Origin of the sequence: Micromonospora echinospora (assembly GCF_900091495.1) — a bacterium.
In the GTDB taxonomy this organism is placed as follows: domain Bacteria; phylum Actinomycetota; class Actinomycetes; order Mycobacteriales; family Micromonosporaceae; genus Micromonospora; species Micromonospora echinospora.
The window spans coordinates 5,517,510-5,575,180 of the sequence record NZ_LT607413.1 but is presented as its reverse complement, the minus strand read 5'-3'; the positions used below and the strand labels follow the sequence as shown (position 1 = coordinate 5,575,180).

At 73.8% G+C, this 57,671-nt stretch carries 5 protein-coding genes (1 of these 5 only partly in view); all 5 read right to left on the bottom strand.

All coding sequences use genetic code 11. The features are described 5' to 3' along the window. Window positions 1–13,015, bottom strand: the 5' portion of a protein-coding gene (locus GA0070618_RS24425; RefSeq protein WP_088983705.1) for a type I polyketide synthase. Its footprint begins 16,838 nt before the window's first position; 13,015 of the gene's 29,853 nt are visible here — the first part of the coding sequence; the start codon lies at window positions 13,013–13,015; its stop codon lies off the left edge, out of view. Window positions 13,016–13,041: 26 nt separating this feature from the next. Beyond that, entirely contained in the window at window positions 13,042–36,600 is a 23,559-nt protein-coding gene (locus GA0070618_RS24410; RefSeq protein ID WP_231931438.1) for a type I polyketide synthase, read from the bottom strand. Between the two features lie 347 nt (window positions 36,601–36,947). Next, complete coding sequence (locus GA0070618_RS24405; RefSeq protein WP_088983704.1) at window positions 36,948–37,799, bottom strand: metallophosphoesterase family protein; 852 nt, start codon at window positions 37,797–37,799, stop codon at window positions 36,948–36,950. 157 nt (window positions 37,800–37,956) lie between these two features. Next, window positions 37,957–52,020 carry a type I polyketide synthase gene (locus GA0070618_RS24400; RefSeq protein ID WP_462358809.1) on the bottom strand — a complete coding sequence of 4,688 codons (14,064 nt, stop codon included), beginning with the start codon at window positions 52,018–52,020 and terminating at the stop codon, window positions 37,957–37,959. A gap of 17 nt (window positions 52,021–52,037) precedes the next feature. Next, window positions 52,038–57,563, bottom strand: coding sequence for a type I polyketide synthase (locus GA0070618_RS24395; protein WP_088983702.1), 5,526 nt, complete (start codon window positions 57,561–57,563; stop codon window positions 52,038–52,040). Window positions 57,564–57,671: the final 108 nt, after the last annotated feature.

Here is a 57,671-nt window from a genome sequence, read left to right as displayed (position 1 = left end):
GCACACCGTCCGCGTGCCGGACCCAGTCGGAATCGCCCTCGGACTGCGAGTGCAGCGTGACGGCACGCGTGCCCGTCGGGTCGGCCGCACCGACCCGCACCTGCACCCGCACCCCACCGCTCTCGGGAAGCACGAGCGGGGCGGCGATGGTCAGATCACGAAGCCGGGACAGGCCCACCTCGTCGCCCGCCCGCACGGCCAGTTCCACGAGAGCCGTGCCGGGGACGATCACCGTGCCGGACACCGCGTGGTCGGCGAGCCAGGGGTGGGTGGCGACGGAGAGCCGACCGGTGAGCACCACCATGTCCTCACCGGCGACGGTGACTGCCGCGCCGAGCAGGGGGTGACCGGCCATACCGAGGCCAGCTCCGGTGACGTCACCCGCCCGGGCCCGTCCGATCCCGAGCCAGTACGGCTGGTGCTGGAACGCGTACGTCGGCAGGTCCACCCGCCGCGCGCCAGCCCCAGCGAACCACTGCGACCAGGTCACCGCCACACCGTTCACATGCAGCTCGCCCAGAGCCGCCAGCAGCGCGGACACCTCCGGCCGGTCCCGCCGCTGCACCGCCACCGCGAAAACATCCCCGTCACCCGGAAGCACCTCGGCGGCCATCGCCGTCAGCACACTCTGCGGACCGACCTCCACGAACGTGTCCACCCCGGCAACCCGAAGCGCGGCGACCCCGTCGCCGAACCGGACCGCCTCCCGGACGTGCCGCACCCAGTAGTCAACGCGGGTCAGCTCCTGCGGATCCGCCACCGCACCGGTCAGGTTCGACACCACCGGCACCAACGGCGCGGCGAACCTCAACCCCGCCAACACCGCCCGGAACTCGTCGAGCATCGGCTCCATCAACGGACTGTGGAACGCGTGACTCACCGTCAGGCGACGGGTGCGTGCGCCCCGATCCCGCCAGGCCGCCTCGATTTCGTCCAGCGCGTCGACCGCACCGGAGACGACCACCGCGCTCGGGCCGTTCACCGCAGCGATCCCGACCCGGTCGGTCAGCCCCTCGATCGACGCCGCCACCTCGGCCTCGGACGCGGCCACCGCCAGCATCCCGCCACCGGCCGGGAGCGCCTGCATCAACCGACCCCGCGCCGCCACCAACGCACACGCATCCGCCAGCGACAACACCCCCGCCACATACGCGGCCGTGATCTCACCAACTGAGTGCCCGCCGACGAAGTCCGGCACCACACCGAACGACTCGACGAGGCGGAACAACGCCACCTCGACCGCGAACAACCCGGCCTGCGTGAACACCGTCTGATCCAGCAGCGCCGCCTCCGGCGAGCCCGCCTCGGCGAACAACACGGCCTTCAACGGCTGCGGCAGCAACGGATCCAGCTGGGCACACACCTCGTCCAACGCGACAGCGAACACCGGGAACGCGGAGTACAACTCCCGACCCATGCCGGCACGCTGCGCACCCTGACCGGAGAACAGCAACGCCACCCGACCACGAACGGCAGCCGTACCGGTGACCACCGCACCCGACGGCTCACCCGTCGCCAACGCCCGCAGCCCGGTCAGCAACTCGCCCCGGTCAGCCGCCACCAGCACGGCACGCTGCTCCAACGCCGGACGGGTCGTCACCGACGACCAACCCACGTCCACCGGACGCAGCGACTCGTCGGCGGCGAGCCAACGAGCCCAACGGTCCGCCTGGGCGGCGAGTGCCGGCTCCGACCGCGCCGACAACAGCACCGGCAGCGGAGCGACCGGCGTGGGTCCGTCGTCTCCGGGCTGGCGGGTCCCGGTCTCCACGGGCGGCTGCTCGATGATCACGTGGGCGTTGGTGCCGCTGACCCCGAACGAGGAGACCGCCGCCCGACGGGGCCGGTTCACCGCCGGCCAGGGCGTCGCCTCGGTGGCCAGCGTGACCGCTCCGGCCGTCCAGTCGACGTGCGGGGACGGCTCGTCCACGTGCAACGTCGCCGGCACCACACCGTGCCGCATCGCGAGGACCATCTTGATCACACCCGCCACACCAGCGGCGGCCTGCGTGTGACCGATGTTCGACTTGATCGACCCGAGCAGCAACGGCTCGGCACGACCCTGCCCATAGGTGGCGAGCAGCGCCTGCGCCTCGATCGGGTCACCCAGGGTCGTGCCGGTGCCGTGCGCCTCCACCGCATCCACATCCGCCGTCGACAGGCGAGCATTCGCCAGGGCCTGCCGGATCACCCGCTGCTGCGACGGACCATTCGGCGCCGTCAAACCATTCGACGCACCATCCTGGTTCACCGCCGTACCCCGCACCACCGCGAGAATCCGACGACCATCCCGCCGCGCATCGGAGAGCCGCTGCACCAGCAGCACACCCACACCCTCCGACCAACCCGTCCCATCCGCCGACGCCGCAAACGACCGGCACCGACCATCCGCCGACAAACCCCGCTGCCGCGAGAACTCGACGAACGTCCCCGGCGTCGCCATCACCGTCACACCACCGGCCAACGCCAGGTCGCACTCCCCCGACCGCAGGGCTTGCGCCGCGAGGTGCAGGGCGACCAGCGACGACGAACACGCCGTGTCCACCGTCACCGCCGGCCCCTCCAGACCGAACGTGTACGCCACCCGACCGGAGACCACGCTCCCGGAGTTGCCGGTGCCGATGTACCCCTCCAGCCCTTCGGGCAGTTCCTGCACCTGTGAGGCGTAGTCGTGGTACATCAGGCCGGCGAACACGCCGGTACGGCTACCCCGCAGCCCGGCCGGGTCCAGACCGGCGGACTCGAACGTCTCCCACGACGCCTCCAACAGCAACCGCTGCTGCGGATCCATCGCCACCGCCTCACGCGGCGAGATACCGAAGAACGCCGGGTCGAACTCGGCCGCCCCGGTGAGGAAGCCGCCGTGCCGGGCGTACGACGTGCCCGGGTGGTCGGGGTCCGGGTGGAACAGGGAGTCCAGGTCCCAGCCCCGGTCGGTCGGGAACTCACCGATGCCCTCACCGCCACCGACCAGCAACTCCCACAGCTGGTCGGGGCTGTCCACCCCACCCGGGTAGCGGCAGGCCATTCCGACGATGGCGATCGGCTCGTCGACAGCAGCGGAGGTGACCACCTCCGTACGGGCACCCACCGCACCGGTGAGCTGCTCGTACACGTACTCCACCAGTGCCGCGGGCGTCGGGTAGTCGAACACCAACGTCGACCCCAACCGCAGACCTGTCGCCGCGTTCACCCGGTTCCGCAGATCCACCGCCGTCAACGAATCGAACCCGAGTTCACGGAACGCCCGATCCGCCGGCACCGACTCCGCACCACCATGCCCCAACACCTGCGCCACCAGACCACGCACCAACACGTCCACCTGGGCACGGGCCTCGTCGGGGGTGAGCGTGGCGAGCCGGTGCGCCCAGCCGCCGGCCGCACCGCCGCCGGCCTGCCGGCGGGTGGTCACGGTGCCGACGAGGGCGCGCAGCATCGGCGGTACGCCGGTGGCGGTGGCCGCCGCGCGCAGGGCCGGCACGTCGACGACGGCGGGGACGAGCGTGGGGGTGTCGGCGGCGACGGCCGCGTCGAAGAGCGCGACGCCGACGGGGCCGGTGATCAGGCCGAGGCCGGCGCGGGTGACCCGGGACCGGTCGGTGGCGCTGAGGGTGGCCGCCATGCCGTCGGTGTCCCACATGCCCCAGGCGAGGGAGTGCGCGGGCAGGCCGTGGCCCCGGCGGTGGCCGGCGAGGGCGTCGAGGAAGCTGTTGGCCGCCGCGTACGCGCCCTGGCCGGGCGAGCCGAGCACCCCGGCGATGGAGGAGAACGTCACGAACAGGTCGAGGTCCAGGTCGGCGGTGGCCTCGTGTAGCCACCAGCCGGCGTCGACCTTGGGGGCGAGGACCCGGGCGAGCCGGTCGGGGTCGATGCCGGTGACGACGGCGTCGTCGAGGACACCGGCGGTGTGCACCACCCCGGCGAGCCGTCCGGCCCCGGTGAGCTGCCCGACGAGGGCGTGGACGGCCTCCCGGTCGGTGACGTCGCAGGCGAGCACCTGGACGTGGGCCCCGAGGCCGGTGAGCTCGGCGGTCAGTTCCGCCGCGCCGGGCGCGTCGGGGCCGCGCCGGCTGACCAGGGCGAGGGAGTCCACGTCCCACTCGGTGACGAGGTGCCGGGCGAGCAGGGCGCCGAGCGCACCGGTGCCGCCGGTGACCAGGACGGTGCCGCCGCCCAGGCGCGGGGTCTCCACGGGTGGGGCGTCGGCGCGTACCAGACGGGGGGTGAGGGCCGCGTCGCCGCGGACCGCGAGCTGCGCCACGGTCGGGTCGGCGGCGGCGAGCAGCGCGACGGCCGACGTGTCCAGGTCCCGGTCCAGGTCGGCCAGGACGATCCGGCCGGGGTGCTCGGACTGGGCGGAGCGCATCAGGCCCCAGACGGCCGCGCCGACCAGCTCGTCGGCCGGGTCGGCGTCGACGGCCCGCACCGCGCCCCGGGTGACCACCGCGAGGCGGGTGTCGGCGAGGTCGTCGGCGGCCAGCCACGCCTGCACCACGGCGAGCACGTCGGCGGCCGTGGCCCGGACCACGGCCGGCAGTTCCGCCGCCGGCAGCCCGGCCGGCGCGGCGGGCACCGGCAGCAGGACCAGCGGGGGTACGTCGCCGGTGGCGACCAGCTCGGCGACTCCCGGGTACGCGGGGACCCCGGACAGCGCCGGGGTGGCCGCACCCAGCAGGGCGGCACCGGGTGCCTCGACGGGGTCGATCGGGTCGGCCTGCCAGGCGACCCGGAACAGCGACCGGGCGGCGAGGGTGGCCGCCGACGGGTCGACGCTGGTCATCTCACGCAGGACGACCGAGTCGACGGAGACGACCGGACGGTCGGTGTCGTCGACGGCGAGCAGCCGCACGCCGCCGCCGACCCGGGTGAGCCGGACCCGCAGGGTGTCCGCGCCGACGGCGTGCACCTGGACGCCCTCGAAGGCGAACGGTGCCTTCGGGCCGCTGGTGCCGTCGCCGGGCAGCAGGGCGGTCGGGTGCAGGGCGGTGTCGAGCAGGGCGGGATGTACGCCGAAACCGGTGTTGCCGTCGGGGGTGGCGGGGAGGGCGACGTCGGCGTAGACGGTGTCGTCGCCGGCCGTCCAGGCTCGCCGCAGGCCCTGGAAGACCGGCCCGTAGGTCATGCCGTGGCCGGCGAGTGCCGCGTACCAGCCGTCGAGGTCGACCTCGGCCGCCCCGGCCGGCGGCCACGCGCCGAGGCCGGTGTCGTCGGTGGGGTCGACGGCGGTGAGCACGCCCTCGGCGTGCCGCACCCAGTCGCCGTCCGGGTCGTGGTCGGGCTGGGAGTGGATGGTGACGGCACGCCAACCGGTGTGGTCGCGCGGGCCGACCCGGACCTGGACGCGGACCGCTCCCTGGGCGGGAAGCACGAGCGGGGCGGCGATGGTCAGTTCACCCACCCGGCAGGGACCGAACTCGTCGCCGGCCCGCAGCACCAGTTCGACCAGGGCGGTGCCGGGGACGACCACCGCGCCGGCCACCACGTGGTCGGCGAGCCAGGGCTGGGCGGCGACGGAGATCCGACCGGTGAGCACGGCGGCGTCCTCGCCGGCCAACCGGATGGCGGCGGCGAGCAGCGGGTGCCCGGCGGCACCGAGGCCGGCGACGGAGACGTCCGAGGACCGGCCGGCGGGGCGCAGCCAGTAGCGTTCCGGCGCGAAGGCGTACGTGGGCAGGTCGGCCCGGGTGGCGACGGTGCCGGCGAAGATCGGCGTCCAGTCGACCGGGCCACCGGCGGTGAACAGTTCGGCCAGTCCGGTCAGCAGGGCGTGTGGCTCGGCGCGGTCGCGGCGCTGGGTGGGCACGGCGAGGACGCCGTGGATGTCACCGGGGAGGGTCTCGCGGACCAGGGCGGTGAGCACCGCGCCGGGTCCGATCTCGACGAACGTGTCGACTCCGGCGGCCCGCAGCGCGGTGATCCCGTCGGCGAACCGGACCGCCTCGCGGACGTGCCGCACCCAGTAGTCCGGGGTGCGCAGTTCGTCGGCGTCGGCGAGCGCGCCGGTCAGGTTCGACACCACCGGCACCAGCGGCGCGGCGAAGCTCAGCCCCGCCAGGACGCCACGGAACTCGTCGAGCATCGGCTCCATCAACGGGCTGTGGAACGCGTGACTCACCGTCAGCCGGCGGGTGCGCACACCCCGGCCCTGCCAGACGCGCTCCACCTCGTCCAGCGCGTCGACCGCACCGGACACGACGACCGCTTCCGGACCGTTGACGGCGGCGATCCCGAGTCGGTCGGTCCGTCCGGCCAGCGTCTCCGCCACCTCGGCCTCCGGCGCGGCCACCGCCAGCATCCCACCGCCTGCCGGCAGCGCCTGCATCAGCCGGCCCCGGGCGGCGACGAGGGCACAGGCGTGCTCCAGGGACAGCACCCCGGCCACGTGCGCCGCCGTGATCTCGCCGACCGAGTGGCCACCCACGAAGTCGGGCAGCACGCCGAACGACTCCACCAGGCGGAACAGCGCCACCTCGACCGCGAACAGACCGGCCTGGGTGAACACCGTCTGGTCCAGCAGTTCCGCCTCGGGCGTGCCCGCCTCGGCGTCAAGGACAGACCGCAACGGCTGCGGCAGCAGTGGGTCCAGATGACCGCACACCTCGTCCAACGCGGCGGCGAACACCGGGAACGCGGCATACAGGTCCCGGCCCATGCCAGCGCGCTGCGCGCCCTGACCGGAGAAGAGCAGCGCGACGGGACCCCGCTCGGTGGCCCGGCCGGTGACCACCGCGTCGGTGGGTTCGTCGGCGGCGAGGGCGGCCAGTCCGGTGGTCAGCCCGGCGTGGTCGGCGGCGAACAGCACCGCGCGGTGTTCCAGCGCGGTACGGGTGGTCAGCGACGTCCAGCCGACGTCGACGAGCCGGGGCGGGTCGCCCGCGCCGAGGCGGTCGGCCCAGTGCCGGGCCTGGCGGGCCAGCGCGCCTTCACCCCGGGCGGAGAGCAACACGGGCACCAGCGGCGGCGCGGTGGGCTCGACGAGTTCGCCCTCCACCACCTCGGCCGGGGGCGCCTCGACGATGATGTGCGCGTTGGTGCCGCTGACGCCGAACGAGGAGACCGCCGCCCGGCGCGGGCGTCCGGTCTCCGGCCACGGCTGGGCCTCGGTGAGCAGTTCGACCGCGCCGGCCGACCAGTCGACGTGCGGGGTGGGTTCGTCGACGTGCAGGGTGCGGGGCAGCACGCCGTGCCGCAGCGCCTGCACCATCTTGATCACACCGGCCACCCCGGCGGCGGCCTGGGTGTGCCCGATGTTCGACTTGATCGACCCCAACCAGAGCGGACGGTCGGCGGGCCGGTCCTGCCCGTACGTGGCGAGCAGGGCCTGCGCCTCGATCGGGTCGCCGAGGGTCGTGGCGGTGCCGTGCGCCTCGACCGCGTCGACGTCGGCGGTGGTGAGTCCGGCGTTGGCCAGGGCCTGCCGGATGACGCGTTGCTGCGAGGGGCCGTTCGGGGCGGTCAGGCCGTTCGACGCGCCGTCCTGGTTGACGGCGCTGCCCCGCACGACAGCAAGGACGCGGTGGCCGTGGCGCTGCGCGTCGGAGAGCCGCTCGACGAGGAGCACGCCGACGCCTTCACCCCAGCCGGTGCCGTCGGCGGCGGCGGCGAAGGAGCGGCACCGACCGTCGGCGGAGAGGCCGCCCTGCCGGGTGAACTCCACGAACGCCCCGGGGGTGACCATCACGTTCACGCCGCCGGCGACCGCGAGGTCACACTCGCCCTGCCGCAGCGACTGCACGGCCAGGTGCAGGGCGACCAGGGACGACGAGCAGGCGGTGTCCACGGTGACCGCCGGTCCCTCCAGGCCGAACGTGTACGCCACCCGCCCGGAGATGACGCTGTGCGCGCCGCCGGTGAGCCGGTAGCCGTCCAGGCCGGGGGTTTCGTCGCCGGTGCCGTAGCCGGTGGGGGACGCGCCGACGAACACCCCGGTGGGGGTGCCGTGCAGCCGGTCGGGAGCGACGCCGGCCTGCTCGAACGCCTCCCAGGTGGCCTCCAGCAGCAGCCGCTGCTGTGGGTCCATGGCCAGGGCCTCGCGGGGCGAGATGCCGAAGAAGTCGGGGTCGAATTCGGTGGCGCGGTCGATGAACCCGCCGTGCCGGGTGGCCGAGCGGCCGGGTGCCTCGGGGTCGTCGGCGAGGAGCCGGTCGAGGTCCCAGTGCCGGTCGGTGCGGAACTCGGTGATGCCGTCGCGTCCCGAGGCGACGAGTTCCCACAGTCCGTCGGGGTCGTCGACCCCACCCGGGTAGCGGCAGCTCATCCCGACGATGGCGATGGGCTCGTCGGCGTTGTCCCGACCGGCGGTGCCGGCCGCTGTCCCGGCGGGCGCGGGTTCGGCGTCGTCCAGCCGTAGCAGGGACGCCAGGTGCCCGGCGAGGGCGGCCGGGTTCGGGTAGTCGAAGATCAGCGTGGTGGGCAGGGCCAGGCCGGTCGCGCCGGTGATCTGGTTGCGCAGCTCCACCGCGGTCAGCGAGTCGATGCCGAGTTCCTTGAAGGCCCGCTTCGGGCTGACCGCGTCGGTGCCGGTGTGGCCGAGGACGGCGGCGGCGTGGTCGCGGACCAGGTCGGTGAGGTGCCGGTCCCGTTCGGGGCGGGTGAGGCCAGCCAGCCGCTCGCGCAGCGCGGCGGCGTGGTCGGTGGTCGTCCCGTCGGCCGAGTCGGCGGCCAGCGCCGCACGGGCCTCGGCGATGTCGTCGAGCAGCGGACGCGGCCGGGCCGAGGCGTAGGCGGGCGCGAAGGTGGCCCAGTCGACGTCGGCGACGACGAGGCAGGTCTCGCCGTGCTCGACGGCGCGGCGCAGGGCGAGCAGCGCGGCGGCCGGCTGCATCGGGTTGAGGCCACGCCGGCTGAGCAGCCGCTGCGCCTCCTCGGTGGTGGCCATGCCGCCCTCGGCCCACGCGCCCCACGAAATGGAGGTGGCGACGAGACCCCGGGCGCGGCGCTGCTCGGCGAGCGCGTCGAGGTAGGCGTTCGCGGCGGCGTACGCGCCCTGCCCACCGCTCCCCCACACCCCGGAGATGGAGGCGAAGGTGACGAACGCGTCGAGCTGCCGGTCGCCGAGGAACTCGTCGAGGTAGGCCGCACCGGCGACCTTGCCGGCCATGACGTGGTCGAACACGTCGAGGTCCGTGTCGACCAGCGCGGTGAGTCGGGTGATCCCGGCGGCGTGCAGGACGGCGGTCAGCGGGGCGACCTCGTCCAGCCCGGCGACCAGTGCGGCGACCTGGTCGCGGTCGGCCATGTCGCAGGCGACGACGCTGACCCGTACGCCGGTGGCGGTCAGCTCGTCGGCCAGTTCCCGCGCGCCGGTCGCGTCGAGGCCGCGCCGGCTGGTGAGGACCAGGTGCTCGGCGCCGTTGGCGGCGAGCCAGCGGGCGGCCTGCGCGCCGATCGCGCCGGTGCCGCCGGTGACGAGGACGGTGCCGCGGGGCTGCCACGGGGTGACCTGCCCGGCGGGGCGGGCGCCGGCACGGGCGAGCCGGCGGACGAAGGTGCCGTACGGGCGGACGGCGAACTGGTCCTCGTCGTCGGCGGTGGTCAGGATGCGGGTGACCTCGGCCCAGGTGGTGGCGTCGGGGTCGGCGGGCAGGTCGACCAGGCCGCCCCAGCGGGTCGGGTGTTCCAGTCCGACCACCCGGGCGAGGCCCCAGAGCGCGTGCTGGGCGGCGCTGGCCACGGGTTCGGCCGGGTCGGTGCCGACGCCCCCTGAGGTGAGGCACCACAGTGGGGCGGGCACGTCGGCGTCGGAGAGGGCCTGCACGAGCCGGGTGGTGGCGACCAGTCCGGTGGGGATGCCCGGGTGGCCGGGGTGCTCCGCGTCGGTGAGGCCAAGCAGGGAGACCACCCCGGCCAGCGGGGTGTCCCGGTGCGCGGCGAGCGCCTCGGCGAGCGCGTGCCGGTCGACGTCGGCCGGGTCGACCTCGACCCGCCGGACGGCCGGTCCGCCGGCCGTGGCGAGCCCGTCCACCCAGCCGTCGAGGGTGGGGTCGCCGGTCGGGAGGACCACGAGCAGGTCACCGGGGACGGTGGTCGGGTTGCTCTGGCCGATCGGCTTCCACCCCACCCGGTACGACCAGCCGTCCAGCACCGCCCGCTGCAACCGGGCCTTCCGCCAGGACGACAGCACGGGCAGCGCCGGGGCGAGCACCTCCAGGTCGGCCGGGTCGCCGTCGAGCTGGGCGGCGAGCGCGGCCACGTCGGCGCGTTCCACCGCCGACCAGAACTCCACGTCGACCACGTCCGGGCTGACCGGCCCGGTGCCGGCGGGGGTGCTCCGCTCGGTCCAGTAGTGCTGCCGTTGGAAGGCGTAGGTGGGCAGGTCGGTGAGGATCCCGGCGGCGGGGAGCACCTGCCGGTGGTCCACGGGCAGGCCGTGGGCGTGGGCGGCGGCGATGCTGGTCAGCATCCGCACGGCCGCGTCCTCGCCCCGGCGGAGGGTGGCCAGGACCTGTCCGGCGGTTCCGGTGTCGTCGAGGATCGTGGTGAGCGGCATGCTCAGCACCGGGTGCACGGAGACCTCGACGAAGTCGGTGAACCCGGCGTCGAGGGCGGTCCGCACGGCGGTGTCGAACAGCACGGTGCGGCGCAGGTTCTCCGCCCAGTAGTCAGCGTCCAGTTCGGTGCCGTCGATCCAGGTGCCGGTGACGGTGGAGAGGATCCGGACGTCACCGGGGCGGGGGGTCAGTCCGGCCAGGTCGGTGCGCATCCGTTCGGCGGCGGCGTACACCAGCGGGCAGTGCGAGGCGTAGTCGATGTTGATGGGGCGGGCCCGGATCCCGTCGGCGACGCACGCCGCGACGAGGTCGGCGACCTGGTCGTGCGGGCCGGAGACGGTGACCGCGCGGGGACCGTTGACCACGGCGATGGCGACCCCGTCGGGGAGCCGTCGGGTGGCCTCGTCGACGGAGAGGTCGAGGGCGGCCATGGTGCCGGCCTCGGCGAGCTCGGCGACGGCCCGCAGCCGCACCGCGAGTAGCTTCACCGCGTCGGCGAGGGTCAGCACCCCGGCGACGTGCGCGGCGACGACCTCGCTCTGCGAGTGGCCGATGACGGCCTGCGGGGTCATGCCGGCGGCCCGCCACACCCGGGCCAGGCTGATGGTGAGGGCGAACAGGATCGGCTGGACGATCTCGTGGCGGCCGAGCCAGGACTCGTCGTCGCCGGTGAGGTGGCCGACGATGTCGAGGTCGAACCAGCGGTCGAACTCGGCCTGGCACTCGGCGAGGGCCTCGTCGAAGACCGGGCAGGCGCCGATCAGTCCGGCCGCCATCCCCAGGTGGTGCCCGCCGTAGCCGGGGAACACCCAGACCGGGCCCTCGGCGGGCTCGCCGGCGACGGCGGTGACCACCGAGCCGGCGGGGCGGCCCTCGGCGAGGGCGTCGAGGCCGGCGAGGAGCTGCGCGGGGTCGGCGCCGACGACGGCCGCCCGGTGCTCGAACACCGACCGGGTGGTGACCAGCGACCAGGCCACCCGGGCCGGGTCGAGGTCCGCGCGGGAGCGGACGTACCGGGCGAGCCGGGCGGCCTGCTCGCGCAGGGCCGGCGCGGACCGGGCGGAGAGCGTCCACACCGTGGTGGGGGTGGTGAGCAGGCCGGGCTGCGCCGGCTCCGGTTCCGGGGCGGGGGCCGGGGCGGCCTGTTCGAGGATGACGTGGGCGTTGGTGCCGGAGATGCCGAACGACGACACGGCGGCCCGCCGGGGCCGGTCCGCCGTCGGCCAGTCGCGGGCGTCGGTGAGCAGCGACACCGCCCCGGCCGACCAGTCGATGTGCGGGGACGGCGCGTCCACGTGCAGGGTGGCCGGCAGCCGCCCGTGGCGCATCGCCATGACCATCTTGATGATCCCGGCGACGCCGGCGGCGGACTGGCTGTGCCCGAAGTTCGACTTGATCGACCCGAGCCAGAGCGGGTCGCCGCCGGCCCGGTCCTGCCCGTACGTGGCGAGCAGCGCCTGCGCCTCGATCGGGTCACCGAGGGTGGTGCCGGTGCCGTGCGCCTCGACGGCGTCCACGTCGGCGGGGGTGAGCCGGGCGTTGCTCAGCGCCTGCCGGATGACCCGCTGCTGGGCGGGACCGTTCGGGGCGGTCAGGCCGTTGGAGGCACCGTCCTGGTTGATCGCGGAGCCGCGCACCACGGCGAGGATCCGGTGGCCGTTGCGCTGGGCGTCGGAGAGCCGTTCGACGAGGAGCAGACCGACGCCCTCGGCCCAGCCGGTGCCGTCGGCGGACGCGGCGAACGCCTTGCAGCGCCCGTCCGAGGAGAGACCGCGCTGCCGGGAGAAGCCGACGAACGCGCTGGGGGTGGCCATCACGGTCACGCCGCCGGCCAGGGCCAGGTCGAACTCCCCGGCGCGCAGCGCCTGGCAGGCCAGGTGCAGGGCGACCAGGGACGACGAGCAGGCGGTGTCCACGGTGACCGCCGGCCCCTCCAGCCCGAGCGCGTACGCGATCCGGCCGGAGACGACACTGCTGACGGTGCCGGTGAGCAGGTAGCCCTCGTCGGCGCCGTCCGCGCCACCGTCCGCGCCGACGCCGTAGCCGTTGGCGGTGGTGCCGACGAAGACGCCGACCTTCTGTCCGCGCACCCCGGACGGCGCGATGCCGGCGCTCTCGAACGCCTCCCACGACGTCTCCAGCAGCAGCCGCTGCTGCGGGTCCATCGCCTGGGCCTCACGGGGGCTGATGCCGAAGAAGTCGGCGTCGAAGGAGGCCGCGTCGTACAGGAACCCGCCCTGCTGGGTGCTGGAGCGGCCAGCCCGCTCACCGGTCGGGTCGTACAGGTTGTCCAGGTCCCAGCCCCGGTCGGCGGGAAAGCCGCCGATGGCGTCCCCGCCGGAGGCCACCAGGTCCCACAGCTCGTCCGGGTTGGACACCCCGCCCGGGTAGCGGCAGGACATCGCCACGATGGCGATGGGTTCCCGGGCGGCGGCGGTCAGCTGCTGGTTGAGCTGCTTGAGCCGGCTGGTCTCCTTGAGGGAAGCCCGAAGCGCCTCGACGACCTTATCTGCAGACGTGGACATCAGTTACTCCGTACGTGGGACAAGGGTCAGGACTCGGAGCCGTCGAGCGCCAGCCTGATCAGGGTGTCGGCGTCCATCTCGTCGATGTCGACGCCCTCGTCGGTGGAGGCGTGGTCGGTGTCGTCGCCGTCGGCGAGGGTGAGCAGCAGGTCCAGCAGCCCGGCCTCGCGGATCCGGGCCAGCGGGATGGTGGCCAGGGCCTGCCGCACCGCCGTCTCCGCCGGGTCGGCCGTCTCCTCCCGCTGCGTCTCGGGAACCAGCTCGGTGAGCAGGTGCCCGGCGACGGTGGCCGGGTCGGGGTAGTCGAAGACCAGCGTGGTGGGCAGGGACAGGCCGGTGACCCGGGCGAGCCGGTTGCGCAGTTCGACGGCGGTCAGCGAGTCGAAGCCGAGTTCCTTGAACGCCCGCCTCGGCTTGACCAGCTCGGGACCGGTGTGGCCGAGCACGGCCGCCGCCTCGGCGCGGACCAGGTCGGTCAGGTGCCGGTCCCGTTCGTCGCCGGGCAGGGCGAGCAGCCGCTCGCGCAGCGACCGGCCGCCGTCGGCCGAGGCGGTGTCCTCGGCCGGGGTGGCCTGCCGGGCCTCCGGCAGGTCGGCCAGGAGCGGACGCGGGCCGGCCGACCCGTACGCCGGGGCGAACGTCGCCCAGTCCACGTCGACCACGGTGAGGCCGGTGCGGCCACGACCGACGGCCACCCGCAGGGCATGCACCGCGTCGTCCGGGGCCATCGCCCGCAGCCCGCGCCGGGCCAACTCCCGCTGGGCGTCGTCGGTGGCCATGCCGCCGTCGGCCCACGGCCCCCACGCCACCGAGGTGGCGGCGAGGCCCCGGGCACGTCGCCGCTCGGCCAGCGCGTCGAGGTACGCGTTGCCGGCCGCGTAGCCGGCCTGCCCGCCGCTGCCCCACACCCCGGCGATCGAGGCGAAGAGGACGAACGCGTCGAGCGGCCGGTCGCCGAGCAGCTCGTCGAGGTGCACCGCCCCGGCGATCTTGCCGGCCATCACCCCGGCCAACCGGTCCAGGTCGGTGTCGACCAGCGGGACCACGTCGTTGAGCCCGGCTGCGTGCACCACCGCGGTCAGCGGTTCCGGGTCGTCGTCGATCCGGGCGAGCAGCGCGGCCACCGCGTCCCGGTCGGCCACGTCGCAGGCGGCCACGGTGACCCGGGCCCCGAGAGCGGTCAGCTCGTCGCGCAGGTCGGCCGCGCCGGGGGCGGCGTCGCCGCGCCGGCTGGTGAGCACCAGGTGCGCCGCGCCGTTGCCGGCCGCCCAGCGGGCCACGTGCGCGCCGAGCGCGCCGGTGCCGCCGGTGACCAGCACGGTGCCGGCGGGCTGCCAGCGTTCGGCCGCCGCCGGGTCGGCGGGGGTGGCCCGGGTCAGCCGGCGCGCGTACACGCCGGTGGGCCGGACCGCGAGCTGGTCCTCGTCCCCGGCGGCGGTGAGCGCCGCCGCCAGCCGGACCGGTTCGACGTCCCGCTCCGGCAGGTCCAGCAGACCCACCCGCAGCTGCGGCAGTTCCAGGCCGGCGACCCGGCCCAGGCCCCACAGGGCACCCTGGGCGGCGCTGCGCGCCGGGTCGTCGTCGCCGGTGCCGACCGCGCCCCGGGTGACGCACCAGAGCGGCACGGCCGCACCGGCGTCGTGCAGGGCCTGCACGAGCAGCAGGGTGGCCGCGACGCCGGCCGGCACGGCCGGCTGCTTCGGGTGTGCGCCGTCGGCCAGGCCGAGCAGGGAGACCACGCCGGTGACCGGCCCGTCGGCCAGCGCGCTGGTCAACCGGCGGGTCAGGCCGCCCCGGGTGGCGGTGGCCGGGTCGACGACGAGTCGCCGGACGTCGCCACCGGCGGCGGTCAGCGCGGCGGTGACCTGCTCCCCCGCCGGGTCGCCGTCGGGGCCGACGAGCAGCCAGCCGCCGGTCGCCGCCGGCTGGTCGACCAGGTCGATCCGCCGCCATCCCACCTGGTACGACCAGCCGTTCACCGCCGCGTCCCGGGTCCGGGCCCGACGCCAGGAGGTGAGCGCGGGCAGGGCCGGGGCGAGGGCGTCCACCGCGTCCGCGCCGAGCTGGCCGGCGAGGACGCTCAGGTCGCCGCCCTCGACGGCGGCCCAGAACTCGGCGTCGCCCGCGTCCACCACCGGTGCCTGGCCCTGCGGCCGGCTCGCCGGCTCGGGCCAGAACCGCTGGCGCTGGAACGCGTACGTCGGCAGGTCCACCCGGCGCGCGCCGGTGAACCAGGGCTCCCACCGGACAGGCAGGCCGTGCACGTGCAGCTCGCCCAGCGCGGCGACCAGCCCGGTCACCTCGGTACGGTCCCGCCGCTGGACGGCCACGGCGAGCACGTCCTCGTCGCCGGGGAGCACGTCGGCGGTCATCGCGGTCAGCACGCTCTGCGGGCCGATTTCCAGGAACGTGTCCACGCCCGCCTTGCGGAGCACGGTGACCCCGTCGGCGAAGCGGACGGTCTCCCGCACGTGCCGGACCCAGTAGTCCGGGTCGCGGAACTCGTCGGCGTCGGCGAGCGCGCCGGTCAGGTTCGACACCACCGGCAGCAGCGGCGCGGCGAAGGTCAGCCCCTCGACGACCGTGCGGAACCCGTCGAGCATCGGCTCCATCAGCGGGCTGTGGAACGCGTGGCTCACCGTCAACCGACGGGTCCGCGCACCCCGCTCCCGCCAGATGCGCTCCACCTCGTCGAGGGCGTCGACCGCACCCGACACGACGACCGCCGACGGGCCGTTCACGGCGGCGACACCCACCCGGTCCGTCCGGCCGACGAGCGTCTCGGTGACCGCCTCCTCGGACGCGGCCACCGCGAGCATCCCGCCCCCGGCGGGAAGGTCCTGCATCAGCCGGCCCCGCGCCGCGACCAGCGCACACGCGTCGGCGAGAGACAGCACTCCGGCGACGTGGGCGGCGGTGATCTCACCGACCGAGTGACCGCCGACGAAGTCGGGCACGATCCCGAAGGACTCGACCAGCCGGAACAGTGCCACCTCGACCGCGAACAGCCCGGCCTGCGTGAACACCGTCTGGTCCAGCAGCGCCGCCTCCGGCGTGCCGGGCTCGGCGAACAGGACGGTCCGCAACGGCTGCGGCAGGAGCGGATCGAGGTGGCCGCACACCTCGTCCAACGCGGTGGCGAACACCGGGAACGCCCCGTACAGCTCGCGGCCCATCCCGGCGCGCTGCGCACCCTGGCCGGAGAAGAGCAGGGCCACCTGGCCACGCTGGGCAGCGGTGCCGGTCACCACCGTGCCCGACGGGTCACCCGCTGCGAGCGCGCGCAGCCCGGCGACCAGCCCGTCGCGGTCGGCCGCCGCGACCAGCGCACGGTGCGCCAACGCCGGCCGGGTGGTCACCGACGACCAGCCCACGTCCACCGGACGGGACGCCTCGTCGCCCGCCAGCCAGTCGGCCCACCGGCCCGCCTGCCCGGCCAGAGCCGTCTCCGACCGCGCCGACAGCAGCACCGGCGTCATCGCTGGCGGCACCGGCTCCACGGCCTCGACCACGTCGGTCACCGGCGGCTGCTCGATGATCACGTGCGCGTTCGTACCGGAGATGCCGAACGAGGAGACCGCCGCCCGGCGGGGCCGGTCCACCGCCGGCCACGGCGTCGGTTCGGTGGCGAGCGCGACGGCTCCGGTGGCCCAGTCGACGTGCGGGGACGGCTCGTCCACGTGCAACGTCGGCGGGACCAGGCCGTGCCGCATGGCGAGGACCATCTTGATGATGCCGGCGACACCGGCAGCGGCCTGCGTGTGACCGATGTTCGACTTGATCGACCCGAGGAGCAGCGGCCGGTCGGACGGCCGGTCCTGCCCGTACGTGGCGAGCAGCGCCTGCGCCTCGATCGGGTCGCCGAGGGTGGTGCCGGTGCCGTGCGCCTCGACGGCGTCCACGTCGGCCGTGGTCAACCGGGCGTTCGCGAGGGCCTGCCGGATCACCCGCTGCTGCGCGGGGCCGTTCGGCGCGGTCAGGCCGTTCGACGCGCCGTCCTGGTTGACGGCACTGCCCCGCAGCACCGCCAGGACCCGGTGGCCGCGCCGCCGGGCGTCGGAGAGGCGTTCCACGAGGAGCATGCCGACGCCCTCGCCCCAGCCGGTGCCGTCCGCGCAGCCGGCGAACGCCTTGCACCGGCCGTCCGGGGCGAGACCCCGCTGCCGGGAGAAGCCGACGAAGGCACTCGGGGTGGCCATCACCGTCACCCCACCGGCCAGTGCGAGATCGCACTCACCGGAACGCAGCGCCTGGGCGGCCAGGTGCAGGGCGACCAGCGACGACGAACACGCCGTGTCGACGGTGACCGCCGGCCCCTCCAGGCCGAACACGTACGCGACCCGGCCGGAGGCGACGCTGCCGGCGGTGCCGTTGACGAGGTAACCTTCCAGTTCCTCCGAGGCCTCCAGCCGGCCCGCGTAGTCGTGGTGGATGAGTCCGGCGAACACGCCGGTGGTGACCCTGGTGTCGCGCGGGTCGAGGCCGGCGGACTCGAACGCCTCCCACGAGGTCTCCAGGAGCAGCCGCTGCTGCGGGTCCATCGCCAGGGCCTCGCGCGGGGAGATGCCGAAGAACTCCGGGTCGAACTCGGCCGCGTCGTACAGGAACCCGCCCTGCCGGGTGGTGGACGTGCCCGCCCGGTCCGCGTCCGGGTCGTAGAGGGCGTCCAGGTCCCAGCCCCGGTCGGTCGGGAAACCGTCGATCGCGTCGCGGCCCGAGACGACCAGGTTCCACAGTTGTTCCGGGTTCGAGACGCCACCCGGGAACCGGCAAGCCATGCCGACGATCGCGATCGGGTCGTCGTCACCGGGCGCGGTGACGGTCCGGACGGCGGCGGGAGTCGCTGCCACGGAGTGGCCCATCTGCTCGTGCAGGTGCTCGGCGAGCCGCTCCGGCGTCGGGTAGTCGAAGACCAGGGTGGCGGTCAACCGCAGCCCGGTCGCCGAGGCGAGCCGGTTACGCAACTCCACCGAGGTCAACGAGTCGAAACCCAACTCCTTGAACGCCCGACCACCCGGCACCGCCTGCGCCGACGCGTGCCCCAACACCGCCGCCGCCTGCGCACACACCAGATCCACCAGCAGCCGACGCGCCTCGTCCTGCGACAGCCCCGTCAACCGCTCCGACCACGTGCCCGTGCCGGCCTCGACGGAGCGCGTCTGCCGGCGTGCCCCGCTGCGGGCCAGCCGACGCAGGATCGGCGGGACCTGCGCGGGCTCTCCGGTGATCCGCAGCCGCGCGGCCACCACCGTGGACGATGTCCCGGTGATCGCGGCGTCGAACAGGGTGGTTCCTTCGGTGGCGGTGAGGCCGCTCATGCCGAGCCGGCCCAGCCGCTGCCGGTCGTCCGCGCTGAGGCGGGCGGCCATGCCACCCGTGGCCCACATGCCCCAGCCGATGCTGGTGGCGGGCAGACCGTCCGCCCGTCGGTGCTGGGCGAGGGCGTCGAGGAACGCGTTCGCCGCCGCGTAGTTGCCCTGACCGGGCGAACCGAGCGTCGCCGCGATCGACGAGAACACCACGAACGCCGACAGATCCAGCCCCGCAGTCGCCTCGTGCAACACCCACGCCGCGTTCACCTTCGGCCGCAGGACGGTCGACACGGCATCCGCGTCCAGGGAGGTGATCGTCGCGTCGGCGATGACGCCCGCGCAGTGCACCACGGCAGTCAACGGATGCGCCGCGTCCACCCCCGCGACCAGGGCCGCGACCTGCTCCGGGTCGGCCACGTCCGCCGCGACGGTGGTGACGGACGCACCCGAGGCGGTCAGCTCCGCGACCAGCGCCGCGTAGTCGCTGCCCTCGGCCGGCACCGTCCGGGAGGCCAACAGCAGACGCCTCGACTGCCCCGAGGCAACCAGGTGCCGGGCCACCACACCGGCCAGGGAACCGGAGGCTCCGGTGACCAGGGTGGTGCCGTCCGGGTCCATGGAAGCAGGGACGGTGAGGACCACCTTGCCGACGTGCCGGGCCTGACTGATGTGCCGCAACGCCTGCCGCGCCTGCCGCACATCCCACACCCGAACCGGCAACGGCTCCAACGCACCCTGCTCGAAGAGAGCGAGGAGCTCGGACAGCATCTGCCCGATCCGCTCCCCACCCGCCTCGTTCAGGTCGAACGCCCGGTAGGACACCCCCGGGTGCCGCTCGGCGACCACCTCCGGGTCCCGGACGTCGGTCTTGCCCATCTCCACGAACCGGCCACCACGCGGCAACAACCGCAACGACGCGTCCACGAACTCACCCGCCAGGGCGTCGAGGACCACGTCCATACCCGCGCCACCCGACGCGGCCAGGAACGCCTGCTCGAACTCCGTCGTCCGCGACGACGCGATCCGCTCCGGCGCGACACCCAACTCCCGCAGCGTCCCCCACTTACCGGGGCTCGCCGTGGCATAGACCGTCGCACCGAAATGATGCGCGAGCTGGATCGCCGCCATCCCGACACCACCGGCACCCGAGTGGATCAGCACCGACTCACCGGCCTGCAGATCGGCGAGGGCACGCAGCCCGTAATAGGCCGTCAGGAACACCACCGGCACCGAGGCGGCCTCCACGAACGACCAGCCCGCCGGAACCTTCGCGATCCGCTCCCGCTGCGCCACCACCTCGGGGCCGAAACCAGGCTCGAAGAGACCGAACACCCGGTCACCAGGGGCGAGCCCCTCGACGCCGGGGCCGACCTCCAGCACCACACCCGCACCTTCGCTGCCCATCACCGCAGCCGGGTCCGGGTACATGCCGAGCGCCATGAGGACGTCGCGGAAGTTCACGCCGGTGGCGCGCACCGCGATGCGGACCTCACCGGGCGCCAGGTCGACCGGCGTGGTCGGGACGATCTCGACGCCGTCCAGGGTGCCGGGACGTACCGCGGCCACGTGCCACGGGCCGTCGGCCGGCGGGGTCAGTTCCGCGCCGGCCGGCCGGACGATCCGGGGCGCGAACACCCGGTCGCCCCGGATCGCGAGCTGCCCGCCGCTGACGGACTGGTCCGCCGCCACGGCCGCCAGCACGCCCAGGGCCCGCGCGTCGACGGTCCCGTCGATGTCGGCGAGCACGATCCGGTCCGGGTGTTCCGCCTGCGCCGACCGCAGCAGACCCCACACCGCCGCACCCGCCAGGTCGGCCACCCGCTCGTCGTCCTGCGCGGCCACCGCGCCCCGGGTCACCACCACCAACCGGGAGTCAGCCAGCGCGTCCGCCGTCAGCCACGCCTGCACCGTCGCCAGGACCGCATCGGTCAGGGCCTGCACCGCCTGCGGCACCGGGGCGTCGACGACACCACGCACCGGCAGCAGCACCACCTCGGGCGCGGTGTCTCCCGTCGCCACGGCGGACGCCAGCTCCGCCACGTCGGCGAAGACGGGGCCGGTGGGAAGGTCGGCCACGGCATCCGGGGTGCCCAGCCGGGCCCAGGCCGTCGGGGCGGTGGCCGGCGTGACGTCCTCGGGCTGCCAGGTCACCTCGAACAGCGACCGGGGGGCGGCAACCGGGGCGGCGACCGCGCCGGTCAGTTCCCGCAGGACGAGGGAGTCCACCGACACCACCGGCGCACCCGACTCGTCCACCGCCACCAGACGCACACCCGAACCAGCCCGCGTCAACCACACCCGCAACACACGCGCACCCGACGCATGCACCTGCACACCCTCGAACGCAAACGGCACCCGAGGACCCGAACCCGAACCCGAACCCGCATCCAACAACCCGATCGGATGCAACGCCGCATCCAACAACGCCGGATGCACCCCGAACCCCGACACATCCGCCGAACCCTGCGGCAACACCACCTCGGCGAACACCTCGCCGCCACCCGACCACACCCGACGCAACCCCTGGAACACCGGCCCGTACGACAGACCGTGTCCCACCAGCGCCTCGTACCAGCCGGTCAGATCCGTCTCCGGGCCCGACGGGGGCCACGCGTCGATCGCCGGCTCGTCATCCGTGGCGGGTTCCAGCACGCCCTCGGCGTGCCGGACCCACTCGGCGTCGGCGTCGTCGTCGGGTTGCGAGTAGACGGCGACGTCCCGTCCACCGGCCTCGACCGCGCCGACGCGCACCTGCACCCGGACCCCACCGGAGGCCGGCAGGGACATCGGCGCGGCGACCGTGAGCTCGCGTACCCGGGAGGCGCCGACCTCGTCGCCGGCCCGCACGACCAATTCCACCAGCGCGGTACCCGGCACCAGCACCGAACCCGACACCACGTGGTCGGCGAGCCACGGGTGGGTGGCGATCGACAGGCGGCCGGTCAGCACCACCCCGTCGTCACCGGCGAGTCGGACGGCGGCGCCCAGCAGCGGGTGCTCCGCCGCCGCGAGCCCCGCACCCGACACGTCGCCCGTACGCCAGGCCACCGCCTCCGGCCAGAACCGCTCCCGCTGGAACGCGTACGTCGGCAGGTCCACCCGGGACGCGCCGGAGCCGCCGGTCAGCGGGCTCCAGTCGACGGCGACACCACCGACGTACGCCTCAGCCAGGGCCGTGAGCAGCGCGGACGCCTCGGTGCGGCCCTTGCGCAGGGTCGGTACGACCACCGGGCCGGTGCCGTCGGTCGTGCCCTCGGCGAGGCAGTCCTGCGTCATGCCGGCGAGGACACCGTCCGGCCCGACCTCCAGGTAGGTGCCGACGTTGCGCTGCCGCAGGTAGCCGATGCCGTCGGCGAAGCGGACCGCCTCGCGGACGTGCCGTACCCAGTAGTCGGCGGTGCGGATCTCGTCGGCGTCGGCGAGCGCGCCGGTCAGGTTCGACACGACCGGCAGCCGCGGCTCGGCGAGGGTCAGCCCTTCGACCACGGCCCGGAACCCGTCAAGCATCGGTTCCATCAGCGGGCTGTGGAAGGCGTGGCTCACCCGCAGCCGACGCGTCCGCGTCCCGCGTTCCCGCCAGATCCGCTCGACCTCGTCGAGCGCCTCGACCGCACCGGAGACGACCACCGCGCGCGGACCGTTCACCGCCGCGACACCGACCCGGTCGGTCAGCCCGACGAGCGTCTCCGCGACCTCCGCCTCCGGCGCGGCCACCGCCAGCATGCCCCCGCCGGCCGGGAGGGCCTGCATCAGCCGGCCCCGGGCCGCGACCAGCGCACACGCGTCCGCCAGGGACAGCACCCCGGCCACGTGGGCGGCGGTGATCTCGCCGACCGAGTGACCGCCGACGAAGTCGGGGACGATCCCGAACGACTCGACCAGCCGGAACAGCGCCACCTCGACCGCGAACAGCCCGGCCTGCGTGAACACGGTCTGGTCCAGCAGCTCCGCCTCCGGCGACCCTTCGGTCGCGAACAGGACGGGCTTCAGCGGCTGCGGCAGCAGCGGGTCCAGGTGGCCGCAGACCTCGTCCAGCGTGGCGGCGAACACCGGGAACGCCCCGTACAGCTCCCGGCCCATGCCGGCGCGCTGCGCGCCCTGACCGGAGAAGAGGACGGCGAGCCGGCCGGTGCGGGCCGTGCCGCGCACGACGATGGAGGACGGCTGGTCGTCGACGATCGTGTCGAGGCCGGCGAGGAGACTCTGCCGGTCCCGGGGCAGCAGCACCGCCCGGTGCTCGAACGCCGAGCGTCCGGTGGCCAGCGCGTGCCCGAGGTCGGGCAGTCCGGTCTCCGGGTTCGCCGCCAGCCAGGCACGGAGCCGCTGGGCCTGCCCGGCGAGGGCGGGGCCGGTGCGGGCGGAGAGCACGCACGGGGTGGTCAGGTCGCCGAGCACGGCGGGGACCGACGCGACCGGTGCGGGCGTCGCCTCCGGGGCCTGTTCGAGGATGGTGTGGACGTTGGTGCCGGAGATGCCGAACGAGGAGACGGCGGCCCGGCGGGGCCGGTCCACCTGCGGCCAGGGGCGGGCCTCGGCGAGCAGCTCGACCGCGCCGGCCGTCCAGTCGACGTGCGGGGACGGCTCGGCCACGTGCAGGGTCGCCGGCACCTGCCCGTGGCGCATCGCCATGACCATCTTGATCACGCCGGCGACACCGGCCGCCGCCTGGGCGTGGCCGATGTTCGACTTGATCGATCCCAACAGCAACGGCTCGGTACGGTCCTGCCCGTACGTGGCGAGCAGCGCCTGCGCCTCGATCGGGTCACCGAGGGCGGTGCCGGTGCCGTGCGCCTCGACCACGTCCACGTCGGCGGGGGCGAGCCGGGCGTTGGCCAGCGCCTGCCGGATCACCCGCTGCTGCGCGGGGCCGTTCGGGGCGGTGAGCCCGCTGCTGGCACCGTCCTGGTTGACGGCGCTGCCCCGGACGACGGCGAGGATGCGCCGCCCGTTGCGCTGGGCGTCGGAGAGCCGTTCGAGCAGCAGCATGCCGACGCCCTCGGCGAAACCGGTGCCGTCGGCGCCCGCGCCGAACGCCTTGCACCGTCCGTCGGGCGACAGGCCGCGCTGGCGGGAGAACTCGGCGAGCATGCCGGGGGTCGACATGACGCTGACGCCACCGGCGAGGGCGAGCCCGCACTCGTTCTGCCGCAGCGCCTGGGCGGCCAGGTGCAGGGCGACCAGCGACGACGAGCAGGCGGTGTCGACGGTGACCGCCGGCCCCTCCAGCCCGAACAGGTACGAGATCCGGCCGGAGGCGACGCTGCCGGCGCTGCCGTTGCCGACGTACCCGTCGAGTTCGTCGGACGTGCCGAGCGCCTTGCCGGCGTAGTCGTGGTAGATCAGGCCGACGTAGACGCCGGTGCTGCTGCCCCGGGCGGTGAGCGGGTCGACGCCGGCCCGTTCGAAGGCCTCCCACGAGGTCTCCAGCAGCAACCGCTGCTGCGGGTCCATGGCCAGGGCCTCACGCGGATTGATGCCGAAGAAGGCGGCGTCGAAGTCGGCGGCGTCGTAGAGGAAGCCGCCGTTGCGCGGGACGTCGGTGTCGTCCCCGGCGCCGGACCGCAGCGCGGCGACGTCCCAGCCACGGTCGGTGGGGAACGGCGCGATGACGTCCGCGCCTGCCGTCACCAGGTCCCAGAGCTGCTCGGGGGTCTGCACGGCACCGGGGAATCGGCAGGCCATGCCGACGATGGCGATCGGCTCGTCGACGTCGGTCGTCGAGACGGTGGCCGGGGTCGGTGCCGGGGCGACCCGACCACCGATCTCCCGGTCGAGGAAGTCGGCGAGCACGACGGGGGTCGGGTAGTCGAAGGCCACGGTCGCCGGCAGGCGCAGCCCGGTGGCCGAGGCGAGCCGGTTACGCAGCTCGACCGAGGTCAGCGAGTCGAAGCCGATCTCCTTGAACGGCCGCAGCGGGTCGACGCTCGCCGCCGAACGGTGGCCGAGCACCGCCGCGACGCTGCCGGCGACCAGGTCGAGGAGCTGGCCGCGCCGTTCGACCGGGCTGAGCGCGGCGAGCCGTTCGGCCGCCGACAGTTCGGCGGCGCCACGGGCCGCCGAGCGCCGCCGGGTGCGGGGCTGGCGCACGAGGTCCCGCAGCAGCGCGGGCACCCGGTCCGCGTCCGGCCCGTCCGCCACCGCCGGCACCTTCATGAGGACGACATGTGCGCCGCCGTGCCGCTGCGCGGCGTCGAAGAGCGCGAGTCCCTCGGCGTCGGTCAGCGGGGCACTGCCGGCGCGGATGGCGCGCCGGTGCTCGCTGGCGTCGAGGTGGGCGGTCATGCTGCTGGTGGTGGCCCAGAGCCCCCACGCCAGGCTGGCCGCCGGCAGGCCCTGCGCCCGCCGGTGCTGGGCGAGGGCGTCGAGGAACGCGTTCGCCGCCGCGTAGTTGCCCTGACCGGGCGAACCGAGCGTCGCCGCGATCGACGAGAACACCACGAACGCCGACAGATCCAGCCCCGCAAGCGCCTCGTGCAACACCCACGCCGCGTTCACCTTCGGCCGCAGCACCGTCGACACGGCATCCGCGTCGAGGGAGGTGATCGTCGCGTCGGCGATGACGCCCGCGCAGTGCACCACAGCGGTCAACGGATGCGCCGCCTCCACCCCCGCCACCAAAGCCGCGACCTGCTCCGGATCGGCCACGTCCACCGACACCGTCGTCACGGTCGCCCCGGCACCGGTCAGCTCCGCGACCAGCGCCGCGTAGTCGCTGCCCTCGGCCGGCAGACTACGCGAGGCCAACAGCAGACGACTCGACTGCCCCGAGGCAACCAGGTGCCGGGCGACGACACCCGCGAGGGTGCCGGACGCACCCGTGACCAGGGTGGTCCCGTCCGGGTCCATGGAAGCAGGGACGGTGAGGACCACCTTGCCGACGTGCCGGGCCTGACTGATGTGCCGCAACGCCTGCCGCGCCTGCCGCACATCCCACACCCGAATCGGCAACGGCTTCAGCGCACCCTGCTCGAAGAGAGCGAGGAGTTCGGACAGCATCTGCCCGATCCGTTCACCGCCGGCTTGGTTGAGTTCGAAAGCCTGGTAGGTGACGCCCGGGTGCTGCTCGGCGACGAGCTGCGGGTCCCGGACGTCGGTCTTGCCCATCTCCACGAACCGACCACCACGCGGCAACAACCGCAACGACGCGTCCACGAACTCACCCGCCAGGGCATCGAGGACCACGTCCACACCCGCACCACCCGACGCGGCCAGGAACGCCTGCTCGAACTCCGTCGTCCGCGACGACGCGATCCGCTCCGGCGCGACACCCAACTCCCGCAGCGTCCCCCACTTACCGGGGCTCGCCGTCGCGTAGACCGTCGCACCGAAATGACGCGCCAGCTGGATCGCCGCCATGCCCACACCACCCGCACCCGAGTGGATCAACACCGACTCACCGGACCGCAGACCCGCCAGGTCACGCAACGCGTAGTAGGCGGTCAGGAACACCACCGGAACCGAAGCGGCCTCCACGAACGACCAGCCCGCCGGAACCTTCGCGATCCGCTCCCGCTGCGCCACCACCTCGGGGCCGAAACCAGGCTCGAACAACCCGAACACCCGGTCACCCGGCACGAGACCCTCGACGTCGGGGCCGACCTCCAACACCACACCCGCACCCTCACTGCCCATCACCGCAGTGGAGTCCGGGTACATGCCCAGTGCGATCAACACGTCACGGAAGTTCACGCCGGTGGCGCGCACCGCGACACGGACCTGCCCGGCCGCCAGGGGCAGGGCGGTGCCGGCGACCAGGTCGACGCCGTCGATCGTCCCCGGCTCGACTGCGGCGAGGTGCCAGAGATCGGTGGACGGGACGAGACGGTCGGCCCCGGGGCGGGTGACCCGGGGTACGAACACCGTGCCGTCCCGGAAGGCGAGCTGCCCACCGGTCGGGGCCGGGTCGCCGGCCACCGCCGCGAGCACCGCCACCGTGTCGACGTCGGGTCCACGGTCGAGGTCGGCCAGGACGATCCGACCCGGGTGCTCCGACTGCGCCGAGCGCAGCAGACCCCACACGGCTGCCCCGGCCAGGTCACCGGCCCGGTCGCCCGGTCGGATCGTCAGGGCGTCGCGGGTGAGCACCACCAGTCGGGTATCGGCGAGCGCGTCGGCGGCGAGCCACGCCTGGACGGTCGCCAAGACGTCCGCCGCCAGCGCCCGCACCGCCTCCGGCACGGAATCCCCGGAGGTCGCAGCGGGCACCGGCAGTAGCAGCACCTCCGGTGACGGCTCCCCCGCCTCGACGGCGGCGTGCAGCGCCGCCACGTCCGCGTACGCCGGCATCCCGGGCAGGTCCCCGGGGAGCGGGGCGTCGGCCGTCAGGACCGCCCAGCCGGAGACGTCCCCGGCCGGCGTGATCTCCTCCGCCTGCCAGGAAACCTCGAACAGGGAACGGTCGACGGCAGCCGGGGTCGGGACGGCGCCCATCTCCCGCAGCACGAGGGAGTCCACCGACACCACCGGCGCGCCCGACTCGTCCACCGCCACCAGACGCACACCCGAACCGGCCCGCGTCAGCCGCACGCGCAGGACACGGGCCCCGGAGGCGTGCACCTGCACACCCTCGAACGCGAACGGCACCCGGGGGCCGGCCGTCCCGTCCCCGGACAGCAGCAGACCGATCGGGTGCAACGCCGCGTCGAGCAGCGCCGGGTGCACCCCGAAGCCGGACACGTCCGTCACGTCGTCGGCCAGGGCGACCTCGGCGTGCACCTCGCCGTCACCAGACCACACCCGGCGCAGGCCCTGGAACACCGGCCCGTACGACAGGCCGTGTCCGACGAGCACGTCGTACCAGCCGGTCAGGTCGGTCTCCGGGCCGGCCGGCGGCCACGTGTCGAGGCCGGGTTCCTCGTCGAGGGCCGGTTCGAGCACACCGTCGGCGTGCCGGACCCACTCGGCGTCGGCGTCCTCGTCGAGCTGCGCGTAGACCGCCACGTCCCGGACACCGACGTCGTCGGCGTCACCGACCCGCACCTGCACCCGAACCCCACCAGCGGCAGGCAGCGTCAACGGCGCGGCGACCGTGAGCTCACGCACCCGCGACGCACCCACCTCGTCACCGGCCCGCACCACCAGCTCCACCAACGCGGTGCCCGGCACCACCACCGACCCCGACACCACATGATCGGCCAACCAGGCGTGCGACGACACCGACAGACGGCCCGTCAACACCACCCCGCCGTCCCCGGCCAGGCGCACCGCCGCGCCGAGCAGCGGGTGGCCGGGGGCGGCAAGGCCGGCCCCCGACACGTCACCGGACCGCCAGGTCGCCGTCTCGGGCCAGAACCGCTCCCGCTGGAACGCGTACGTCGGCAGATCCACCCGGGTCACGCCGGAGCCGGCGAAGAGGGCGGTCCAGTCGACCGGCACGCCGGCCGTGTACAGGCCGCCGAGCGCGGTGAGGATCTCGCGGGGACCGTTCTCGTCGCGACGCAGGGAGCCGACCACCACGCCGGGCTGCCCGGCGGTGGGAGGCTGGTCCGGGTCGGCGGCGGCCCGGTCGAGCGCGTCCTGCACCACCACCTTGAGCACGGGGTGCGGGCTGACCTCGACGAACGTCCGGTATCCGGCGGCGATCAGCGCGTCGACGACGGGAGCGAGGCGGACCGGTTCACGCAGGTTCCGGTACCAGTAGTCGGCGTCCAGTTCGGTGGTGTCGACCAGCTCACCCGTGACGGTCGAGTGGAAGGCCACCTCGGTCGGGTGGGACACGATCGTGCCGAGCGCGCCGGCCAGGTCCTCGCGGACCGCCTCGACGTGACCGCAGTGGGAGGCGTAGTCGACGGCGATCTGCCGGGCCCGGATGCCGCGCTCCGCGCAGGTCGCCAGCAGCTCGGTGACGGACGGGGCGTCGCCGGAGACGACGGTGACGCTGGCCCCGTTCAGCGCGGCGACGGAGAGCGTGTCCGCCCAGGGCGCGATGAGCTGCGCGGTGTCGGCGGCGGAGAGCGGCACGGAGACCATGCCGCCGAGCCCGGAGATGGCGAGCAGGCCCCGGCTGCGGGCCACGACCAGGCGCATCGCGTCGGGCAGGGTGAGCGCGCCGGCCGCGCAGGCGGCGGCGATCTCGCCCTGCGAGTGGCCGATGACCGCGTCCGGGCGGACCCCACAGGCCTTCCACACCTCGGCGAGGGAGACCATGACGGAGAAGAGCAGCGGCTGGACGACGTCGACACGGTCCATCGCCGGGGCGTCCGGGGCACCGCGTAGGACGTCCTCGATCGACCAGTCGGTCAGTCGGGACAGCTCCGCCGCGCACTCTTCCATCCGGCTGCGGAAGACCGGCGAGGAGTCGAGAAGGTCGAGGGCCATGCCCGCCCACTGGGAGCCCTGGCCGGGGAAGACGAAGACGACCTTGGGCGTACTGTCGCCGACGCTGGCGCGGTGGTCGGCCTCGGCCAGGGTGGCGAGCCCGGCCAACGCGTCGTCGCGGTCGGCGGCGACCACCACCTGCCGGTACGGGTGGTGGGCACGGCCGGTGGCGAGTGAGTAACCGAGATCGGCCAGGTCGAGGTCCGGCCGCTCGGCGAGGTGATCGCGGAGCCGCGCCGCCTGGTCGCGCAGCGCGCGGGCGCTGCGGGCCGACACGGGCAGCGGTACGGCGTCGGCGGCGACCAGCCCGGGCAGCGTCGTCCTGCGGCGCTCGGTACGGGCCGGGGTGGCGGCCGGGGCCTGTTCGATGATGGCGTGGGCGTTGGTGCCGGAGATGCCGAACGAGGAGACGGCGGCCCGACGCGGACGGCCGGTCTCCGGCCACGGCGTCGGTTCGGTCGCCAGCATCACCGCTCCGGCGGTCCAGTCGACGTGCGGGGACGGCTCGTCCACGTGCAACGTCGCCGGCACCACACCATGCCGCATCGCCAGGACCATCTTGATCACACCCGCCACACCGGCCGCGGCCTGCGTGTGACCGATGTTCGACTTGATCGACCCGAGCAGCAGCGGCTCGACACGATCCTGCCCGTACGTCGCCAGCAGCGCCTGCGCCTCGATCGGATCACCCAGGGTCGTGCCGGTGCCGTGCGCCTCGACAGCGTCCACGTCGGCGGTGGACAACCGGGCGTTCGCCAGGGCCTGCCGGATCACCCGCTGCTGCGACGGACCATTCGGCGCAGTCAGACCATTCGACGCACCGTCCTGGTTGACCGCCGTACCCCGCAGGACAGCCAGGACCCGATGTCCCCGCCGCTGTGCGTCGGAAAGCCGCTCCACGAGCAGCATGCCGACGCCCTCACCCCAGCCGGTGCCGTCCGCTCCCCCGGCGAACGCCTTGCACCGACCGTCCGGAGCCAGGCCGCCCTGGCGGGAGAACTCGGAGAACATGCCCGGGGCGGCCATCAGTGCCACGCCCCCGGCGAGGGCCATCTCGCACTCACCGGAGCGGAGCGCCTGGGCGGCCAGGTGCAGGGCGACCAGCGACGACGAACACGCCGTGTCGACGGTGACCGCCGGCCCCTCCAGACCGAACGTGTACGCGACCCGGCCGGACGCGACGCTGCCGGCGGTGCCGGTCAACAGGTGACCTTCGAGTCCTTCGAGGCCGTCGCTGCCGCCAGCGGCGTAGCCGGAGGAGGCGGCACCGATGAAGACACCGGTGACGGTGCCGTGGCCGCTGGTGGGGTCGATGCCCGCGTACTCGAAGGCCTCCCACGAGGTCTCCAGCAGCAGCCGCTGCTGCGGGTCCATCGCCAGGGCCTCGCGCGGGGAGATGCCGAAGAACTCCGGGTCGAACTCGGCCGCGTCGTACAGGAACCCGCCCTGCCGGGTGGTGGACGTGCCCGCCCGGTCCGCGTCCGGGTCGTAGAGGGCGTCCAGGTCCCAGCCCCGATCGGTCGGGAAACCGTCGATCGCGTCCCCGCCCGAGGCGACCAGAGCCCACAACTGCTCGGGAGTCGCCACCCCGCCCGGGTACCGGCAGGCCATGCCGATGATGGCGATCGGCTCGTCGGAGGTCGCCGGGCCGGCGGTCGGGACCACGACCCGGTCGCCGCTCGTGGTCTCCGCCAGCCGGTCGTGCAGGTGCTCGGCGAGCCGGGCCGGGGTCGGGTAGTCGAAGACCAGGGTGGCGGTCAACCGCAGCCCGGTCGCCGAGGCGAGCCGGTTACGCAACTCCACCGAGGTCAACGAGTCGAAGCCCAACTCCTTGAACGCCCGACCACCCGGCACCGCCTGCGCCGACGCGTGCCCCAACACCGCCGCCGCCTGCGCACACACCAGATCCACCAGCAGCCGACGCGCCTCGTCCTGCGACAGCCCCGTCAACCGCTCCGACCAGGCGGAGCCACCCGCGCCGGTCGCACCGCCGGCCTGACGGCGTCCGCCGGAACGGGCGAGGAGTCGCAGGATCGGCGGAACCTGCCCGGCGTCCCCGGTGATCCGGAGGCGGGCCGCCGCGATCGCCGGGAGCGCTCGGGTCGTCGCGGCGTCGAAGAGGGCGGCACCCTCGGTGGCGGTGAGACCCGTCATGCCGAGCCGGCTCAGCCGCTGCTCGTCGTCCCGGTCGAGGTGGGCGGTCATGCTGCTGGTGGTCGCCCACATGCCCCAGCCGATGCTGGTGGCGGGCAGACCGTCCGCCCGTCGCTGTTGGGCGAGGGCGTCGAGGAACGCGTTCGCCGCCGCGTAGTTGCCCTGACCGGGCGAACCGAGCGTCGCCGCGATCGACGAGAACACCACGAACGCCGACAGATCCAGCCCCGCAGTCGCCTCGTGCAACACCCACGCCGCGTTCACCTTCGGCCGCATCACCGTCGACACGGCATCCGCGTCCAGGGAGGTGATCGTCGCGTCGGCGATGACGCCCGCGCAGTGCACCACAGCGGTCAACGGATGCGCCGCCTCCACCCCGGCCACCAAAGCCGCGACCTGCTCCGGATCGGCCACGTCCACCGCGACGGTGGTGACCGACGCACCCGAGGCGGTCAGCTCCGCGACCAGCCCCGCGTAGTCGCTACCCTCGGCCGGCAGACTGCGCGAGGCCAACAGCAGACGACTCGACTGCCCCGAGGCAACCAGGTGCCGGGCCACCACACCCGCGAGGGTGCCGGACGCACCCGTGACCAGGGTGGTGCCGTCCGGGTCCATGGAAGCAGGGACGGTGAGGACCACCTTGCCGACGTGCCGGGCCTGACTGATGTGCCGCAACGCCTGCCGCGCCTGCCGCACATCCCACACCCGAACCGGCAACGGCTCCAACGCACCCTGCTCGAAGAGAGCGAGGAGCTCGGACAGCATCTGCCCGATCCGCTCCCCACCCGCCTCGTTCAGGTCGAACGCCCGGTAGGACACCCCCGGGTGCCGCTCGGCGACCACCTCCGGGTCCCGGACGTCGGTCTTGCCCATCTCCACGAACCGGCCACCACGCGGCAACAACCGCAACGACGCGTCCACGAACTCACCCGCGAGCGCGTCCAACACCACGTCGACACCGGCCCCGCCGGACACCGAGGCGAACGCCGCCTCGAACTCCGTCGTCCGCGACGACGCGATCCGCTCCGGCGCGACACCCAACTCCCGCAGCGTCCCCCACTTACCGGGGCTCGCCGTCGCGTAGACCGTCGCACCGAAATGACGCGCCAGCTGGATCGCCGCCATACCGACACCACCCGCACCCGAGTGGATCAGCACCGACTCACCAGCCCGCAGACCCGCCAGATCGCGCAACGCGTAGTAGGCGGTCAGGAACACCAGCGGGACGGAGGCGGCCTGGGTGTACGACCAGCCGGCGGGGATCGTCGCCACCCGCTCCCGCTGCGCCACCACCTCGGGGCCGAAACCAGGCTCGAACATGCCCATGACCCGGTCACCGGGCACGAGGCCGTCGACGTCGGGGCCGACCTCCAACACCACGCCCGCGCCCTCGCTGCCCATCCGGGCGGCCGGATCCGGATACATGCCGAGCGCGATCAACACGTCACGGAAGTTCACGCCCGTGGCCCGTACGGCGATCCGCACCTGCCCCGGCCCGAGCGCGAGAGGCGGGGCGGGTACCAGGTCGATGCCGTCCAACGTGCCGGGCGTGACCGGCGCGAGGTGCCAGCGGCCGGATGCCGGTGGCACCAGACCGTCGCCGTCGAGTCGGGTCAGCCGGGGTACGAACACCGTGCCGTCCCGGAACGCGAGCTGCCCACCGGTCGGGGCCGGGTCGCCGGCCACCGCCGCGAGCACCGCCACCGTGTCGACGTCGGGTCCACGGTCGAGATCGGCCAGGACGATCCGACCCGGGTGCTCCGACTGCGCCGACCGCAGCAGACCCCACACCGCCGTGCCGGCCGGATCGGTCACCCGTTCCTCGTCGCCGACGGTCATCGCGCCCCGGGTGAGCACCACCAGCCGGGAGTCGGCGAGCGCGTCGGCGGCGAGCCATGCCTGCACGGTCGCCAGGACGTCCACCGTCAGCGCCCGCACCGCCTCCGGGACCGGGAGCCCGGCGACGCCCCGCACCGGCAGCAGCACCATCTCCGGCGACGGCTCCCCCGCCTCGACGGCGGCGCGCAGCGCCGCCACGTCCGCGTACGCCGGCATCGCGGGCAGGTCGACGCCGAGCGCGGCGGCGTCGACGGCCAGCAGCGCGGAGCTGGCCGGTTTCCCGGCCGGCGCGACGTCCTCGACGTGCCAGGACACCTCGAACAGGGACCGGTCGGCGGCGCTGGGAGTGGAGACGGCGGCCATCTCCCGCAGGACGAGGGAGTCCACCGACACCACCGGCGCACCCGACTCGTCCACCGCCACCAGACGCACACCCGAACCAGCCCGCGTCAACCACACCCGCAACACACGCGCACCCGACGCATGCACCTGCACACCCTCGAACGCAAACGGCACCCGAGGACCCGAACCCGAACCCGCATCCAACAACCCGATCGGATGCAACGCCGCATCCAACAACGCCGGATGCACCCCGAACCCCGACACATCCGCCGAACCCTGCGGCAACACCACCTCGGCGAACACCTCGCCGCCACCCGACCACACCCGACGCAACCCCTGGAACACCGGCCCGTACGACAGACCGTGCTCCGCGAACGCCGGGTACCAGCCGGCGAGGTCCACCTCGGATGCCGCCGTCGGCGGCCAGGCCGTCAGGGTCGGCTCGTCGGCCGACGCCGGTTCGAGCACGCCCTCGGCGTGCCGGACCCACTCGGCGTCGGCGTCCTCGTCGAGCTGCGCGTAGACCGCCACGTCCCGGGCACCGACGTCGTCGGCGTCACCGACCCGCACCTGCACCCGAACACCACCAGCGGCAGGCAGGGCCAGCGGCGCGGCGACCGTGAGCTCGCGCACCCGCGACGCACCCACCTCGTCACCGGCCCGCACCACCAGCTCCACCAACGCGGTGCCCGGCACCACCACCGCACCCGACACCACATGATCGGCCAACCACGGATGGGACGACACCGACAGACGGCCCGTCAGCACCACCCCGCCGTCCCCGGCCAGGCGCACCGCCGCGCCCAGCAACGGGTGTCCCGCCACACCGAGGCCCGCGCCCGACACGTCGCCGACCTGCCAGGTCGCCGTCTCGGGCCAGAACCGCTCCCGCTGGAACGCGTACGTCGGCAGATCCACCCGGGTGGCGCCGGTGTCGGTGAACCACGTCGTCCAGGTCACCGGCACGCCGTGGACGTGCAGGTCGGCGAGGGCAGTCAAGAGGCCGGTGACCTCGGGCCGGTCCCGCCGTTGGGCGGCGACGGCGAGGATGTCGTCGTCGCCGGGCAGGGCGTCGGCGGTCATCGCGGTCAGGACGCTCTGCGGGCCGATCTCCAGGAACGTGTCCACCCCGGCGGCGCGCAGCGCGGACACGCCGTCGGCGTACCGCACCGCGTCGGCCACGTGCCGTACCCAGTAGTCGGGGGTGCGCAGGTCGTCACCGTCGGCGAGCGCGCCGGTCACGTTCGACACCACCGGCAGCGCCGGCGCGGAGAAGGTGAGTCGGGTCAGCAGGGTCCGGAACTTCGCCAGCATCGGTTCCATCAGCGGACTGTGGAACGCGTGGCTGACCGTCAGACGGCGGGTCCGCACCCCCCGCTCCCGCCAGGCGTGCTCCACCTCGTCCAGCGCCTCGACCGCACCGGAGACGACGACCGCCTCCGGACCGTTGACGGCAGCGATCCCGAGCCGGTCGGTCAGCCCCTCGATCGAGGCGGCCACGTCGGTCTCCGACGCGGCGACCGCGAGCATGCCACCGCCGGCCGGCAGGGCCTGCATCAGCCGGCCCCGTGCGGCGACGAGCGCGCAGGCGTGCTCCAGGGAGAGCACCCCGGCCACGTGTGCCGCCACGATCTCGCCGACGGAGTGCCCGCCCACGAAGTCCGGCGTCACACCGAACGACTCGACGAGGCGGAACAGCGCCACCTCGACCGCGAACAACCCGGCCTGCGTGAACGCCGTCTGGTCCAGCAGATCCGCCTCCGCCGAGCCCTCGGCGGCGAACAGCACGGTCTTCAGCGGCTGCGGCAGGGCCCGGTCGAGGTGTCCGCACACCGCGTCGAAGGCGGCGGCGAAGACCGGGAAGGTCTCGTACAGTTCCCGGCCCATGCCGGCGCGCTGGGCGCCCTGACCGGAGAAGAGCACCGCGAGCGGACCCCGCTCGGCCGCGTGACCGGTGGTCACCGCGCCCGACGGCTCCTCCGCCGCCAGCGCGCGCAGCCCGGCCAGCAGGTCGTCCCGACCGGCGGCGGAGAGCACCGCCCGGCTGTCCAGGGTGGCCCGCGAGGTGACCGAGGTGAATCCGACGTCCAGGGGGCGCAGGTCCGCGTCGGCGTCCAGCCAGGCCGCCCAGCGACCGGCCAGCGCGGTGAGGGCGGTGGGGTTCGCGGCGGAGAGCAGGACCGGAACCGCCGGCAGCGTCCGTGCGTCGGGCACGTCGTCGGTCGTGGGTTCGGGCGTGCGGGCCTGTTCCAGGACGAGGTGGGCGTTGGTGCCGCTCATGCCGAACGACGAGACGGCGGCCCGGCGGGGCCGGTCCGCCTCGGGCCAGGGGCGGTTCTCGGCGAGCAGCGCCACCGCGCCGGCCGTCCAGTCGACGTGCGGGGTGGGCTGGTCGACGTGCAGGGTGCGGGGCAGGACCCCGTGCCGCATCGCCATGACCATCTTGATCACGCCGGCCACACCCGCCGCCGCCTGCGTGTGCCCGAGGTTGGACTTCAGGGAGCCGAGCCAGAGCGGACGGTCCGCCGGGCGTTCCCGGCCGTACGTGGCGAGCAGCGCCTGGGCCTCGATCGGGTCGCCCAGCCGGGTGCCGGTGCCGTGCGCCTCGACGACGTCGACGTCGGCGGGGGTGAGCCGGGCGCTGTCGAGGGCCTGCCGGATGACGCGTTGCTGCGCGGGACCGTTCGGGGCGGTGAGGCCGCTGCTGGCCCCGTCCTGGTTGACGGCGCTGCCCCGGATGACGGCGAGGACGGGGTGACCGTTGCGCCGGGCGTCGGAGAGCCGCTCGACGAGCACCATGCCGACGCCCTCGGCCCAGCCGGTGCCGTCCGCGTCGGCGGAGAACGCCTTGCAGCGCCCGTCGGAGGCGAGGCCGCGCTGACGGGAGAACTCGACGAAGCCACCGGGGGTGGCCATCACGCTGACGCCGCCGGCGACGGCGAGGGTGCACTCACCGTCCCGGAGTGCCTGGCTGGCCAGGTGCAAGGCGACCAGGGAGGACGAGCAGGCGGTGTCGATGGTGACGGCCGGGCCCTCCAGGCCGAAGGTGTAGGCGAGCCGGCCGGAGATGACGCTCGCGGCGGTGCCGGTCAGCACGTACCCCTCGACGCCCTCCGGGAGGCGGCGCAGGACGGAGGCATAGTCCTGCCCGGCGGTGCCGACGAACACGCCGGTACGGCTGCCGCGCAGCGTGCCCGCGTCGATGCCGGAACGTTCGAAGACCTCCCAGGTGGTCTCCAGCAGCAGCCGCTGCTGGGGGTCCATGGCGAGCGCCTCGCGGGGCGAGATGCCGAACAGGGTGGGATCGAAGTGGCCGGCGTCGCGCAGGAAGCCGCCCCGGTCGCTGTACGAGGTGCCGGGGTGGTCCGGGTCCGGGTGGTACAGCTCGGCCAGGTTCCAGCCCCGGTCGGTGGGGAACGTCCCGGTCGCGTCCGTGCCGGCGGCGACGAGGTCCCACAGCTCCTCGGGCGAGCTGACGCCGCCGGGGAACCGGCAGGCCATGCCGACGACGGCGATCGGCTCGGGTTCGGCGTCCTCCAGTTCCCGCAGGCGCCGGTGCGCCTGGCGGAGTTCCGTGGTCACCCACTTCAGGTGTTCGAGGAGCTTCTCTTCGTCCGCCATGATCCACCCGCCCGGAACTTGCTACCGATCGATTTCCGCCGAACACCGAGGAAGCCATCGACCCGACCCGGCGTCTTCGACCGGGAGCGACCGATGGCGACACGGACGTGCACTCACCGCTTCAACGTCTGTTCCTCACCGCTGACCACCCCGCACGCCACCGCACGCTCCGACCCTGGGATTGCCGGCATCCGACCGCTACCGTGAGTGGACGGTACTGAGCGGTGAACTGCCGCCCAACCCCTACGGACCCCTCATTCGGCTGTGGTCGGCGGGCCCTCGGTCGGGCCGGATAACAGCAGCCTGAGGGCGGTCGGAACCGTCCGCCCCCGCCTCTGCGGAGGCGGTCAGCCGAGGTGTCGGACGGGGGCCGGCAGCAGCGGTCGGAGCTGCCCCGGCGCGGTGGCCCGGCGACGCCACTCACGCGGGTAGCCGACCGACACCTCCTCGAAGCGCACCCCGTCGTACCAGGTGGTGCGGGGGATGTGCAGGTGGCCGTAGACGGCGACGCGGGCCTCGTAGCGCAGGTGCCAGTCCGCCGTGAGGTCGGTGCCGCACCACTGCGCGAACTCGGGGAACCGCAGGATGCGGGTCGGCTCACGGACCAGCGGGTAGTGGTTGACCAGGACGGTGGGCAGTCCGCCACGCTCCGTGTCGAGCCGCCGTTCGGTCTGGATGACCCGGGCCCGGCACCAGGCGTCCCGGCTCGGATACGGGTCCGGGTGCAGCAGGATCTCGTCGGTGCAGACCACGCCGGTCTCGTGCGCCAGGGCCAGCGCCTGTTCCCGGGTGTACGTCCCCGGGGGCCGCCACGTGTAGTCGTACCCGACGAAGAGCGGGGCGATCAGGACGGGATCGCCGTCGGGATCCCACACCGGGTACGGATCCTCCGGGGTGACCACGCCGAGCCGGCGACAGATCTCGACCAGGTGCCGGTAGCGCGCCTCACCGCGCAATTGCACGACGTCGTCCCGGGGCGTCCACAGTTCGTGGTTGCCCGGCGCCCAGATCACCTTGGCGAAACGCTCGCTGAGCAGACCGAGCGCCCACTCGACGTCGGCGACGAACTCGCCGACGTCACCGGCGACGATCAGCCAGTCCCCGGCGTTGCCGGGGCGCAGGCCCTCGACGATCGCACGGTTCTCCGCGTACACGACGTGCAGGTCGCTGATCGCGAGCAGTTGGCGGACGTAGGTCACCCGGAACCTCCCGTACCTCCGGGCACCCGCGTGCACCCCACCGTCCGTCCCACGTACCGGCCGGGGACGACCACCTGACGGGCTCCGACCCTACGGAGCCCGTCAGGTGGTGGCACACCCCTAGATGAGCAGGGCGCACCCCTAGGGTGGCTGGCGGTCACTGTTTGCCGAACTCCCGCTGGATGATGTCGAAGATGTCGTCCTCCGTGGCGCTGGTCAGGTCCTCGGCCACGTCGACCGGGTCCCCGGCGGATGCCGGATCGGCGGCCGGCGGAGCCGCGCCGCCCCGCCACCGGGCGACGAGTTCCTCCAGCCGGCGGGTGACCTCCGCGTCGTCGCGGCGGTCCCCGGGGACCGCGCGCAGCACCTGGTCGAGCCGATCGATCTCGGCGACGACCGGGCTGGCCGCCCCGTGCGGCAGCAACTCGGCGCGCAGGTGCGCGGCGAGCGTCGCCGGCGTCGGGTGGTCGAAGACCAGGGTGGTCGGCAGGGTCAGGCCGGTCTCGGCGGTGAGCCGGTTGCGCAGCTCGACGGCGGTGAGCGAGTCGAAGCCGAGTTCCAGGAAGCCGCGTCCGGCCCGGATCGCGGCCGGGGTGCGGTGCCCCAGGACGGTGGCCGCGGTGCCGCGGACCAGGTCGAGCAGGATGCGCTCCCGCTCGGCGTCCCCGGCTGCGGCGAGCCGGTCCCGCAGCGCCTGCGGTGCCCCGGCGTCCGCCGCCGGCGTCTCGGGCTGGCCGGCGGTGCCGGCCGCTTCCGGGATGCCGTCGAGCAGGGGGCTGGGACGCAGCGCGGTGAAGGACGCGGCGAACCGGTCCCACGCCACGTCGGCGACCACCACCGAGACGTCGTCCCGGTCCAGGGCACCCTGCAACGCGGTCACCGCCAGCTCCGGAGCCATCGCCGGCAGACCACGCCGGGCCAACTGCTCCTGCTGCTCGCCGTGCGCCATGCCGGCACCGGCCCACGGCCCCCAGGCCACGGCGGTGCCGGCGAGACCCCGGGCGCGTCGCCGCGCGACCAGCCCGTCGAGGTACGCGTTGGCCGCCGCGTAGCCGGCCTGCCCCGCCGAACCCCACACCCCGGCGATGGACGAGAACACCACGAACGCGTCCAACCCGTCCGGCAGCAGCTCGTCGAGGTGGGCCGCACCGTCGACCTTGGCCCGGAGCACGTCGGACAGCTCCTCGGCGGTCATCTCGGCGAGCGGGACGGACTGCGCCGCCCCCGCCGCGTGCACGACGGCCCGCACCGGATCGCCCTGATCCGTCAGGTCGTCGAGCAGCGCCGCGACCTGGGCCCGGTCGGCCACGTCACAGGCCGCCACGGTCACCCGCGCACCCGACGCCCGCAACCGCTCCGCCAACTCCACCGCACCGGACGCCCGCTCACCGCGACGACTCGTCAACACCACGTGGCCGGCACCCGCGCCGACCGCCCACTCGGCGACCCGCGAACCGAGCGCCCCCGTACCGCCGGTGACCAGCACCGTCCCCGACAGCCGGAAGGACCGACGCACCGGATCACCCGAAGCCCGCACCAACCGCCGGGCGAACACCCCCGACGACCTCACCGCAACCTGATCCTCGGTGCCGGCCCCCACCATCGCGCAGAACCGGCGGACCGCCCGCTCGTCCACCACCTGCGGCAGATCCACCAAGCCACCCCACCGACGCGGCTCCTCCAACGCCGCCACCCGGCCGAAGCCCCACACCGCAGCCCCGACCTCGTCCACCGGACCGTCGGACGCCCCCAGCGACACGGCACCCCGGGTCAACCACCACACCCGGCCTCCGACACCGGCGGCACCCAACGCCTGCACCACCGCCAGCGCCTCGCCCACGCCGCCGCCCGTGAGCGACAGCAGCGACACCACTCCGGTGACCTCGCCGACGTCGCGGAGGGCCTTCGCCACCAGTTCCCGGTCGTCGGCCGGGCCGTCGAACGGCACCGGGCGGACCTCCGCGCCGGCTGCGGTCAGCCCGTCGGTCACGGCCGCGAGCAGCGCGCCGTCCAGGCCGAGGTACGGCACCAGCAGCAGCCACGTGCCGGACAGCGCCGGCTCGGCATCCGGTACGGCGGTCCAGTCGATCCGGTAACGCCAGGAGTCGGCGGTGGATCGGTGCTGCCCCTCCCGCCGCCACTGGGCCAGTCTCGGCAACAGGGCACTCAACGGCTCATCCGCGTCGAGCCGGAACTCCTCCCCCAGCCCGGCCAGGTCCTCCTGCTCCACCGCCGCCCAGAACCGCTCGTCGCTCACCGCAGCGGAGACGGCGGCGGGAACAGTCGTGGCGGGCGGGGTGTCGTGCAGCCAGTACCGCTGCCGCTGGAAGGCGTAGGTGGGCAGGTCGACGGTGCGGGGCCGCTGACCGGCCTGAGTGAACCAACCCGTCCAGTCCACCGCAGTACCCGTCACGTGCAACCGAGCCAGAGCCGTGACCAGCGCAATCGCCTCCGACTGGTCCCGCCGCAACACCGGAACCAGGTGCACCGCCCGGTCGGTCGGCGTGTCAGCCGCCATCGCCGTCAACGTCGCATCCGGCCCCACCTCCAGCACCGTGGCCACACCCAGACCGTGCAACGTCGCGATGCCGTCGCCGAACCGGACCGCCTCACGCACATGCCGCACCCAATAGTCCGGGCTTGCGATCTCCCCCGGATCCGCGACCTGGCCGGTCAGGTTCGACACGATCGGCACCCTCGGCGCAGACCAGTCCAGACCCGCGATGGCAGCCCGGAACCCGTCGAGCATCGGCTCCATCAACCGCGAGTGGAACGCATGACTCACCGAGAGGCGCTTCGCCCGCCAACCCCGGGCCGCACACTCCTGCGCCACCCGATCCAACTCGGCCACCGGACCGGACAGCACGACGGACGCCGGACCGTTCACCGCCGCCACGTCGACACCCTCGCCGGCCAGCTCGCGGACCTCAACCTCCGGGGCACCGACCGCCAACATGCCACCACCGGACGGCAACGCCTGCATCAACGAACCCCGCGCCGCCACCAGAGCACACGCATCCTCCAGCGACAACACCCCCGACACGAACGCCGCCGTCACCTCACCAATCGAATGACCCGCCACGAAGTCCGCCGTCACACCCCACGACGACAGCAACTCAAACAGCGCCACCTCCACCGCGAACAAACCCGCCTGCGTGAACACCGTCTGATCCAGCAGACCCGCCAACTCGCTGCCCGACTCGGCGAACACCACCTCCCGCAACGGACGGTCCAACCGACCCTCGAACAGGGCACACACCCGATCGAACGCATCCGCGAACACCGGAAACGCCCCGTACAACTCCCGACCCATCCCCGGCCGCTGCGCACCCTGACCCGGGAACACCAACGCCCGACGACCCGACACCACCTCACCGGACACCAACCCAGGCACAGAAGAGCCCTCGGCCAGGGCAGCCAACCCAGCAAACAGGTCCCCGCCGGACGCACCCAGCACCACCGCCCGGTGCTCCAACGCTGCCCGGGCGGTGGCCAGCGACCAACCGACGTCGGCCGGCGACTGGTCCTGGTCGCGACGGAGGCGGTCAGCGAGGCGGTCGGCCTGCTTGGCCAGGGCGTCGGTGGAACGCGCCGACACCAACCACGGTACGAGCGGCAGTCCGTCGGCCACCGGCCCGGTCTCCACCGGCACCGGTTCCGGCTGTTCGAGGATGACGTGGGCGTTGGTGCCGGAGATCCCGAACGACGACACCGCCGCCCGACGCGGCCGACCCACCACCGGCCACGCACGAGCCTCGGTCACCAACTCCACCGCACCCGCCGACCAGTCCACCCTCGACGACGGCACATCCACATGCAGAGACGCCGGCACCACACCATGCCGCATCGCCAACACCGACTTGATGATGCCCGCCACACCAGCCGCCGCCTGCGTATGACCAACGTTCGACTTCACCGAACCGAGCAGCAACGGACGACCCTCCGGCCGACCCTGACCGTACGTCGCCAACAACGCCTGCGCCTCGATCGGATCACCCAACGTCGTACCCGTACCGTGCGCCTCCACCACATCCACGTCGGCGGTCGACAACCGGGCATTCGCCAGAGCCTGACGGATCACCCGCTGCTGCGACGGACCATTCGGCGCCGTCAAACCATTCGACGCACCATCCTGGTTCACCGCCGTACCCCGCACCACCGCGAGAATCCGACGACCGTCCCGCCGTGCGTCGGAGAGCCGCTGCACCAGCAGCACACCCACACCCTCCGACCAGCCCGTCCCGTCGGCGCCTTCGGCGAACGACTTGCAGCGCCCGTCCGGGGCGAGGCCGCCCTGCCGGGAGAACTCCACGAACGTGGCGGGCGAAGCCATGACCGTGACGCCACCGGCGAGGGCCAGGTCGCACTCCCCCGACCGCAACGACTGCGCCGCCAGGTGCAACGCCACCAACGACGACGAGCACGCCGTGTCCACGGTGACCGCCGGCCCCTCGAACCCGAACGAGTACGCCACCCGCCCCGACAGCACGCTGGTCGCGTTGCCGGTGAGAAGGTGTCCGCCGACCTCCTGGTCACGGCCCATCGCGGTCGAGGCGTACCCCTGGAAGCTGGCGCCCGCGAAGACGCCGACCCGTTCGCCCTTCAGGCGGGACGGGTCCACTCCGGCCGACTCGATCGCCTCCCAGGAGACCTCCAGCAGCAGTCGCTGCTGCGGGTCCATGGCCAGGGCCTCACGGGGCGAGATGCCGAAGAAGTCCGCGTCGAACGCGCCCGCGTCGTAGACGAAGCCGCCCTGGCGGGGGAAGGAGGTGTCGGTGAGCCTACCGTCGAGGAAGCTGTCCCAGCCCCGGTCGAGCGGGAAGTCGGAGATGCCGTCCCGGCCGGCGGTCAGCAGTTCCCAGAGCTGGTCGGTGGTGTCGACGCCGCCGGGCAGGCGGCAGCCCATGCCGACGATGACGATCGGGTCGTCGTCGACCGCGACGGGCCGGTTCTCCACCGCCGCCTCAGCCGGCGTCCCGGTCAGTTCGGCAGCGAGGTGGGTCGCCAGGGCCAGCGGCGTCGGATGGTCGAAGACCAGGGTGCTGGGCAGGGCGAGGCCGGTCTCCGCAGTGAGTCGGTTGCGCAGTTCGACTGCGGTGAGCGAGTCGAAGCCCTGACGTTGGAACGCCCGATCGGCCGGTACGGCGTCCGACGCCGCGTGCCCGAGCACGGCGGCAGCCTGGGCCCGGACCAGGTCGAGCAGGTACGCGTCCCGCTCGACGCTCGTCATACCGGCGAGCCGACGGCCGAGTCGCGTGCCGTCACCGGTGTCTGCGTCGGCGTCGGTCGGCGCGGGTCGCGCCTCGGGGATCTCGTCGAGCAGGGGGCTGGGACGCAGCGCGGTGAAGGACGCGGCGAACCGGTCCCACGCCACGTCGGCGACCACCACCGAGACGTCGTCCCGGTCCAGGGCACCCTGCAACGCGGTCACCGCCAGCTCCGGAGCCATCGCCGGCAGACCACGCCGGGCCAACTGCTCCTGCGCCTCGCCCTGCACGGCCATGCCGCCACCGGCCCAGGGTCCCCACGCCACGGCGGTGCCGACGGCCCCCCGGTCACGGCGGCGCGTGACGAGCGCGTCCACGAAGGCGTTTGCCGCCGCGTAGCCGGCCTGCCCCGCCGAACCCCACACCCCGGCGATGGACGAGAACACCACGAACGCGTCCAACCCGTCCGGCAGCAGCTCGTCGAGGTGGGCCGCACCGTCGACCTTGGCCCGGAGCACGTCGGCCAGTTCGTCCTGGCTGAGTTCAGGGAGGGGGGTGAACTGGGGGGCTCCGGCGGTGTGCACGACGGCGCGGACGGAGTCGCCCTGCTCGGTCAAGTCGTCGAGCAGCGCCGCGACCTGGGCCCGGTCGGCCACGTCACACGCCGCCACGGTCACCCGCACACCCGACGCCCGCAACCGCTCCGCCAACTCCACCGCACCGGACGCCCGCTCACCGCGACGGCTGGTCAGCACCACATGACCGGCACCCGCGCCGACCGCCCACTCGGCGACCCGCGAACCGAGCGCCCCCGTACCGCCGGTGACCAGCACCGTCCCCGACAGCCGGAAGGACCGACGCGCCGGATCACCCGAAGCCCGCACCAACCGCCGGGCGAACACCCCCGACGACCGCACCGCGACCTGATCCTCGGCACCGGCCCCCACCATCGCGCAGAACCGGCGGACCGCCCGCTCGTCCACCACCTGCGGCAGATCCACCAAGCCACCCCACCGGCGCGGCTCCTCCAACGCCGCCACCCGACCGAGGCCCCACACGGCAGCTCCGGCCGGATCCATGAGCTCGTCGGCCTTGCCCACCGACACCGCGCCCCGGGTCACCCACCACACCCGGCCGCCTGTCCCGCAGTCGCCCAACGCCTGAACCACCGACAGCGCCTCACCGACACCCGCACCCGCGAGCGACAGCAACGACACCACTCCCGCGAGGTCGCCCGGGTCGGCCACGGCGGCGCGTAGCCGCTCGGCCACGTCGTCGCGGCTCAGGGCCGCCGGGTCGAGCCGTATCGTCCGGACCTCGGCACCGTGCGCGGCAAGACCCTCGGCCACCGGGTGGTCGGCCTGCGTCGACGGCGCCAGCACCAACCAGGTCCCGGTCAGATCCGCCTTCGGTACGGAAGCCGCCGGCCGCCATTCGACGCGGTAACGCCAGGAGTCGGCGGTGGAACGCTGCTGCCCCTCCCGCCGCCACCGGGCCAGCTTCGGCAGCAGCGCACTCAACGGCTCATCCGCGTCGAGCCGGAACTCCTCGCCCAGCCCGACCAGGTCCTCCTGCTCCACCGCCGCCCAGAACCGCTCGTCGACGTCACCGCCCCGCCGGGATGCCATGCCCCCGGTGGCGGTCACGTCCGGCCAGTACCAGGTGCGCTGGAAGGCGTAGGTGGGCAGGTCGATCGTGCGGGGCCGCTGCCCGCTCTGGGTGAACCAGCCCGTCCAGTCCACCGCGGTGCCCGTCACGTGCAGCCGGGCCAGAGCGGTGACCAGCGCGGTCGTCTCCGGCAGGTCCCGCCGCAACGCGGGGATCAGGTGCACCGTCCGGTCGGTCGGGGTGTCGGCTGCCATCGCCGTCAACGTCGCATCCGGCCCCACCTCCAGGACCGTGCTGACACCCAGCCCGTACAGCGTGGTCACCCCGTCGGCGAACCGCACCGCCTCCCGGACGTGCCGTACCCAGTACTCCGGCCCTGCGATCTCGGACGGATCCGCCACCGCCCCGGTCAGGTTCGACACGATCGGCACCCGTGGCGCAGACCAGTCCAGGCCGACGATGGCGGCACGGAACCCGTCGAGCATGGGTTCCATCCACCGCGAGTGGAACGCGTGGCTCACCGGCAACCGCTTGGCCCGCCAACCCCGCCCGGCGCACAGCTCCGCCACCCAATCCAGGTCGGCGGCCGGCCCGGACAGCACCACCGACGCCGGACCGTTCACCGCCGCCACGTCGACACCGTCACCTGCGACAGCCCGGACCTCGGCCTCGGTGGCACCGACCGCCAGCATCCCCCCACCGGAGGGAAGCGCCTGCATCAGCGAACCCCGCGCCGCCACCAGCGCACAGGCGTCCTCCAGTGACAGCACCCCGGACACGTACGCGGCGGTCACCTCACCGATCGAATGACCCGCCACGACGTCAGCCGTGACACCCCACGAGGTCAGCAGCTCGAACAGCGCCACCTCCAGCGCGAACAGACCCGCCTGGGTGTACGCCGTCTGATCCAACAAACCCGCAAGATCAGATCCCGGATCGGCGAACACCACGTCCCGCAACGGGTGGGCGAGCCGGCCCTCGAACAGGGCACACACCCGGTCGAACGTCTCCGCGAACACCGGGAACCGGTCGTGCAGCTCCCGCCCCATACCGGGCCGCTGCGCACCCTGACCGGCGAACACCAGCGCCCGACGGCCCGACACCACCGCGTCGGTCACCACGCCGGGAGCCGACCCGCCCTCGGCCAGGACGGTCAGCGCCGCCACCAGCTCATCGCCGTCGGCCCCCAGCACCACCGCCCGGTGCTCCAACGCCGCCCGCGTCGTCGCCGACGACCAGCCCACATCGATCGGCGACAGCCCCGGGTGGTCCTGGGCGAAGCCGGCCAGCCGACCCGCCTGCCCGGCCAGCGCCTCCGCCGAGCGCGCCGACACCAACCACGGCACCACCGGAAGCTCGCCAGTTACTGGTCCGGCCTCTGCCGACGTCACGGCCGGCTCCGACACCGGTTCGGTTTCCGGCTGTTCGAGGATGACGTGGGCGTTGGTGCCGGAGATCCCGAACGACGACACCGCCGCCCGACGCGGCCGACCCACCACCGGCCACGCACGAGCCTCGGTCACCAACTCCACCGCACCCGCCGACCAGTCCACCCTCGACGACGGCACATCCACATGCAGAGACGCCGGCACCACACCATGCCGCATCGCCAACACCGACTTGATGATGCCCGCCACACCAGCCGCCGCCTGCGTATGACCAACGTTCGACTTCACCGAACCGAGCAGCAACGGACGACCCTCCGGCCGACCCTGACCGTACGTCGCCAACAACGCCTGCGCCTCGATCGGATCACCCAACGTCGTACCCGTACCGTGCGCCTCCACCACATCCACGTCGGCGGTCGACAACCGGGCATTCGCCAGAGCCTGCCGGATCACCCGCTGCTGCGACGGACCATTCGGCGCGGTCAACCCGTTCGACGCACCATCCTGGTTCACCGCCGTACCCCGCACCATGGCAAGCACGCGGTGGCCGTTGCGGCGGGCGTCGGAGAGCCGCTCCACGAGGAGCACACCCACACCCTCGCCCCAGCCCGTGCCGTCCGCCGAGTCCGCGAACGACCGGCACCGTCCGTCGGCGGAGAGCCCCCGCTGCCGGGAGAACTCCACGAAGGCACCGGGGGTGGACATCACGGTCACGCCACCGGCGAGGGCCAGGTCGCACTCCCCCGACCGCAACGACTGCACGGCCAGGTGCAACGCCACCAACGACGACGAACACGCCGTGTCCACGGTGACCGCCGGCCCCTCGAACCCGAACGAGTACGCCACCCGCCCCGACAGCACGCTGGCGGACGCGCCGGTTGCGCCGTACCCGGCGAGGTCTTCGCCGCCGTACCGGATGAGGTTGTCGAAGTCCTGCCCGTTCGTGCCGGCGAAGACGCCGACCCGGCTGCCCCGCAGGGAGAGCGGATCGATCCGGGCGTCCTCGATCGCCGCCCAGGAGACCTCCAGCAGCAGCCGCTGCTGCGGGTCCATGGCCAGGGCCTCACGGGGCGAGATGCCGAAGAAGTCCGCGTCGAACGCGCCCGCGTCGTCCAGGAACGCACCCTGCGACACGTACGACTCCCCGTACAGCGTGGCCAGATCCCAGTGCCGGTTCGTGGGGAAGTCGGACATCGTGTCGACCCCGTCGGCGAGCAGCCGCCAGAACTCCTCCGGGGATGCGGCACCGGCGGGGAACCGGCAGCCCAGGCCGACGATGACGATCGGGTCGTCGTCGACGGGGCGTACCGCCGGGTGGGCCGTCTCGGGCCGGTCCTGCCCGCCGAGCAGTTCGGTACGGACGTGGGCCGCGAGGGCGGTGGGGTTGGGGTGGTCGAAGGCGAGGGTGGCGGGCAGGGTGAGGCCGGTCGCGACGTCGAGCCGGTTACGCAGCTCGACGGCGGTGAGGGAGGTGAAGCCGAGATCCCGGAACGCGCGTCCGGCCGGCACCTGGTCGGCACTGCCGTGACCGAGCACGGCCGCCACCTCGGCACGCACCAGGTCACGCAGGGCGTCGAGTTGTTCGGTTTCGGAGAGCCCGGCGAGGCGGTGCCGCAGGGCGCTGCCACCGGCGGCCCGGTCGGCGGTGGCGGCATCGGTGACCTGCGGTGTGGTCAGCAGGTCCCGGGTCAGCGGATCAAGTCGACCTCCGACGGCGCCCGCCGCCACCCGGTTCCAGTCGACGTCCGCGATCACCAGGTGGGTCTCGTCGTGGTCGAGGGCCCGGGTGAGCGTGCGGACGGCCAGAGCGGGGTCCATCGCCGCGATGCCGTTGCGGACCATCCGGCGTTCGAAGTCACCGGCGCTGACCCCGCCGTCGGCCCAGAGGCCCCAGCCGACGGAGGTGGCGGGCAGTCCCTCGGCGCGGCGGCGTCGGGCGAGGGCGTCGAGCCAGGCGTTGCCGGGGGCGTAGTTGGCCTGCCCGGGGCCGCCCAACGTGCCGGCCAGCGAGGAGAACAGGACGAACGCCGACAGCTCATGCTCACGGGTCAGCTCGTCGAGGTTACGGGCGGCGTCGACCTTGGCGCGCAGGGCGGTCGCCATCTGCGTGACGGTGAGGGCGTCGACCAGGGTGTCGTCGAGCACCGCCGCGGTGTGGACGACGGTGGTGAGCGGCAGATCGGCGGGAACGGTGGAGAGCAGGTCACGCAGCGCGTCCCGGTCGGCCACGTCGCAGGCCGCGACGGTGACCCTGGCGCCCAGCGCGGTCAGCTCCTCAGCCAGGGACGCGGCACCGGGGGCTTCCGGGCCACGCCGACTGACGAGCAGGAGGTGGTCGACGCCGGCCGCCGCGAGGGCACGGGCGACGTGCCCGCCCAGCGCACCCGTACCGCCGGTGACGAGCGCCGTGCCGCGCGGGGTCCAACGGCGCTTGGGCTCGCCCGGCGGGCCGGCGTGGACCAGTCGTCGGGCGTACGCGCCGGTGGCGCGGAGGGCGAGCTGCTCCTCGACGCGCTCACCGTCGAGCAGCCGGCGCAGCAGCCGTACGCCACGCGCGTCCGCCGTCTCGGGCAGGTCGACGAGGCCACCCCAGCGGTGCGGGTGCTCGGCGCGCAGCACGCCGCCGAAGCCCCAGAGCGCCGCCTGGTCGGGGTCGACGAGATCGTCGCGGGGGTCGACGGCGACCGCGCCCCGGGTGGCGATCCAGAGGCGGGCGGCGACCCCGGCGTCCCCGAGGGCCTGGGCGAGGGTGACCGTGGTGGCGAGACCGGCCGGCACGGAGGCCGAGTCGGGGTGCGTTCCGGACGCGAGGCCGAGCAGCGAGAGGACGGTACCGGGCTGCCCTTCGGCGTACGCCTCGGTCAGTTCCCGGGCGAGGCGCTCCCGGTCGGTTCCGGCGGCCACCGGCAGCACCCGTACGCCGGACGCGGTGAGCGCCGTCGCCCATTCCCCGGCGGTTCCGTCTGAGTCGGCGGGCACGAGCAGGAGAAGACCGCCGACCTCCTGGCGGGTGCTGTCGGGGAGCGGTTGCCAGCTGACCCGGTACTGCCAGGAATCGAGGGTCGCCTCGGTCTCCTGGCGGCGTCGCCACGCCGAGAGGGCGGGGAGTACGGCACCGAGCGGGGCCTCCGGGTCGACGGCGAGAGTGGCGGCGAGCGTTTCGACGTCCTGGTTCTCGATGACCTGCCAGAACGCCTCGTCGCTCGGGGCGTCGACACCACCGTCGGTGTCACGGGGCCGGGCCTTCGCGTTGAGCCAGTAGCGCCGGTGGTGGAAGGCGTAGGTGGGCAGGTCGACGGTGCGCGGCTGCTGCCCGCCCTGGGTGAACCAGCCCGTCCAGTCCACCGCAGTACCCGTCACGTGCAACCGGGCCAGGGCCCCGACCAGCGCAGTCGTCTCCGACTGGTCCCGCCGCAGCGCCGGGATCAGGTGCACCGTCCGGTCGGTCGGGGTGTCGGCCGCCATCGCCGTCAGGACCGCATCCGGCCCGACCTCCAGGACCGTGGCCACCCCCAGACCGTGCAACGTCGCGATGCCGTCGCCGAACCGGACCGCCTCACGCACATGCCGCACCCAATAGTCCGGGCTTGCGATCTCCCCCGGATCCGCGACCTTTCCGGTCAGGTTCGACACGATCGGAATCCGGGGCGCGGACCACGTCAACCCGGTGAGAACCGCCCGGAACCCGTCCAGCATCGGCTCCATCAGCCGTGAGTGGAACGCGTGACTCACCGAGAGGCGCTTCGCCCGCCAACCCCGGGCGGCACACTCCTGCGCCACCCGGTCGAGGTCGGCCACCGGGCCGGACAGCACGACGGACGCCGGGCCGTTCACCGCCGCCACGTCGACACCGTCACCGGCCGCCTCACGGACCTCGGCCTCCGGGGCACCGACCGCCAACATGCCACCACCGGAGGGAAGCGCCTGCATCAGCGAACCCCGCGCCGCCACCAGGACACACGCGTCCTCCAGCGACAACACCCCCGACACGTACGCCGCCGTCACCTCACCGATCGAATGACCCGCCACGAAGTCCGCCGTCACACCCCACGACGACAGCAACTCGACCAGCGCCACCTCAACAGCGAACAGACCCGCCTGCGTAAACACCGTCTGATCCAGCAGACCCGCCAACTCGGAGCCCGACTCGGCGAACACCACCTCCCGCAACGGGTGTGCGAGCCGGTCCACGAACAGGGCACACACCCGATCGAACGCATCCGCGAACACCGGAAACGCCCCGTACAACTCCCGACCCATCCCCGGCCGCTGCGCACCCTGACCCGGGAACACCAACGCCCGACGACCCGACACCACCTCACCGGACACCAGCCCAGGCACAGAAGAGCCCTCGGCCAGGGCAGCCAACCCGGCAACCAGGTCCCCATCGGACGCGCCGAGCACCACCGCCCGGTGCTCCAACGCCGCCCGCGTCGTGACCAGGGACCAGCCCACCTCGACCGGCGACAACCCGGCCTGCTCCCGGACGAATTCCGTCAGCCGGCCCGCCTGCCCGGCCAGGGCCTCCGCCGACCGCGCCGACACCAACCACGGCACCACCGGAAGATCCACACCGGTCGACGTCTGCGCCGGGTCGGCCTCCGCCTCGGCCTGCTCCACGATCACGTGCGCGTTGGTGCCGGAGATACCGAACGACGACACCGCCGCCCGACGCGGCCGATCCACCACCGGCCACGCACGAGCCTCGGTCGCCAACTCCACCGCACCCGCCGACCAGTCCACCTTCGACGACGGCGCATCCACGTGCAGGGTGGGCGGGACGATGCCGTGCCGCATCGCCAGCACCATCTTGATCACACCCGCCACACCGGCAGCGGCCTGGGTGTGCCCGAGGTTCGACTTGACCGACCCCAACAGCAGCGGCTCGTGCCCCTCGCGGCCCTGTCCGTACGTGGCCAGCAAAGCCTGCGCCTCGATCGGATCTCCCAGGGTCGTACCGGTACCGTGCGCCTCCACCACGTCCACGTCGGCAGGGGTGAGACGAGCACTCGTCAACGCCTGGCGGATCACCCGCTGCTGCGACGGACCATTCGGCGCGGTCAACCCGTTCGACGCACCATCCTGGTTCACCGCCGTACCCCGCACCACGGCAAGCACGCGGTGGCCGTTGCGGCGGGCGTCGGAGAGCCGCTCCACGAGGAGCATCCCGACCCCCTCGGACCAGCCGGTCCCGTCGGCGCCGTCGGCGAAGGACTTGCACCGCCCGTCCGGGGCGAGTCCGCGCTGCCGGCTGAAGTCGACGAACGTCTCCAGCGTGGTCATCACGGTGACACCGCCGGCCAGTGCGAGGGTGCACTCACCGGACCGCAGGGACTGCACCGCCAGGTGCAACGCCACCAGCGAGGACGAGCAGGCGGTGTCGACGGTGAGCGCCGGCCCCTCGAACCCGAAGGTGTAGGCCACCCGGCCGGAGAGCACGCTGCTGGCGGTGCCACCGCCGATGAAGCCGTCCAGCGTCTCCGGGACCTCGTCGAGCCCGGCGGCGTAGTTGTGGTACATCATGCCGGCGAAGACGCCAACGCGGCTGCCGCGCAGGGAGAGCGGGTCGATCCGGGCGTCCTCGATCGCCTCCCAGGAGGCCTCCAGCATGAGCCGCTGCTGCGGGTCCATGGCGAGCGCCTCGTACGGGGAGATCTTGAACAGCTCCGGGTCGAAGTCCCCGGCGTCGTGCAGGAACCCGCCCTCCCGGGCGTACGTGCTGCCCCGCCGTTCCCCGGTCGGATCGTACGCCCGCTCGGTGTCCCAACCCCGGTCGACGGGGAAGCCGGTGACGCCGTCGGTGGCGGTGGCGACCAGGTCCCACAGCTGCTCGGGCGACCGGACCCCGCCCGGGTAGCGGCAGCTCATCCCGACGATCGCGATGGGCTCGTGGTTCCTGGCGTCGACGGCCTTCAGGCGTTCGCTGGTCTCGTGGAGATCGGCGGTGACGCGCTTGAGGTACTCACGGAGCTTGGCTTCGTTGGCCATCGGGGATTCACCTGTCGCGTTGGTCGGCAAGCGGGGCGGTTCGACGGTCAGGAACGACCGAACCTGCTGTCGATGAAGTCGAAGAGTTCGTCGTCGCTGGCGTCGTCGAGGGACGGGGCGACGGAGCCGGTGTCTCCGGTCTCGCCCTCCCAGCGGGTGAGCAGCGCCCGGAGGCGCGCGGTGACCGCCGTACGGGTCTCCTCGTCGGCGGTCAGCTCGGCCAGCGTCTCCGCCGGGGTCGTGGCGAACGCCGCCTCCAGCCGGTCCAGCTCGTCGAGGAGGGTCGGCGCGGACGGACCGGGGCCGAGCTGCGCCATCAGGTGCCCGGTCAGCGCCTCCGGGGTGGGGTGATCGAAGACCAGGGTGGCCGGAAGCGACACGCCGGTCAGGGTGGTGAGCCGGTTGCGCAGTTCCACGGCGGTCAGCGAGTCGAAGCCGAGTTCGGTGAACGACTGTCCGGTGCCGACAGCGGCCGACGAGGCGTACCCGAGCACCTCGGCCACCTGGCCGGTGACCAGTTCCTCCACCAACCGGCGGCGGTCCTCGTCGGAGGCCACGGCGAGCCGGTCGCGGAACCCGCCGGCCGGCGCGGACCCGGCGGCGCTGCGCCGCACACGGACACCGGCCAGCCCGCGCAGCGGCGCCGGAAGGTGGTCGACGGAGGTGAGGGTACGCAGCCCGGCGAGGTCGAGGCGGACGGGCACCAGCAGCGGCTGACGGCTGTGCCGGCTGGCGTCGAAGAGCGCGAGTGCCTGCTCGGTGCCGAGTGGGACGATGCCCTGGCGGGCCATCCGTTCCCGGCCGCCGGTGCCCAGGTCACGGGTCATCCCGCTGTCTTCCTCCCACATGCCCCAGGCCAGGGAGGTGGCGGCGAGCCCGGCGGCGTGCCGGTGGTGGGCCAGCCCGTCGAGGAAAGCGTTGGCCGCCGCGTAGTTGCCCTGGCCGGGGCCGCCGAGCGGGCCGGCGATCGAGGAAAAGAGCACGAACATCGGCAGGTCCAGGTGCCGGGTGAGGTCGTGCAGGTGCCAGGCGGCGTCGGCCTTGGGGCCGAGCACGGCGGCGGTCCGTTCCGGGGTCAACGCGGTGACCACCGCGTCGTCGAGGACCCCGGCCGCGTGCACCACCCCGGTGAGCGGGTGTTCGGCGGGGACGCTGGCGAGCAGCGCGGCGACCGCCTCCCGGTCGGCCACGTCGGCGGCGACGAGGCGGGCCTGCGCGCCGAGGTGGGCGAGGTCGGCGAGGAGGTCGGTCGCGCCGGGGGCGTCGTGGCCGCGCCGGCCGACGAGGAGCAGGTGCCGGACCTTGTGTGCGGTGACCAGGTGACGGGCGATGATGCCGCCGAGGGTTCCGGTGGCACCGGTGACGAGGACCGTGCCGTCGGGCAGCAGGTCGGTGGTGCCGGTCGGGTCGGCGTCGGCCGGGGCGAGCCGGGGTACGAGCAACTGACCGTCGCGGACGGCGAGTTGGGGTTCGTCGCTGGCCAGAGCGCGGCCGAGCAGGTCGGCGTCCACTCCGTCGTCGAGGTCGGCCAGCACGAACCGGCCGGGGTGTTCCAGCTGCGCCGTGCGCACCAGGCCCCAGACGGCGGCACCGGCCAGGTCGGTCACCGCAGCGGCGGGACCGGCCGGGACCGCGCCCCGGGTGAGCACGACGAGCCGCCGGTCGGCGAACCGCTCGTCGGTCAGCCATTCCCTGACGGCGGCAAGAATCCCGGCGAGCCGGGTGTGGGTCGCGCCGAGGGGGTCGCCCGGGTGGGTGTCCCCGACGGGGAGCAGCACCAGCCGGGGGTCGTGCCGGCCGGCGTCGACGGCGTCGGCGAGCGCGGCGAGTCCGCCGGGCAGGGACACGGCGGCGGGTCCGGCACCGTCGAGCGCCACGATCCCCGTCGCCGACCGGGACGGCAGCGGAAGCGCGGACCAGCGCAGGTCGAAGAGGGGCAGCTCGGTCGTTCCGGCGTTGTCGAGCTGGCCGGCGCCGACGGGCCGGGAGAGCAGCGACCCGATCCGGGCGACGGGCGCACCGGTGCCGTCGGCGAGGGTCAACGACACCGCCGAACCGGCGCGGGTGACGCGTACCCGCAGGTGGGTCGCGCCGACGGCGCTGAGCGCGACGTCGGACCAGGCGAACGGCAGGCGGGCCCCGGACGCGTCGGCGTCGGCGTCGTCGGTGAGACCGACGACGTGCAACGCCGCGTCGAGCAGCGCCGGGTGGAGGGCGAACCCGCCGGTGGCGGCACCGTCGGGCAGGGCGACCTCCGCGAAGACCGCATCGTCGGTACGCCACGCGGCGTGCAGCCCACGGAAGGTGGGACCGTGGTCCACGCCGAGGCGGTGCAACTGCTCGTAGATCGGCTCGACCGGCACGACGGCCGCGCCGACCGGTGGCCACTCGGTGAGCGGTTCCGGGGTGTCGGGGCCGCCGGGGGCGAGGACACCCTCGGCGTGGCGGGTCCAGTCGCCGCGCGGGTCGTCCGCCGGGCGGGAGTGGATGGTGACCCGACGGCGACCGTGCTCGTCGGGAGTGGCGAGGTGGAGCTGCACCGTGCGGGCGCCCTGCTCGGGCAGGACGATCGGGGCGGCGAGGGTCAGTTCCTCCAGCGTGTCGCAGGCGGCCTGTGTTCCGGCGTGCAGCGCCATCTCCACCAGTGCCGAGCCCGGTACGACCACCGAGCCCAACACCACGTGGTCGGCGAGCCAGGGCTGGGTCTGCACGGAGAGCCGGCCGCCGTGGATGCGGACGTCGTCGGCCGCGGTGACCAGTTCGGCGGCGAGCAGGCCGTGTTCCGTGCCGCGTACGCCGAGTCCGGAGGCGTCGGTGCCGGACGTTCCGGCGTTGAGCCAGTACCGCTCCTTCTGGAAGGCGTAGGTGGGCAGGTCGACGGTGCGGGGCTGCTGACCGGCTTGGGTGAACCAACCCGTCCAGTCCACCGCAGTACCCGTCACGTGCAACCGAGCCAGAGCCGTGACCAGCGCAATCGCCTCCGACTGGTCCCGCCGCAACACCGGAACCAGGTGCACCGCCCGGTCGGTCGGGGTGTCGGCCGCCATTGCCGTGAGGACCGCGTCCGGCCCGACCTCCAGGACCGTGGCCACACCCAGACCGTGCAGGGTGGCCACCGCGTCACCGAACCGCACCGCCTCACGCACGTGCCGCACCCAATAGTCCGGGCTTGCGATCTCCCCCGGATCCGCGACCCGCCCCGTCAGGTTCGACACGATCGGAATCCGGGGCGCGGACCACGTCAACCCGGTGAGAACCGCCCGGAACCCGTCCAGCATCGGCTCCATCAGCCGTGAGTGGAACGCATGGCTCACCGACAACCGCTTGGCACGCCAGTCCCGCTCGACGCAACGCTCCGCCACCCGATCCAGATCCGCCACCGCACCCGACAGCACCACCGACTCCGGGCCGTTCACCGCCGCCACGTCGACACCCTCGCCGGCCAACTCCCGGACCTCAGCCTCCGGGGCACCGACCGCCAACATGCCACCACCGGACGGCAACGCCTGCATCAACGAACCCCGCGCCGCCACCAGGACACACGCGTCCTCCAGCGACAACACCCCCGACACGTACGCCGCCGTCACCTCACCGATCGAATGACCCGCCACATAGTCCGCCGTCACACCCCACGACGTGAGCAGCTCGAACAGCGCCACCTCCACCGCGAACAGACCCGCCTGGGTGTACGCAGTCTGATCCAACAAACCCGCGAGGTCAGAGCCCGGATCGGCGAACACCACCTCCCGCAACGGACGGTCCAACCGACCATCGAACAGGGCACACACCCGATCGAACGCATCCGCGAACACCGGAAACGCCCCGTACAACTCCCGACCCATACCGGGCCGCTGCGCACCCTGACCCGTGAACACCAACGCCCGACGACCAGGAGTCGCCTGCCCCAGCAGCAGCGCGCCGGGCCGCTCGGCGGCACCGTCGGCGAGCGAGTCCAGCCCGGCGAACAGCTCGTCACGGGACGTGCCCAGCACGACCGCCCGGTGTTCCAACGCCGCCCGCGTCGCGCCCAGGGACCAACCCACGTCCACCGGCGAAAGAGCAGCATGGTTCCGCACGAACCCGGCCAGCCGACCGGCCTGCCCCGCCAGGGCCTCCACCGACCGCGCCGACACCAGCCACGGCACCACCGGAAGATCGATCCCAGCCGCCGCCTGTGACGCCTCGGCCTCCGCCTCGGGCTGCTCCACGATCACGTGGGCGTTGGTGCCGGAGATCCCGAACGACGACACCGCCGCCCGACGCGGCCGACCCACCACCGGCCACGCACGCGCCTCGGTCACCAACTCCACCGCACCCGCCGACCAGTCCACCTTCGACGACGGCGCATCCACGTGCAGCGTCGCCGGGACGATGCCGTGCCGCATCGCCAGCACCATCTTGATCACACCCGCCACACCGGCAGCGGACTGCGTGTGCCCGATGTTCGACTTCACCGACCCGAGCAACAGCGGCTCGTTCCGGTCCTGGCCGTAGGTGGCGAGCAGAGCCTGCGCCTCGATCGGATCACCCAGCGTCGTACCCGTACCGTGCGCCTCCACCACGTCCACGTCGGCAGGGGTGAGACGAGCACTCGTCAACGCCTGGCGGATCACCCGCTGCTGCGACGGACCATTCGGCGCGGTCAACCCGTTCGACGCACCATCCTGGTTCACCGCCGTACCCCGCACCACGGCGAGCACGCGGTGACCGAGCCGCTGGGCGTCGGAGAGCCGCTCCACGAGGAGAATGCCGATGCCCTCGGCGAGGGAGGTGCCGTCGGCGGCGTCGGCGAAGGCCCGGCACCGCGCGGACGGAGAGAGGTTGTTCTGCCGGGTGAAGTCGACGAAGATCGCCGGGGTCGGTATGACGGTGACGCCGCCGGCCAGCGCCAGATCGGACTCGCCCGAGCGCAACGACTGCACGGCCAGGTGCAGGGCCACCAACGACGACGAACACGCGGTGTCGACGGTGACCGCCGGGCCCTCGAAACCGAAGGTGTAGGCCACCCGGCCGGAGCTGATGCTGCCGGCGTTGCCGAGGCCGAGGTAGTCGACGACCCCGTCGGGCACGTCGGTGGCGCCGGCCGCGTAGTCGCCGTGGGTGAGGCCGGCGAAAACGCCGACCCGGTCGCCCCGGTGCGCGGTCGGGTCGATCCCGGCGGACTCGAAGGCCTCCCAGGAGACCTCCAGCAGCAGTCGCTGCTGCGGGTCCATGGCCAGGGCCTCACGGGGGCTGATCCCGAAGAACCGGGGGTCGAAGTGCCCCGCGTCGTGGACGAAGCCACCCTCCCGGACGGAGGACGTACCCGGACGCTCCCCGGTCGGGTCGTAGAGGGCGTCGAGATCCCAGCCCCGGTCGGTGGGGAAGCCGCCGACAGCGTCGCCGGACGCGGCGACGAGATCCCACAGCGCCTCGGGCGTGGTGACGCCGCCGGGGAACCGGCACGCCATCCCGACGATGGCGATCGGCTGCCGGGCCTCGTCCTCGACGTCACGGAGCCGTTGCCGGGTCCGCCTCAGGTCGGTGGTGACCCGCTTCAGATACTCCCGGAGCTTCTCTTCGGTGTCCATCAACCTGACCCATCGCAGTGGCCGGCGGAGACCTGACGCGGCCGGCGGTGCGAATGCGCGAATGCTCAGGCCAGTTCGGTTCCACGTCCTTGAGTACACGTCACCCGAGAG

Bases quoted from the DNA above. Each gene is read 5' to 3' on its own strand.
- GA0070618_RS24410 (WP_231931438.1), bottom strand. From the start codon at position 36,600: ATGGCGGACGAAGAGAAGCTCCTCGAACACCTGAAGTGGGTGACCACG.